The 49,735-nt window shown below is 70.8% G+C and carries 34 protein-coding genes and 1 pseudogene; 25 read left to right on the top strand and 10 right to left on the bottom strand.

Features of this window, described 5'->3' with window-relative positions; translation table 11 throughout:
- The coding region (locus A9X03_RS25370; RefSeq protein ID WP_082974573.1) for an FHA domain-containing protein at window positions 1-1,918 on the bottom strand (1,918 nt) is incomplete at its 3' end.
- Between the two features lie 296 nt (window positions 1,919-2,214).
- Between A9X03_RS25370 and A9X03_RS25365 the strand changes: the two genes are divergently transcribed.
- The 4 genes from A9X03_RS25365 (at window position 2,215) to A9X03_RS25350 (ending at window position 8,598) form a co-directional block, all read left to right on the top strand.
- Window positions 2,215-4,260 carry a serine/threonine-protein kinase gene (locus tag A9X03_RS25365; protein ID WP_068263557.1) on the top strand — a complete coding sequence of 682 codons (2,046 nt, stop codon included), beginning with the start codon at window positions 2,215-2,217 and terminating at the stop codon, window positions 4,258-4,260.
- A 143-nt stretch (window positions 4,261-4,403) separates the two neighbouring features.
- Window positions 4,404-4,898, top strand: a complete 495-nt coding sequence (locus A9X03_RS25360; protein WP_068263555.1) for a hypothetical protein — start codon at window positions 4,404-4,406, stop codon at window positions 4,896-4,898.
- A 76-nt stretch (window positions 4,899-4,974) separates the two neighbouring features.
- Window positions 4,975-7,134, top strand: coding sequence for an excinuclease ABC subunit UvrB (gene uvrB / locus A9X03_RS25355; protein ID WP_067754825.1), 2,160 nt, complete (start codon window positions 4,975-4,977; stop codon window positions 7,132-7,134).
- 57 nt (window positions 7,135-7,191) lie between these two features.
- Window positions 7,192-8,598: an MFS transporter gene (locus A9X03_RS25350; protein ID WP_067754828.1), complete on the top strand. Its 1,407-nt coding sequence runs from the start codon at window positions 7,192-7,194 to the stop codon at window positions 8,596-8,598.
- Window positions 8,599-8,610: 12 nt separating this feature from the next.
- Here the strand turns inward: A9X03_RS25350 and A9X03_RS25345 are convergent, their stop codons facing one another.
- On the bottom strand, window positions 8,611-9,330 hold the full coding sequence (locus tag A9X03_RS25345) for an MgtC/SapB family protein (protein WP_067754831.1): 720 nt from the start codon (window positions 9,328-9,330) through the stop codon (window positions 8,611-8,613).
- Between the two features lie 52 nt (window positions 9,331-9,382).
- The gene (locus A9X03_RS25340) at window positions 9,383-10,954 is read right to left on the bottom strand and encodes a glycosyltransferase family 39 protein (RefSeq protein ID WP_068263564.1); all 1,572 of its coding nucleotides are present in this window, start codon (window positions 10,952-10,954) and stop codon (window positions 9,383-9,385) included.
- A gap of 285 nt (window positions 10,955-11,239) precedes the next feature.
- On the opposite strand from A9X03_RS25340, the gene A9X03_RS25335 reads away from it, so the two are divergent.
- Window positions 11,240-11,683, top strand: a complete 444-nt coding sequence (locus tag A9X03_RS25335) for a universal stress protein (protein ID WP_067754834.1) — start codon at window positions 11,240-11,242, stop codon at window positions 11,681-11,683.
- Between the two features lie 12 nt (window positions 11,684-11,695).
- Here A9X03_RS25335 and A9X03_RS25330 read toward each other — a convergent pair whose 3' ends face one another.
- Window positions 11,696-12,373 (bottom strand): MBL fold metallo-hydrolase, encoded by a 678-nt coding sequence (locus A9X03_RS25330; protein ID WP_067891872.1) that lies wholly within the window; start codon window positions 12,371-12,373, stop codon window positions 11,696-11,698.
- Window positions 12,374-12,484: 111 nt separating this feature from the next.
- On the opposite strand from A9X03_RS25330, the gene uvrA reads away from it, so the two are divergent.
- Window positions 12,485-15,388: an excinuclease ABC subunit UvrA gene (gene uvrA / locus A9X03_RS25325; RefSeq protein ID WP_067781812.1), complete on the top strand. Its 2,904-nt coding sequence runs from the start codon at window positions 12,485-12,487 to the stop codon at window positions 15,386-15,388.
- A gap of 6 nt (window positions 15,389-15,394) precedes the next feature.
- Here uvrA and A9X03_RS25320 read toward each other — a convergent pair whose 3' ends face one another.
- From A9X03_RS25320 to lysX, 5 genes are all read right to left on the bottom strand, one after another.
- Window positions 15,395-17,134, bottom strand: a complete 1,740-nt coding sequence (locus A9X03_RS25320) for a serine/threonine-protein kinase PknH/PknJ (RefSeq protein WP_067781809.1) — start codon at window positions 17,132-17,134, stop codon at window positions 15,395-15,397.
- A gap of 29 nt (window positions 17,135-17,163) precedes the next feature.
- Window positions 17,164-17,397: a hypothetical protein gene (locus A9X03_RS25315; RefSeq protein ID WP_067754846.1), complete on the bottom strand. Its 234-nt coding sequence runs from the start codon at window positions 17,395-17,397 to the stop codon at window positions 17,164-17,166.
- Between the two features lie 10 nt (window positions 17,398-17,407).
- A complete protein-coding gene (locus A9X03_RS25310; RefSeq protein ID WP_231975467.1) occupies window positions 17,408-17,845 on the bottom strand; it encodes a DUF6653 family protein in 438 nt (145 codons plus the stop codon).
- A 6-nt stretch (window positions 17,846-17,851) separates the two neighbouring features.
- Window positions 17,852-19,339, bottom strand: a complete 1,488-nt coding sequence (locus tag A9X03_RS25305) for an alpha/beta hydrolase family protein (RefSeq protein ID WP_197696145.1) — start codon at window positions 19,337-19,339, stop codon at window positions 17,852-17,854.
- A 76-nt stretch (window positions 19,340-19,415) separates the two neighbouring features.
- The gene (gene lysX, locus A9X03_RS25300; RefSeq protein ID WP_082950064.1) at window positions 19,416-22,760 is read right to left on the bottom strand and encodes a bifunctional lysylphosphatidylglycerol synthetase/lysine--tRNA ligase LysX; all 3,345 of its coding nucleotides are present in this window, start codon (window positions 22,758-22,760) and stop codon (window positions 19,416-19,418) included.
- A gap of 428 nt (window positions 22,761-23,188) precedes the next feature.
- Here lysX and infC point away from each other — a divergent pair, with 428 nt between their 5' ends.
- The 4 genes from infC (at window position 23,189) to A9X03_RS25280 (ending at window position 25,281) form a co-directional block, all read left to right on the top strand.
- Window positions 23,189-23,797, top strand: a complete 609-nt coding sequence (infC, locus tag A9X03_RS25295) for a translation initiation factor IF-3 (RefSeq protein ID WP_082950068.1) — start codon at window positions 23,189-23,191, stop codon at window positions 23,795-23,797.
- A gap of 30 nt (window positions 23,798-23,827) precedes the next feature.
- Entirely contained in the window at window positions 23,828-24,022 is a 195-nt protein-coding gene (gene rpmI, locus A9X03_RS25290) for a 50S ribosomal protein L35 (RefSeq protein WP_067754855.1), read from the top strand.
- A gap of 68 nt (window positions 24,023-24,090) precedes the next feature.
- The gene (gene rplT / locus A9X03_RS25285; protein WP_067783827.1) at window positions 24,091-24,486 is read left to right on the top strand and encodes a 50S ribosomal protein L20; all 396 of its coding nucleotides are present in this window, start codon (window positions 24,091-24,093) and stop codon (window positions 24,484-24,486) included.
- 3 nt (window positions 24,487-24,489) lie between these two features.
- Complete coding sequence (locus A9X03_RS25280; RefSeq protein WP_067754857.1) at window positions 24,490-25,281, top strand: RNA methyltransferase; 792 nt, start codon at window positions 24,490-24,492, stop codon at window positions 25,279-25,281.
- Here the strand turns inward: A9X03_RS25280 and A9X03_RS25275 are convergent.
- Entirely contained in the window at window positions 25,268-26,323 is a 1,056-nt protein-coding gene (locus A9X03_RS25275; RefSeq protein ID WP_067754860.1) for an oxygenase MpaB family protein, read from the bottom strand. The two genes, A9X03_RS25280 and A9X03_RS25275, sit on opposite strands and share 14 nt — an antisense overlap.
- A 191-nt stretch (window positions 26,324-26,514) precedes the next feature.
- Between A9X03_RS25275 and A9X03_RS25270 the strand changes: the two genes are divergently transcribed.
- The 15 genes and pseudogenes from A9X03_RS25270 to A9X03_RS25200 all read left to right on the top strand — a co-directional run.
- Window positions 26,515-27,423 (top strand): adenylate/guanylate cyclase domain-containing protein, encoded by a 909-nt coding sequence (locus A9X03_RS25270; protein ID WP_067754863.1) that lies wholly within the window; start codon window positions 26,515-26,517, stop codon window positions 27,421-27,423.
- Window positions 27,424-27,440: 17 nt separating this feature from the next.
- The gene (locus A9X03_RS25265) at window positions 27,441-28,247 is read left to right on the top strand and encodes a rhomboid-like protein (protein WP_067783825.1); all 807 of its coding nucleotides are present in this window, start codon (window positions 27,441-27,443) and stop codon (window positions 28,245-28,247) included.
- A gap of 121 nt (window positions 28,248-28,368) precedes the next feature.
- Window positions 28,369-29,412 carry a phenylalanine--tRNA ligase subunit alpha gene (gene pheS / locus A9X03_RS25260; RefSeq protein WP_067754869.1) on the top strand — a complete coding sequence of 348 codons (1,044 nt, stop codon included), beginning with the start codon at window positions 28,369-28,371 and terminating at the stop codon, window positions 29,410-29,412.
- A complete protein-coding gene (pheT, locus tag A9X03_RS25255; protein ID WP_068263550.1) occupies window positions 29,412-31,898 on the top strand; it encodes a phenylalanine--tRNA ligase subunit beta in 2,487 nt (828 codons plus the stop codon). Before pheS ends, pheT begins: the two co-directional genes overlap by 1 nt.
- 36 nt (window positions 31,899-31,934) lie before the next feature.
- Window positions 31,935-32,994, top strand: a pseudogene (gene argC / locus A9X03_RS25250) (N-acetyl-gamma-glutamyl-phosphate reductase).
- Window positions 32,991-34,202: a bifunctional glutamate N-acetyltransferase/amino-acid acetyltransferase ArgJ gene (argJ, locus tag A9X03_RS25245; protein WP_068263544.1), complete on the top strand. Its 1,212-nt coding sequence runs from the start codon at window positions 32,991-32,993 to the stop codon at window positions 34,200-34,202. Before argC ends, argJ begins: the two are co-directional and overlap by 4 nt.
- Window positions 34,199-35,086 (top strand): acetylglutamate kinase, encoded by an 888-nt coding sequence (argB, locus tag A9X03_RS25240; protein WP_067754887.1) that lies wholly within the window; start codon window positions 34,199-34,201, stop codon window positions 35,084-35,086. Before argJ ends, argB begins: the two co-directional genes overlap by 4 nt.
- 64 nt (window positions 35,087-35,150) lie before the next feature.
- Window positions 35,151-36,329, top strand: coding sequence for an acetylornithine transaminase (locus A9X03_RS25235; protein WP_082974572.1), 1,179 nt, complete (start codon window positions 35,151-35,153; stop codon window positions 36,327-36,329).
- Window positions 36,326-37,255: an ornithine carbamoyltransferase gene (argF, locus tag A9X03_RS25230; protein WP_068263537.1), complete on the top strand. Its 930-nt coding sequence runs from the start codon at window positions 36,326-36,328 to the stop codon at window positions 37,253-37,255. The genes A9X03_RS25235 and argF overlap by 4 nt, the downstream gene beginning before the upstream one ends.
- Window positions 37,252-37,746, top strand: coding sequence for an arginine repressor (locus A9X03_RS25225; protein ID WP_067754896.1), 495 nt, complete (start codon window positions 37,252-37,254; stop codon window positions 37,744-37,746). Before argF ends, A9X03_RS25225 begins: the two co-directional genes overlap by 4 nt.
- Window positions 37,747-37,765: 19 nt before the next feature.
- On the top strand, window positions 37,766-38,974 hold the full coding sequence (locus A9X03_RS25220; protein ID WP_068263535.1) for an argininosuccinate synthase: 1,209 nt from the start codon (window positions 37,766-37,768) through the stop codon (window positions 38,972-38,974).
- On the top strand, window positions 38,971-40,389 hold the full coding sequence (gene argH, locus A9X03_RS25215; protein ID WP_068263532.1) for an argininosuccinate lyase: 1,419 nt from the start codon (window positions 38,971-38,973) through the stop codon (window positions 40,387-40,389). Before A9X03_RS25220 ends, argH begins: the two co-directional genes overlap by 4 nt.
- Before the next feature lie 108 nt (window positions 40,390-40,497).
- On the top strand, window positions 40,498-41,559 hold the full coding sequence (locus tag A9X03_RS25210) for a type III polyketide synthase (RefSeq protein WP_067754907.1): 1,062 nt from the start codon (window positions 40,498-40,500) through the stop codon (window positions 41,557-41,559).
- Between the two features lie 44 nt (window positions 41,560-41,603).
- Window positions 41,604-47,957, top strand: a complete 6,354-nt coding sequence (locus A9X03_RS25205; RefSeq protein ID WP_068263529.1) for a type I polyketide synthase — start codon at window positions 41,604-41,606, stop codon at window positions 47,955-47,957.
- A 7-nt stretch (window positions 47,958-47,964) separates the two neighbouring features.
- Window positions 47,965-49,735: type I polyketide synthase (locus A9X03_RS25200; protein WP_197696144.1), on the top strand; the 1,771-nt coding region annotated here is incomplete at its 3' end.

Genomic DNA, 49,735 nt, shown 5'->3' with positions numbered 1-49,735 from the left:
GAACCGTCAGCGACAGCGAACCCAAGATGAACGGCAACAGCGCCAGGAAGATGAAATAGGCGCGGTCGGCGACGACCAGGCGGATCTGCCTTCGGGCGACCGTCGAAATCTGGCGCCGCACACTGGTGTGCACCGGTTCGCCCAGGGCGCCCGGCTCGTCCGCCTTGTCCGGCAACAGTTTCTGCGGCCGCTTCTCGGCGTCACGCTGCTCGAGGAAGCGCCGGTTGGCCTCCTCGGGATCGGCGCCCACCTTGGTGAAGATCTTGGCCCAGTTGGTGGTGCCCATCGCCGCACCGATGCGGTCGGGCGGGCCGCAGTAGGCCGTCTTGCCGCCCGGGGCCACCAGCAGCAGCTGGTCGCAGGTGTCGAGGTAGGACAGCATGTGCGTCACCACGATCACCACCCGGCCGGCGTCGGCCAGCTGCCGCAGCATCGTCATGACCTGGTGGTCGAGCGCCGGGTCCAGGCCGGAGGTCGGCTCGTCGAGGATCAGCAGCGACGGGCCGGTGAGCAGCTCGAGGGCCACCGACGCGCGTTTGCGCTGACCGCCGGACAGCTTGTCCACCCGGGTGTCGGCGTGCTTGGTCAGGTCCAGTTCGTCGAGGACCTGCGCGACGACCTTCGCCCGGTCGGATTTGCTGGTGTCGGGCGGCAGCCGCAGCTCGGCGGCGTAGCCGAGCGCCTGGTTGATGGTCAGCTGCCGGTGCACCACGTCGTCCTGCGGGACCATGCCGATGCGGCTGCGCAACGACGCGTATTCGGCGTGAATGTCGTGGCCCTCGAACGTGACCGAGCCCGAACTGGGAGTGGTGTAGCCGGCGATCAGCCTGGCCAGGGTGCTCTTCCCGGCGCCCGACCCGCCGATCACGGCGGTCAGCGTTCCGGGTCGCGCGATCAGCGAGATCTCGTCCAGCAGTTGTTTGCCGCCGTCGACGACGTAGTTGACGTTGCGCACCTCGAGCCCGCCGGTGCGGGTCTCGGCCTCGCTGCGCTTGGTCAGGGTGCCGCCGCGGAAAACGAGGTCGACATTGCCGATGGTGACGACGTCGTCGTCGGACAGGATGGCCGACCCGACCCGGGTGCCGTTGACGAAGGTCCCGTTGATGCTGTTGTCCCGGATCTCGGTGCCCAGCGGCGTCTGCACCAACGTGGCGTGCTGACGTGAGGCCAGCACGTCGGAGACCACGATGTCGCTCTCCGCGGCGCGCCCGATCGTCATGGCGCCCGGGGTGCCCGCGGCCGCCGACGAGCGCGGCGAGAGCAACTTCACAAAGCGCGTCGCGAGGTTGGACACGTCGGCCGTCTTCGCGTCGACCACGGTGAGTTCGGCCGGCGGCGTCGACCCCGCCTGTGGCTTCCCCGCGTGCACGACGGTCCGTTCCGCGGGCGGTGTGCCCCGTGGCCGCGGCGGCGGCGGCGCCTGCCGGGGCGGTGGAACAGGCTGGCGGACCGGGGAATTCGGGCGCGCGGCCGGCGGCCGGGTTGTCGCGGGCCGCGGCGGACGGGTCGGATTCGTTTGCTGCTCGGGCAGCGCGGACCAGGCCAGCGTCGGCGGCCCGGCCTGCGGACCCGGGCGGGTCCGGCCCGGGCGGTCGGTATAACCCTGCTGCGGCCCGACGGCGAAGGTCAGGCGCGGTCCCCGCGGGTTGCCGACGTGAATGGTCTGGCCGTCGTGGACATCGATGACCGGCATCCGGTAGCCGTTGAGATAGGTCCCGTTCAGCGAGCCGTTGTCGATTGCCAGCCACCGGCCCTGGTCGAAACGCAGGATCAGGTGGGCGCGCGAAATCCGGGGATCGGGAATGCGCACGTCGGCCTCGGTGTCGCGGCCGACGACCACCTCGTGGCCGGCCGCGAAGGATCGTTGGGACCCGTCGTGCCGAATCGTCAGGATGGGCGGGGCGGGTCGAGTCACCATTCAAGTATCGGTGCGCGCGGTGAGTGGTCTCTATTGGGACCGCCTGTGATTTGGCTATGTGTCGAAGCGGCGACTCATAGCCGTTTCATAGCTCGCTGAGACGAAGCCCCTACCGCGGTCCGGCATGATCTGAACGGAAGGGGAGGTCTGTTTCCGGGCGCGCCGGGCACATCGTCGTGCCGGCTGGAACGCCGAGGTGAAGCGAGGCTCAATCGCGATGCATGTGCCCGAGGCAGTGCGCGCCGTGTCAGGTTGCGGCACGCCGGGGTCCAAACGACGAGGGGGCGAGGCGGCAGATGGATGACGACAAGGGGACTACCCGGCGCATCGGCGCCGGGCGGCGGCTGCTGAGCAACCCGCGGGAGGCCCGTGCCGCCCTGCGCGCGGGATTTCAGTCGTTGCCCGCGGTCACCATCGCCCAGCTGTTTCGCCGCATCCCGCCGATCAGTTCGAGCCCGAACGCGGAGCCCGAGGAGCGCCCCGCGGAGGCCGACGGTGCCCGCCTGTCGATCTCCAGCGGGGCACCCTTCGCCGGCTACACGATCCTGCGCCAGCTGGGCGCCGGGGGCATGGCCGAGGTGTACCTGGCGCTGCATCCCCGGTTGCCGCGTCGCGACGTCATCAAGGTTCTTGCGGAAGCGGTCACCGCCGATCCGGAGTTCCGTGAAAGGTTCAACCGCGAGGCGGATCTGGCCGCGACGTTGTGGCATCCCCACATCGTCGGCGTGCACGACCGCGGCGAATTCAACGGTCACCTCTGGATTTCCATGGATTACGTCGAGGGCACCGACGCCTCCCGGCTGGTGAAGGAGCGCTACCCCGACGGGATGCCGGTCGGTGAGGTGTGCGCGATCGTCCAGGCTGTCGCGGGGGCCCTCGACTACGCCCACGACCGCGGGCTGCTGCACCGCGACGTGAAACCGGCGAACATCCTGCTCACCCATCCGGACGATGGTGAACGCCGAATCCTGTTGGCGGACTTCGGCGTCGCGCGTCACCTCGGCGACATCAGCGGGATCACCGAGACCAATGTCGCGGTGGGAACGGTGGCCTACGCCGCGCCGGAACAGTTGACGGGATCCAACATCGACGGCCGGGCGGACCAATACGCCTTGGCCGCAACGGCTTTCCACCTGCTCACCGGAGCGCCGCCGTTCCAGCATTCGAATCCGATCGCGGTGATCAGCCAGCACCTGCACGAAGAGCCGCCCCGCCTCAGCGATTACCGCCCGGAGCTGGCGCATCTGGACGAGGCGTTCCGCAAGGCCCTCGCGAAAGAACCCGAGGACCGTTTCGAGCGGTGCCGCGCGTTCGCGGCCGCCGTCGGCGAGCGCTGCGACGACGTGGCGGAGGCCGGCCCGCGCGCCCGGGCCCGCACCACCGTGACCACGCCGCCGCGCAACGGCCCCCGCGCCGCCCTCGCCGCGATGAACCACCGGTTCTCGGCGCGGACGCGATGGGCGGTCGGGCTGTTGTGCGCGATGCTGATCGCCGTGGCCGCCACCTGGTCGGTCCTGTACTCGTTCGAGCCGGACACCCCACCCGCCAGCCCGACGCTCGCGTCGAAACCGTCCGTCCCGGCGCCCGCGAGGTCCGGGGGGCCGACGCTCTCCGGCAGCTATCGGCTGGACTACGACCAGGGCAAGCGGACCACCAACGGCGTCGCGATCCGCCACGACGGCCCTGCCACCGGCTGGTGGGCCTTCCGCTCCGGGTGCACCACGAACGGCTGCGCGGCCACCGGCGCCCGGCTGGACAACGCGACCCACCAGACTGCGAGCGGCCCGACGGACACGCTGCACTTCGTCGGCGGCTACTGGCAGGGCGCGCCGCAGCAGGAACGGATGGACTGCACGCCGCCCAACTCCCAGGCCAAGGCGACCCAGCAGGAGACGCTGGCGTGGTCGCTGGCCCCGCAGGCCGACGGCACCCTGCGCGGCACGGTGACGGAGACCGTGCTGACCAACGAGTGTGGCGCGCAGGGCGCGGTGGTGCGGGTGCCGGTGGTGGCCACCCGGGTCGGCGACGCGCCCGCCGGGGTCAACCTGGGCGACCCCGCGGAGGCCGTCGCCACGTCGACGGCGGCCGCCGCCCCGGCGCCGCCCGTGCTCGGCGCGGTGTGCGGCGACGTCGGCAAGCTGGCCTACGACCCGACCAACAGCGAGCAGATCGTCTGCGAGGGCAACAGCTGGGCCAAGGCACCGATCACGATGGGCGTGCACGCCTCCGGCAGTTCATGCGACCGGCCTGGCACCTCGGTGTTCGCCATGACCACCTCCAACGACGGCTACCTCTTGCAGTGCGATCCCGTCACGCGGACGTGGACCCGTCCGGTGGGGTAGTGCGTGTCCGGACCAATAGGTGACCGTCGGATTTGATATCACCAGCGCTATCACGTTCCAGAATCGTGTTGTCCTTAAGCCGGCACTCGTGTGAAGGACGTGGCGGGCCCCGGCGCGTTGACTGACCAGAGGAGGTCGGAACAATGGTGCGCCCACCGCCTGACGCCGACGACGCTGAAGTGCAGTTTGCCGCTGATGTGCTGCGGAAATTGTTGCGCCATATCGACTTCGAGAACAGCAGGCGTAGCAACCCCTATCTGGTCTCCCACGCGTGGACCGATGGGCCGATGATGTACCTGGTGTACGCGGCGCCACCGTCGGACAGAATTTGGGGACTGGCCCGCGACACCAGGGAGTCAATCATCGACCCCGCCCCGTGGCCGAACTTGGACGAGGCGGTGCTCTACTACTATCTGCTCGATTTCGAGGAGAACCAGCCCTCCTCGTCTCTTGGCGGGCCGGGCGAGCCGGACACCATTTGGTGGTTCGGCTGCCCGGGCGAAGGCCTCCCGGCGCGGCCATCAAGCATCCCTGAGGCGTGTCGGTGCACCCCATCGAACCGATCCCGGCCGCCCAATCCCAGAAGGGGCGAGAGCCGGCCCGCCCCGCAGCCCCGTCGATACGGCAATCCGCTCTGAGCGCAATGGCCTGGTCAGAGGGCTGCCTGACGCCGGCTCCGCGACACTTGTCGGTGCGCGGTTCTAACCTGGTGGCATGGCTTTCGCCACGGAACATCCCGTAGTCGCACATTCGGAATACCGCGCGGTCGACGAGGTCGTGCGCGTCGGCGGCCACTTCGAGGTCGTCAGCCCGCACGCGCCCGCCGGCGACCAGCCGGCCGCCATCGACGAGCTGGAACGCCGCATCCGGGCGGGCGAGCGCGACGTGGTGTTGCTCGGCGCCACCGGTACCGGGAAGTCGGCCACCACCGCCTGGCTCATCGAGCGGCTGCAACGGCCCACGCTGGTCATGGCGCCGAACAAGACGCTGGCCGCCCAGCTTGCCAACGAGTTGCGAGAGATGTTGCCGCACAACGCGGTCGAGTACTTCGTCTCGTACTACGACTACTACCAGCCGGAGGCGTACATCGCCCAGACCGACACCTACATCGAGAAGGACAGCTCGATCAACGACGACGTGGAGCGGCTGCGGCACTCCGCGACGTCGTCGCTGCTCTCGCGGCGCGACGTGGTCGTGGTGGCCTCGGTGTCGTGCATCTACGGCCTGGGCACCCCGCAGTCGTACCTGGACCGCTCCGTGGAACTCAGCGTCGGCACCGAGGTGCCCCGCGACGCGCTGCTGCGGTTGCTGGTCGACGTGCAGTACACCCGCAACGACCTGTCCTTCACCCGGGGCTCGTTCCGGGTGCGCGGCGACACGGTCGAGATCATCCCGTCCTACGAAGAGCTGGCGGTGCGCATCGAGTTCTTCGGCGACGAGATCGAGGCGCTGTACTACCTGCACCCGCTGACCGGCGACGTGATCCGCCAGGTCGACTCGCTGCGGATCTTCCCGGCCACCCACTACGTCGCCGGTCCGGAGCGGATGGCCCATGCGATCTCGACTATCGAGGAGGAGCTGGCGCAGCGGCTGGCCGAGCTGGAGGGCCAGGGCAAGCTGCTGGAGGCGCAGCGGCTGCGCATGCGCACCAACTACGACATCGAGATGATGCGCCAGGTCGGCTTCTGCTCGGGCATCGAGAACTACTCGCGCCACATCGACGGCCGCGGCCCCGGCTCGCCCCCGGCGACCCTGCTCGACTACTTCCCCGAGGATTTTCTGCTGGTCATCGACGAGTCGCACGTCACGGTGCCGCAGATCGGCGGGATGTACGAGGGCGACATGTCCCGCAAGCGCAACCTGGTCGAGTACGGGTTCCGGCTGCCGTCGGCGTGCGACAACCGCCCGCTGACCTGGGAGGAGTTCGCCGACCGGATCGGGCAGACGGTGTACCTGTCGGCCACCCCGGGCCCCTACGAGCTGAGCCAGGCCGGCGGCGAGTTCGTCGAGCAGGTCATCCGGCCGACCGGCCTGGTGGACCCGAAGGTGGTGGTCAAGCCCACCAAGGGGCAGATCGACGACCTGATCGGGGAGATCCGCAAGCGCACCGACGCCGACGAGCGGGTGCTGGTCACCACGCTGACCAAGAAGATGGCCGAGGACCTCACCGATTACCTGCTGGAGATGGGCATCCGGGTGCGCTATCTGCACTCCGAGGTCGACACGCTGCGCCGGGTGGAACTGCTGCGCCAGCTGCGGCTGGGGGACTACGACGTGCTCGTCGGCATCAACCTGCTCCGCGAGGGCCTGGACCTCCCCGAGGTCTCGCTGGTGGCGATCCTGGACGCCGACAAGGAGGGCTTCCTGCGGTCCTCGCGCAGCCTGATCCAGACCATCGGCCGCGCAGCCCGCAACGTCTCCGGCGAAGTGCACATGTACGCGGACTCGATCACCGACTCGATGAAAGAGGCGATTGACGAGACCGAACGGCGGCGGGCCAAGCAGATCGCCTACAACGAGGCCCACGGCATCGACCCGCAGCCGCTGCGCAAGAAGATCGCCGACATCCTCGACCAGGTCTATCGCGAGGCCGACGACACGGAAACGGTGGGGGTCGGCGGGTCCGGCCGCAACTCCTCCCGGGGCCGGCGCGCCCAGGGCGAACCGGGCCGCGCCGTCAGCGCCGGGGTCTTCGAGGGCCGCGACACGACCAGCATGCCGCGCGCCGAATTGGCCGACCTGATCAAGGACCTCACCGAGCAGATGATGGCCGCCGCGCGGGACCTGCAGTTCGAGCTGGCCGCGCGCTTCCGCGACGAGATCGCCGACCTGAAGAAGGAACTGCGGGGGATGGACGCCGCCGGCCTGAAATGAGTTTGCTGGCAGCGCATCTCCGATTTGCACCCCTGAGGCACCCCATACGGTAGAAGGGTGACCGACACCGCGACCGTGACTGGCGGCTGGCGCCAGCTGCTGGGCGCCAGGTATCTGAGGACCTCCATCCTGCTGGCGGGTGGGGTGTGTCTTTACGCCACGAACGAGTTCCTGACCACCAGCTTGTTGCCGAACACCATCGCCGAAATCGGCGGCAGCCGGCTCTACGCCTGGGTCACGACCCTGTACCTCGTCGGGTCGGTGGTGGCGGCCGCGATGGTCAATCCGATGCTGCTGCGCGTCGGGGCGCGCTCGTGCTACCTGACCGGTCTCGCCGTGTTCGGCACCTCCAGCCTGGTTTGCGCGGCGGCGCCCAACATGGAGGTTCTGATAGCCGGGCGCGCCCTGCAGGGTGTCGCAGGCGGGCTGCTGGCCGGCCTCGGGTACGCGCTGATCAATTCCGCTCTTCCGCGCATGCTGTGGACGCGCGGCTCGGCGCTGGTGTCGGCGATGTGGGGCGTGGCGACGGTGGTCGGCCCGACGACGGGCGGCCTGTTCGCCCAGCTGGGCCTGTGGCGGTGGGCCTTCGTGGCGATGGCGGTGCTGACCGCCCTGATGGGCCTGCTGGTGCCCGTCGCGCTGGCCCGCGTCGAGCACACGCCCGTCGTGGCGCCGATGAAGGTCCCGGTGCGGTCGCTGCTGCTGATCGGTGCCGCCGCGCTGGCGGTCAGCGTCGCCCAGATTCCGAGCAACACGCTGGCGACGTTCGCCCTGCTCGCCGTCGGCGTCGCCCTGGTGGGAGCGTTCGTGCTCGTCGATTGGCGGACGCACGCGGCAATCTTGCCGCCCAGCGTCTTCGGCCCCGGCCCGCTGAAGTGGATCTATCTGACCATGGGCGCGCTGATGGGCGCCGCAATGGTGAACACCTACGTGCCCCTGTTCGGCCAGCGGCTGGCGCACCTGACCCCGATAGCGGCCGGATTCCTGGGGGCCGCGCTGGCGCTGGGCTGGACGGTCAGCGAGATCCTCAGCGCGTCCCTGGAGAGCCCCCGCACGATCGCGCGGGTCATCGTGGCGGCACCGATCGTGGCCGCCTCCGGCCTGGCCCTGGCCGCGGTCGCTCGCCGCGGGGACACGTCCCCGTGGACGGCCGCGCTGTGGGCGATCGCGCTGCTGGTGGCGGGCACCGGGATCGGGATGGCCTGGCCGCATCTGTCGGCGCGCGCGATGTCCTCGGTCGACGACCCAGCCGAAGGCGGCGCCGCCTCGGCGGCGATCAACACCGTCCAGCTGATCTCCGCGGCCATCGCCGCGGGTCTGGCCGGCGTGGTGGTGAACACCGCCAAGGGCGGCGACGGGATGGCGGCGCACTGGCTTTTCACGGTGTTCACCGCGCTCTGCGCGGCCGGGGTGGCGGTGTCCTACGGCGCGACCCGCCCGCGCCAGGTGCAACCCGTCGGCTGACCCGCGGCGGCGTCAGTCCGGGTCGTCGTCGGCCTGGAAGACGGCCACCACCCCGTCGACGTCGCCCAACACCTGTCGCGCGCTCGCGATCCTGGTGCCGGACAACGTCATCGCCACCCGCACCTCGCCGTCGTCGATGTCGTGCGCGTCCGCGTCGAGCTCGGCCAGCTGCCAGTTCTGCTGCCCGCAGATGCGCAGCACCTCCCGCAGCATGCCGCGACCGTTCTCGTAGATGATCTGCACCCGGACGGTGCCCCGCAGCTGGGCCGTCAGGTGGCCCTCGACCGCCTTGAAGACGAGCGCGCTGACGAAGTGCAGGGCCACGACGGCGCTGGCGAGCAGCAGCAGGCCGGCGCCCACCGCCATGCCGACCGCGGCCGATTCCCAAACCGCGGCCGCCGTCGTGAGCCCGTGCACGGCACCACGCCGGGTGATGATGATGCCGGCCCCCAAAAAGCCGACGCCGGAAACGATTTGGGCCGCGACGCGGGATGGGTCCAGTGCGACCGCGCCGGGCGACAGGACGTCGGCGAAGCCGTACTTGCTGACCAGCATGATCAACGCCGCCGACGTCCCGACGATCGTCTGCGTCCGCAGCCCGGCGCTCTTGCCCTGGATGGTGCGTTCGAAGCCGATGAGCGCGGTCAATCCGAACGCGGCGAACAGCTCGACCAGGTGTCGGAGACCCTGCACGTTGCCGCCCAGCAGCGGTGCGGCCAGCGAGCTTTGCATACCCCGTCAACTACCCAACAAATGGCGGTTCATGCCGCCGGCAAAGCGCGAATCAGCGCGTGGACTTCACCACCTGCGAGTAATGGAACTGCCAGCGTTCGACAATGCGGAACCCGAGGTAACTCGGGAATCGATAGGCCGGGGCGCGGCCGAATGCGGGCCCGGGTGGCAATGACGCCCCGGATTGGTGGTCGGGCAGCGACGTTTCCTTATTGGTAATGGTCCAGATCGCGGGGCATTTGTTGATTTTTGCGGTGGTGAGCCACACGGCGACGTGCCCGTCCCACAACGACCCGACCTTCGGCCCGTACGCGCCCCGTTCGACGTCGATCAGGGACCGGAAGGCCGCCGGCCGGGTGGCCAGCAGGGCGCGGATCGGGCCGGGCCGCCACGGCACGGTGTTGTCGACCATCAGGCAGTCACCGGGGGCGGCGTGCGAGCTGATCAGATCGGCGACCTGGCTGTAATCCCAGCCCTCCTTGGCGTACGGCCACCGCTGGACGAACAGGTAGTTCGGCACCGCGGCCACGGCGCAGACCAGCACCACACCGGCGATCGGCCAGGGTTTGCGGGCGAGCGTGACGATGCACACGGCCAGCACGACGGCCATCGCGGGCGCGGTGAAGATCAGGTAGCGCGGGTAGTAGATCGGTTCGCTGACGGCCGAATAGACGACCACGAGCGCGGTGGGAATGACCAGCCAGGCCGAGCAGGCGATCAACAGGCGGCGCACGTCGCCGTCCGGTGGCCGGACCCCCGCCAGCCGGGCGGCGATCGCCGCCACGACGAGGACCGCGGACAGGATCGCGAACGGAACGCTGTGGTCGAAATACTGGCGCAGGACGATGTCGAACGCGTAATGCCAGCTGACCGGGTAGATCCAGTTGACCTGCCAAACCTGGGCGTGGGCGAACAACATGAACGGCGTCATGGCAGCGACCGCGACGGTCGAGCTGCCCGCCCACCAAATCAGCGGGGATTTGCGCGCTTTCTCGGGCGCCAGCAGAGGCACCATTACCGCATAAACCGGCACCAACAGCACCATGTTCAGATTCAGCAGAATCGACAGCATTAACGCCAGCGCGTAGCAAATCCACAATCGCGGTCTGTTGCGCCGGACGGCGGCGACGAGCAATACGGTGAGCCAGACCGCCGCGGCGGCCGCGAAGGCGTAGGGTCGCGCCTCCATGCCCGCCCAGGTGGTGCGCGGCAAGATGGCGAACACGACGCCCGCGCACACGGCGACCGGCCGGGTGGAGAACCGTCTGGTGAACACCGTGACACCCGCGGCGGCGGCGCCGATCGCGAGGGCGCTGGGCGCCCGCGACCAAAATTCGGTCGGCGGAAAAACGGCGAACCAGCCGTGCATCAGCAGGTAATACAGCCCGTGTACGGCGTCGATGTGGCTCAGCAGGCGCCAGAGCTCGGCCAGAGTCCGGCTCGCCGCGGCCGAGATGGTCGCCCCCTCGTCGAACCACAGCGAGGGCCTGCAGGCCCAGGCGCCGCTGACGACGGCCGCGAAGACGGCGATGGCCCACGGGTCGAGCAATCTTCCGGGCGGACGCGCGGGTGCGGGCTCCTCGACGTGGTCCGCGACGCGCTGCTCGACGGTGGGCATTGACATGATGCTTGTCACTGTAAAGCGGAATCGCCGGGACGGGTCACAATACCGCCCCGGGCTATTCGACCCCGCCGTGCGCATTCCACGAAAAGCGGCGTTATGCAACGCTTTCCGCCGCCGGCCAGAGCATTTGAATGTTTTGTCATCGGCGATATTCTCCGTTGCCGCGGCGCGACGCCGCAAATTGTCGACACGCCCGGCCATGTGGTGTCGCTAATCTCTTCCCTGTGCAACGGGCAAACGCGATAGTGTCTTGGGTTGGCTGACCAACCGAATCAGGGAGGGTAAATGGGCGCCTATCGGACTGTGGTGGTGGGAACCGACGGCTCGGACTCGTCAATGCGCGCGGTAGACAAGGCGGCGCAGATCGCGGGGCCGGACGCCAAGCTGCTCGTCGCGTCGGCATACCTGCCCCAGCATGAGGACGCCCGGGCGGCGGACGCCCTGCGCAACGAGAGCTACAAGGTGTCCGGCACCGCGCCCATCTACGCGATCCTGCAGGATGCCAAGGAGCGGGCGCACAAGGCCGGGGCCAAGAACGTCGAGGAGCGCCCGATCGAGGGCGCCCCGGTCGACGCGCTGGTCAAGCTCGCCGAGGACGAGAAGGCCGACCTGCTGGTCGTCGGAAACGTCGGCCTGAGCACGATCGCCGGCCGGTTGCTGGGATCGGTGCCCGCCAACGTCTCACGCCGGGCCAAGGTCGACGTGCTGATCGTCCACACCACGTCCTAACGCAGGGCCGCCCTACCAGCCCCGCTCGCGCCATTCCGCCAGGTGGGGACGCTCGGCGCCCAGCACCGTGTCGTCACCGTGACCGGGGTAGATGACGGTCGAATCGTCGTACACGTCGAACACCCGCGTGGTGACGTCGTCGAGCAGCTGGGTGAAATCGCCAGGCTGCCACGTCTTGCCGACGCCGCCCGGGAACAGGCAGTCGCCGGTGAACAGCTGCGTGACCCCGCCCGTCGCGGGCCCGTCGAGGGCGAGCGCGACGGAGCCCGGCGTGTGGCCGCGCAGGTGGATGACCTTGAACTGCAGCTCGCCGATTTCGACGGTGTCGCCGTCGGCCAGCAAACGATCCGGTTTGACCGGCAACGGCTCGGCGTCGATCTCGTGGGCTGCGGTCGGTGCGCCGGTGGCCTCGGCCACGGCCTGAAGCGCCTGCCAGTGGTCGAAATGCTGATGGCTGGTCACGATCAGCGCCACCTTGGGGGCGTTCTGCCGGATCAGGTCGATCAGGACGTCGGCGTCGTTGGCGGCGTCGATCAACAACGTTTCGCCCGTGGCGGAACAAGTCACCAAATACGCATTGTTGTCCATGGGGCCCACCGACGCCTTTAGGATCGTGGCGCCGGGTAGGGTCCGGCGGGCCGCGGTACCAGGGTCGACGTGTCCGGTGTAGTTGTCGTCCAGGGCAGTCATAGCGGCCACGTTACTGGTCAAACGTTGCTTGTCGGTATGGGCACATAGCATGGAATGCGCCGTGCGCATCTACGGCTACAGCACGTCAAAGATTCACTGAAAGAAGGCAGCGTGGCTGACCGCCTGATCGTCAAGGGCGCCCGCGAACACAACCTGCGCGGCGTCGACCTCGACCTGCCGCGCGACGCGCTGATCGTCTTCACCGGGCTGTCGGGATCGGGCAAATCGTCGCTGGCTTTCGACACCATTTTCGCCGAGGGCCAGCGCCGGTACGTGGAGTCGCTGTCGGCCTACGCCCGCCAGTTCCTGGGGCAGATGGACAAGCCCGACGTCGACTTCATCGAGGGCCTCTCCCCGGCGGTGTCCATCGACCAGAAATCGACCAACCGCAACCCGCGGTCGACGGTCGGGACGATCACCGAGGTCTACGACTACCTCCGGCTGCTCTACGCGCGCGCCGGAACGCCGCACTGCCCGGTCTGCGGCGAGCGGATCGCCCGGCAGACGCCCCAGCAAATCGTCGACCAGGTGCTGGCGATGCCAGAAGGCACCCGGTTCCTGGTGCTCGCCCCGGTGGTGCGCACCCGCAAGGGCGAGTTCGCCGACCTGTTCGAGAAGCTGAACGCGCAGGGCTACAGCCGGGTCCGGGTCGACGGCGTGGTGCACCCGCTGACCGACCCGCCCAAGCTGAAGAAGCAGGAGAAGCACGACATCGAGGTGGTGGTCGACCGCCTCACCGTCAAAGCCAGCGCCAAGCAGCGGCTCACCGACTCGGTGGAGACCGCACTGAACCTGGCCGACGGCATCGTGGTGCTGGAGTTCGTCGACCACGAGCACGACGCGCACAACCGCGAGCAGCGGTTCTCCGAGAAGCTGGCTTGCCCCAACGGGCACTCGCTGGCGGTCGACGACCTCGAGCCGCGGTCGTTCTCGTTCAACTCGCCCTATGGCGCCTGCCCCGAGTGCACCGGCCTGGGCATCCGCAAGGAGGTCGACCCCGACCTGGTGGTGCCCGATCCGGAGCGCACGCTCGCCGAGGGCGCGGTGGCGCCGTGGTCGACGGGCCACACCGCGGAGTACTTCACCCGGATGATGGCCGGCCTCGGCGACGAGCTGGGCTTCGACGTCGACACGCCCTGGCGCAAGCTGCCGGCCAAGGCGCGCAAGGCGATTCTCGAGGGCTCCGACCACCAGGTGCACGTGCGCTACCGCAACCGGTACGGCCGAACCCGTTCCTACTACGCCGATTTCGAGGGCGTGCTGGCGTTCCTGCAGCGCAAGATGGCGCAGACCGAGTCCGAGCAGATGAAGGAGCGCTACGAGGGCTTCATGCGCGACGTGCCCTGCCCGGAGTGCGAGGGCACCCGGCTCAAGCCCGAGATCCTGGCGGTGACGCTGGCCGCGGGGCGGCACGGCAAGAAGTCCATCGCCGAGGTGTCCGAGCTGTCGATCTCGGACTGCTCGGACTTCCTGAACGCGCTGACTCTGGGCCCCCGCGAGCAGGCGATCGCCGGGCAGGTGCTCAAGGAGATCCAGTCGCGGCTGGGCTTTCTGCTCGACGTGGGGCTGGACTATCTGTCGCTGTCCCGCGCCGCGGCCACGCTGTCCGGCGGTGAGGCCCAACGCATCCGGCTGGCCACCCAGATCGGGTCCGGACTGGTGGGTGTCCTGTACGTGCTCGACGAGCCGTCCATCGGGCTGCACCAGCGCGACAACCGTCGGCTCATCGAAACACTCACGCGGCTAAGGGATTTGGGCAACACGCTGATCGTCGTCGAGCACGACGAGGACACCATCGCCCACGCCGACTGGATCGTCGACATCGGCCCGCGGGCGGGCGAGCACGGCGGCCAGATCGTGCACAGCGGCACCTACGCCGAGCTGCTGGCCAACACGGAGTCGATCACCGGGGCCTTCCTGTCGGGCAAGGAGGCCATCGAGATGCCGGCGATCCGGCGTCCGATAGACCGCAAGCGTCAGCTCACCGTGGTGGGCGCGCGCGAGCACAACCTGCGCGGCATCGACGTCTCGTTCCCGCTCGGGGTGCTCACCTCGGTGACCGGCGTGTCCGGATCGGGCAAGTCGACGCTGGTCAACGACATCCTGGCCACGGTGCTGGCCAACCGGCTCAACGGCGCCCGGCTGGTCCCGGGCCGGCACACCAGGGTGACGGGCCTGGACCACCTCGACAAGCTGGTCCGCGTCGACCAGTCGCCGATCGGTCGCACGCCGCGGTCCAACCCGGCCACCTACACCGGCGTGTTCGACAAGATCCGCACGCTCTTCGCGGCCACCACGGAGGCCAAAGTCCGTGGCTACCAACCGGGCCGGTTCTCGTTCAACGTCAAGGGCGGCCGCTGCGAGGCGTGCACGGGCGACGGCACGATCAAGATCGAGATGAACTTCCTGCCGGACGTGTACGTGCCCTGCGAGGTCTGCCACGGCGCACGGTACAACCGGGAAACCCTGGAAGTGCACTACAAGGGCAAAACGATCTCCGAAGTGCTGGACATGTCGATCGAGGAGGCGGCGGAGTTCTTCGAGCCGATCACCGGCATCCACCGTTACCTGCGCACGCTGGTCGACGTCGGCCTGGGCTACGTCCGGCTGGGCCAGCCCGCCCCCACGCTGTCCGGTGGTGAGGCGCAGCGCGTCAAGCTGGCCGCCGAGCTGCAGAAGCGTTCGACGGGGCGGACCATCTACATCCTCGACGAGCCCACCACCGGGCTGCATTTCGACGACATCCGCAAGCTGCTCACCGTCATCAACGGGCTGGTGGACAAGGGCAACACGGTCATCGTCATCGAGCACAACCTGGACGTCATCAAGACGTCCGACTGGATCGTCGACATGGGTCCCGAGGGCGGCGCCGAGGGCGGAACCGTTGTCGCCGAGGGCACTCCAGAGGACATCGCCGCCGTGCCGGAAAGCTACACCGGGAAATTCCTCGCCGAGGTGATCGGCCGCGCCGCCCCGCCGCAGCGGCCGAAGCGGCGACGCAAAGTCACCGCCTGACCGCCGTCAACCGGGGATCTTGGTCGCCATCTGGTTGGCGATCTGCCTGGCCTGATTGATGGTTCCCGGTGCGCAGACGTTGACGTCGAGCACCACGTTCGACACCGCCTCCAGGACGTGCTGGCACACCACCGGGCTGTTGGCCAACGTGTGCTGCAGCGCGATGTTGGGCGGATTGCCGCTGATCTGCCCGAAGGTCCATTCGAATGGGGCTTTGTCGCTGGGCTGGGTCACGGTCTTCCCCCCGCAGTCCCGCCATTGGTTCCACTGGTCGTTCACGAATCCCCGGGCCTGGTCGGCGGACGCGAAGATCACCGCGCCCTGGACCACGACGTAGGCCGGGTTGCTCAGCGGCTTCTTCATCAGCTGGGCCAGCATCGCGGTGTAGCCGCTGCTCTTGTACGTCCGGGTCTGGAAACCGATCAGCGCCCCGAGGCACTTGTCGTCCGACAGCGTATTGCCGGGACCCGGGTCCGTCATCTCCGTCACGTTGTGGTCGACGATGATGCCGGTGGTGCCGACGAGGGTGTTGATCTGGTCGACGGGAAGCAGCAGCGAATCCAGTTGTGCGGGAGCCACCGTGGGGGAGGCGCTGGTCGTCACCGCGCTCGTGGTCGAGGGCGCGGCGGTCGCGCCGGTGGTGGGGCTCTCGGGTTGTGCGGCCCCGGACTTGTCGACCGCCAGCCACACCCCGGTGCCCGCGATCACCGCGATGACGAGCGCGAGGGCGCCGATCACCAGCCCCAGCCTGCGCCGCGGCGGCGCGGGCGGCGCCCACGGCGGGGCGGGCGGAGGCGCGAACCACGCCGGGTGCTGCGGCGCGGGCTGGGCGGCAAAGGGTTCCACGCGCGGCGGCGGCGCGAAATGTTGGCTGTGCTGGATCAGCTCGGTCGCCTCGCGTTGGTCCGGCGTGCTCAGCGCGTGCAGGGCCGCCTTCGCCAGATCGCCCGCGGTGAGGTAGCGGTCGTTTGGGTCTTTGGCCATCCCGCGCGCGATGACCTCGTCGAACGCGGCGGGGACGGCGGGATTGCGCCGGCTCGGGCGCGGCACCGGTTCCACCAGGTGTGCCGCCATCAGGCTGCTGAGGCTGGTGCTCTGGAAAGGCCTTGTGCCCGTGAGGCATTCGAAAAGGAGACAGGCCAGGGCGTAGATGTCGACGCGGTAGGTGGGGTCGTCGTTCCCGAAGCGCTCGGGCGCCATGTAGTTCCAGCTGCCGATGGCGGCGCCGGTCTTGGTCACCCGCTCGTCGGTGGCCGCGGCGGCGATGCCGAAGTCGACCAGGTAGGCGAAGTCGCCCCCGGCGAGCAGGATGTTCTCGGGTTTGATGTCGCGGTGGATGACCCCGGCGCGGTGCGCGGCATCGAGGGCGGCGGCGACCTGCTCGACGATCGCGACCGCGCGCGGTGGCGGTAGCGGCCCGGTGCGGCTGAGCACCGTCCCCACGTCACGCCCCTCGATGAGGCGCATGTCGATGAACACCTGACCATCGATTTCGCCGAAATCGTGTATCGGCACGATGTGCGGTTCCTGAAGCCGGCCCGCGGTCCGGGCCTCGCGTTGCATGCGCCGCCGAAAGGAGTCATCGGAGCTCACCTGCTCGGACATCAGCTTCAGCGCCACCACGCGGTCCTTGACGGTGTCGTATGCCTCGTAGACCTCGCCCATCCCGCCGCGACCCAGCAGTCGCCGTAACTGGTATGGCCCGAACCGGCTCCCGATCCGCGGACCGGGCTGCGTTTCACTCATCGACGTCCCCCCGACGCCAAGCCGCTTCCCTAGCCCTCGTCCGCGCGCATCGACTCGCGGATCTGGGCCAACCGCTCGGCGGCGGCGCGCTCGCGCTCGTCGTATTGCTCGGCGACGGAACGGCCCTCGGGGGAGTCGGCGTCCAATTCCGCGTCACCCAGGGACGTCGCGTAGCGATTTTCGATCTTCTCGCGCACGGACTCGAAGGTCGGCACGCCGGCGCTGTCGTACCCGGGATCAGGCGGGGTTGGTTCGTCGGGCATGGTCGTTACGCTACTGAAGCCCCGGCCGGTCCCGCCGCTCCCGCTCCCAATAGCGCACCATTTGCTGCCAGTACACCAGCGTCAACGTCATCTGCACCCCAGCGGCGATCGCCGCCGGCCGCGCCCGGCGGCGCCAGGCGGCCACGACGGCAACGACCGCGGCGGCCGACGTCAGCGCGCTGACCGCCATCGCGCCATCGCGCGGGCGGCGGCTGATCCACAGCTCCTCGCCCAGCATGGCCCGCGTCGACCACGCCCGCTGGTGACCCGGCGCGCCGAACACGAACGGGTTCACGGCCAGCCACAGCGCGATCCACGCCGCGTGGCTCCAGCGCCGCGTCCACGGCGGCACCAGGATCAGCGGGGTGCTCGCCCAGCGGGTCCAGGCGCTCCACGGATTGCAGTGCCGCGCAAAGATCGCGCGCCGAACCCGGGCAATGGAAGGCACCCGCGGCTACCGCCGGGCGGGACTGGAGTGGTCGGCCGGAACGACGACCGGGGCGGCGGCCGCGGGCGGGGCGGCGGCGCCGGGCAACGGGGTCCGCGGAATCCCAGGCGTGCCCAGCCGGCCGGCCAGCCACGGCAGCGCGGCGGCGAAGGCCCGGTCGGCGAACGGCCAGTCATGCTTGCCGGGCTGCGCCAGCACCGCGCAGTCGATGCCGTTGGCACGGCCGAGCGCGCACAGCGAATAGGCGGCCGCCGTCTGGTTGCCTGGGTCGGCGGCGGCCTCCCGGCCGGCGAGCCGAATCGCGCCGCTGTCGGTCATCAGCGGGTCATGGCGCCCGGCGGGCGGCCCGTCGGAGGAGATCGCGAACCAGCCGGCCACGTCCCGGTACGGCCCGTGCCGGCCGATCACCGTCGTCGGGTCGAACGCGGCCCAGGCGTCGGCGTTTCCGCCGAAGAGCCGCGCGATGGTCTGGGCCTTGTTTCCGGCGTTCGGGAAGAAGTCGCCGGCGACGTCGACGAACGCACTGAACATGTCGGGGTGCATCACGGTCAGGTCCACGGCGCAGGTCCCGCCCATCGACCAGCCGGCGACGCCCCAGTTCGACCGGTCCCGACTGACGCCGAATTTGGAAACCAGGTACGGCACAACGTCTTTGGTCAGGTGGTCGGCCGCGTTGCCGCGGACGCCGTTGACGCACTCGGTGTCGTTGTTGAAGGCCCCGCCGGAGTCGACGAACACCAACACCGGGGCCTTGCCGTTGTGCGCGGCCGCGAAGTCGTCGATCGTCTTGACCGCGTTGCCCGCCCGGGTCCAGTCCGCCGGGGTGTTGAACTGGCCCCCGATCATCATGACCGTCGGCAGCGCCGGCGGCGGGCTGCTGGTGAACCATTCGGGCGGCAGGTAAACCAACTCACCCCGGTGCTTGAAATGCGAACCGTCGGAGGGGATCACCACCGGAACCACGCTGCCGTGCGGCGGCCGCGTCCGCTTGGCCACCATCGCGGTGACGGTGGCCGGGTCGGTCTGGTCGGGCAGCGGGCCGGAGGTGAGCTGGTTCCACGCCGCCTGCACGGTGGGGAAGTAGCCGACCCAGAGGTTGAGCACCAGGGCGGCGCACAGCGCGCACAGGGGTATGGCCAGCAGCCCGGCGCCGCGCCGCCAGCCGCGGGCGCTGCGCCATCCCAGGATCAGCACGGCGACCGCCGTGCCGGTCAGCGTGATCCAGAGCCACAGCGCGGCCGGCGCGGGCTCGTCGGACAGGCCGCGGTCGACGATGTACCAGTGCGTCAGGTAGGCGACGGCAGCGCCGGCCGAGGCGGCCGCCGGCAGCCACACCGTCCGCCAGCGGCGCGATCGCCAGCCGACGGCCAGCGCCAGCACCACGGCGGCCACCGCCTGGGTGGTGATGGGCACCCAGCCGTGCATCAGGGACGTGTGACTACTTGCCAGCAACTGCGTCGTGGCGTTGGTCGTCGACGCTGTCACGGCATTCATTGTGATCGATTGTTAACCGGCCTGGAACATATTCACCGAATGTTCGCCGTCGGCCACCCACGTGTCGTGGGCCGGGTCAGTGCGGCTTGGCCAGCGGGAATGGCAGCGTCTCGCGGATGCTGCGGCCGGTTATGAGCATGACGAGCCGATCGATGCCCATGCCGAGCCCGCCGGTGGGCGGCATCGCGTACTCCATGGCCTGCAGGAAGTCCTCGTCGAGCTCCATCGCCTCGGGGTCGCCGCCGGCGGCCAGCAGCGACTGTTCCTGCAGGCGGCGGCGCTGCTCGACCGGATCGGTGAGCTCGCTGTAGGCGGTCCCCAGCTCGACCCCCCACGCCACCAGGTCCCACCGCTCGGCGACGCCGCGCCGGCTGCGGTGCGGCCGGGTCAGCGGCGACACGGACGTCGGGAAGTCGATGTAGAAGGTCGGTCCCTCGGTGCGGTCCTCGACCAGATGCTCGTAGAGCTCCAGCACCACGGCGCCGGCGTCCCACTGCGCGCGGTACGGGATCCGGGCGGCGTCGGAAAGCTTGCGCAGCACGGGCAGGGGCGTGTCGGGATCGATGTGCTCCCCGAGCGCCTCGGACACCGCATCGTGCACCGTCTTGACCGGCCAGTCCCCGGAGATGTCGACGGGATGCAGCCCGCCGTCGGCGCCGTCACCCCGGGGCCGCAGAACGGTCTGCTCACCGTGGGCTGCCTGCGCGGCGTTCTGGATGAGCTCGCGGCAGCCGTCGATCCAGACGGTGTAGTCGGCGTGCGCCTGGTACGCCTCCAGCAGCGTGAACTCCGGGTTGTGGCTGAAATCGACGCCCTCGTTGCGGAAGGCCCGGCCCAGCTCGAAAACCCGCTCCACGCCGCCGACGCACAGCCGCTTGAGGTAGAGCTCCGGCGCGATGCGCAGGAACAGGTCCATGTCGTAGGTGTTGATGTGGGTGACGAACGGCCGGGCGGTGGCCCCGCCGTGGATCTGCTGCAGGATCGGCGTCTCGACCTCGATGAAACCCTTGGCGAACAACGTCTCCCGGACGGAGCGCAGCACGCTGCTGCGGGCCGTGATCAGCTCGCGGGATTCGGGATTGACCGCCAGGTCCACGTAGCGCGTCCGCACCCGCGCCTCCGGGTCGGTCAGCCCGTTCCACTTGTTCGGCAGCGGCCGCAGGCACTTCCCGATCATCCGCCAGTCGCGCACGATCAGGGAACGGGTGCCGTTCTTGGAGAAGCCCATGTGCCCGGTCATCTCGACCAGGTCGCCGAGATCGATCGCCGCGGTGAAATCCGCGGTGCGGCCCCGCTCCAGGCGCGAATTGTCCAGCAGCATTTGCAATTCGCCCGACCAGTCCCGCAGCTGGGCGAACAGCACGCCGCCGTAGTCGCGAATCCGCAAGATCCGGCCCGACACCGAGACGGTCTCCTGGTCGTCCGCGTCCAGCGCCCGCGAGACCGTGTGGCTGGGCGGGGAGCCGACCGGGTAGGCGTCAATGCCCTTGCGCCGCAGGATCTTCAGCTTGGCCAGCCGGACCCGGACCTGCTCGGGCAGGCGGGCCCTCGACTCTTCCAGTTCCACGGCGTCGCGTCGCTGCTGCAGCTCGCTCACGTCGGGCGCCGATCCGTCGTGATGCAACAGGCCCGATTCCGCCAGCCGGGCGGGCACCGCGGGGTGATGGCCGGTGTGCACCCTGTCGCGTCGGGTGAAGGGCAGCACGAGGAAGCCCTCCGCGATCACCGAGGCGACGCCCACCCGGGGGATCAGGCGCGCGTCCTCGTAGCAGGCGTAGCGCGGCACCCATTCGGGTTGGTACTTCATGTTCGAGCGGTACAGCGTCTCCAGCTGCCACCACCGCGAGAAGAACAGCAGCAGCCCCCGCCACAATCGCGCGACCGGGCCCGCGCCGAGCTGGGCGCCCTGCTCGAACGCCGAGCGGAACATCGCGAAGTTCAGCGAAATCCGGCTGATGCCAAGGGTTTCGGCGGTCAAGGCGAGCTCGCTGACCATGAGCTCGATGGTGCCGTTGGGCGATTGCGGGGAACGCCGCATCAGGTCCAGGGAGACGCCCGTGGTCCCCCACGGGACCAGCGACAGCATCGCCACGACGGCGCCGTCCCGGTCCAGCGCCTCGACCAGCAGGCAATCCCCGTCCGCGGGATCGCCGAGCCGGCCCAGCGCCATGGAGAAGCCGCGCTCGGTCTGGGTGTCACGCCAGGCGTCGGCGCGGGTGATGGTCTCGGACATCTCCTCGGCCGCGATGTCCCGGTGCCGCCGGATGCGCACGGTCAGCCCGGCCCGGCGGGCCCGGGTCACGGCTTGGCGCACCCCGCGCATGTCGGGACCCGACAGCCGGAAGTCGGCGGTCCGCAGGATCGCCTCGTCGCCCAACTCGAGCGCGTTCAGCCCGGCTTCCCGGTACACGCGCGCCCCCTGCGTGCTGGCGCCCATCACGCCCGGCGCCCAGCCGTAGGTCTGGCACAGCCCCAGCCAGGCGTCGATGGCCTGCGGCCAGGCCCGGGGCTCGCCGATCGGGTCGCCGCTGGCCAGGCACACGCCGACCTCGACGCGGTAGGTGATCGCGGCGCGGCCGCTGGGCGCGAACACCACCGACTTGTCGCGGCGGGTCGCGAAGTAGCCCAGCGAGTCGTTCTTGCCGTACAGCTCGAGCAGCCCGCGGATGGCCGACTCGTCCTCGCCCGTCAGCGCGTTCTCGGCCCGCTGGGACTGAAACAGCACGATGGTCGCCATGATCAGCGCCAGCGCGCCGAACAGACCGAAGATGGCGTTGAGGAACACGTGCGGCTTGCCGGTGAACAGGTCCGGATCGGCCAAGGCGAAGCCGACCACCCGGTTGGCGACGTAGCCCAGGCGGTCCTGGCGGGCCAGCGTTCCCGGCCACAACTCGACCAGACCCCAGGACACCAGGATGCCGATCACGTCGCCGGCGACGAGCACGGCGGCGGCCTTGACCAGCGCGCCCTTCCTGACCTTGGCCCAGAATTCCCGGTAGGCCAGCACCAGCAGCACGATCGCGACGATGTGCACCGCGAACCCGAGGTTCTCCCCGAAGGTCTCGGCGGCGGTGTTGTCGCCCGCGGCGATGTCGGCGGCGTTCAGCGCGGCGGCAAGGATCATCTGGCCCAGCAACACCAGCCAGGCGATCCGTTTCCGCGCGGTCAGGGCCGCGGCCAGCAACGCCAGCACGAACGACCACGCGATGCTGGTGTCGGGGAAGTTGAACAGGTAGTCGTTGATGAACTCGCGGGGGACCTTGATCAGCCAGCGGAGCGCCGGCGACACGCTGGCCAGCAACGAGACGGTGGCGATGACGCCCACGATCCACCCGGCCGCCGCCGGTACCCAGCGATACCGGGAATGCGACCGGCCGCGGGCCCCCGAACGGCGCCCCGAACGAGATGAAGCGAGTGTCACAGACCGCGAGGATATGCCCTCAATCCGTGAAAAGCTTGGCGAAGCGCTAAGAGTGGCTAGCAATAGTTCGTCCGGTTGCGCAGCGGCGCCGGACGGGGCCGGGGGCGAAGTGCAAAATGCCGCCCCGTGGCTGCTAAACTGGCGATCGCGACCATCCCGGCGAAGGCCAGGAAACAGTAAGTGGAGTCCCACTCCCACCGCGAGCCACGAGATTTCTTCAAGGCTTGGCGGTCCGGTCACAGGCATCGCGCATGTCTGTTCCGCGAGCGACGCGGGCGGCTTGATCATTGGCAAGCCTCGATCGGTCGGCATTGGGCCCTGCTATTGCAGGGCTTTTCTGCTGGTGGTGTGGTGTTTCCGCCGCTGGCTCCCGACCCAGACCCGGCCGTGGATCGCAGCATATCTACAAGCCCAACAAGGGAGGCCCCATCAGCACTGAGACCCGCGTCAACGAGCGCATCCGCGTACCTGAAGTCAGATTGATCGGCCCCGGGGGAGAGCAGGTAGGCATAGTGCGCATCGAAGACGCACTGCGCGTCGCTGCGGACGCCGATCTCGACCTTGTCGAAGTCGCCCCCAATGCCAGACCCCCGGTCTGCAAGATCATGGACTACGGCAAGTTCAAATACGAGGCGGCGCAAAAGGCGCGCGAATCCCGCCGGAACCAGCAGCAGACCGTCGTCAAAGAGCAGAAGCTGCGACCCAAGATCGACGATCACGATTACGAGACCAAAAAGGGTCACGTGATCCGCTTTCTGGAGGCGGGTTCGAAGGTGAAGGTCACCATCATGTTCCGCGGACGTGAGCAGTCGCGGCCCGAACTGGGCTACCGCCTGCTGCAGCGGCTGGGCGCGGACGTCGCCGAATACGGCTTCGTCGAGACGTCCGCCAAGCAGGACGGCCGCAACATGACGATGGTGCTGGCCCCGCACCGCGGCGCGAAAACCCGCGCCAGGGCGCGGCACCCCGAAGGACCCGGGGAGGGCGCGGCATCGGACGCCGATGCGGGCGCCGACACCAACCCTTCACCCAACTGACCCGGCACGAAACGAAGAATCAGAGGAAACATGCCCAAGGCCAAGACCCACAGCGGGGCTTCGAAGCGGTTCCGGCGCACCGGAACCGGCAAGATCCTGCGCGAGAAAGCCAATCGTCGGCACCTGTTCGAGCACAAGCCGTCCACCCGGACGCGTCGCCTGGAAGGCCGCACCGCCGTGTCGGCCAACGACACCAAGCGGGTCAACAAGCTGCTGAACGGCTGACCGACAAGAAGCCGAGCGCCGGCGCCGCTGCCGGCACCCGACCATTTACTTAGAGAGTAGGAACACCCATGGCACGCGTGAAGCGGGCGGTCAACGCCCAAAAGAAGAGGCGCAGCATTCTGAAGGCCTCGAAGGGCTATCGCGGCCAGCGCTCGCGGCTCTACCGCAAAGCCAAAGAGCAGCAACTGCATTCGTTGAACTACGCCTACCGCGACCGCCGCGCGCGCAAGGGCGAGTTCCGGAAACTGTGGATCTCGCGGATCAATGCGGCGGCGCGCGCCAACGACATCACCTACAACCGGCTGATCCAGGGTTTGAAGGCCGCCGGGGTGGAGGTGGACCGCAAGAACCTCGCCGACATCGCGATCACCGACCCCGCGGCGTTCACTGCGCTGGTCGACGTCGCCCGGGCCGCGCTGCCCGCGGACGTGAACGCCCCGTCGGATTCCGGAGAGGCCGCCTAGCCCCTGCTGACCGAACGTTCGGCCCGCGTCGCCGCGGCGGTCAAACTGCATCGGCACGTCGGCCGGCGGCGGGCGGGCCGATTCCTGGCCGAGGGCCCCAACCTGGTCGAGGCCGCGGCCGCCCGCGGTCTGGTCCGCGACGTCTTCGTCACCGAAGCCGCCGCGCAACGGTATGCGGGTTTACTTGCGGCGCAAGGTGATTCGGTCCAGCTGGTCACCGAGCGGGCGGCAAAGGCGCTGTCGGACACCGTCACCCCCACCGGGCTGGTGGCGGTATGCGAGATGCCGTCGACCCGGCTGGCCGACGTGCTGGCCGGCCCGCCCCGGCTGGTCGCGGTCGCCGTCGGGATCGGCGAGCCCGGCAACGCCGGCACGGTCATCCGCATCGCCGACGCCATGGGGGCCGACGCCGTGATCCTCGGCGGGCACAGCGTGGACCCGTACAACGGCAAGTGCCTGCGCGCCTCGACCGGCAGCATCTTCTCGATCCCGGTCGTCGCCGAGCCCGACGCCCCCGCGGCGCTGGGCGCCCTGCGCGAGGCGGGGTTGCAGGTGCTGGCCACCACGGTCGACGGCGAGACGCGGCTGGACGAGGCGGCCGATCTGCTCGGCAGGCCGACGGCGTGGCTGCTCGGGCCCGAATCCCACGGCCTGCCAAGCGAAATCGCGGCGGCGGCCGACCACCGCATGCGCATCCCGATGGCCGGCGGGGCCGAGAGCCTGAACGTGGCCTCCGCCGCGGCGATCTGCCTCTACCAGAGCGCGCAGGCGCTGGGCGTGTTCAGGCGGCCCTGACGCGTCCCCGGGCGGGCCGCAGACCCGCCAGCGACAGCGTCCCGTGCACCAGCGAACCGGCGCGTTCCATCAGCGCCTTGGCCGGGTCGAGGGGCGAGCGAAGAGCCGGGCGGGAATGGGGAGGGAAGTAGTGCATCGGCAGCCCGCGACGGTCGCGGGGCGGCGCCATGAACGTCGGCGCCTCCACCAAGGGCGCGTCGGTGGGCAGCCGGCCCTCGGCCCGGCGGTAGGCGGCCAGCGCGCGCGGGTGCAGCCGGATCTCGTCGGGGACCGCCAGGAAGGCCAGCTCGACGAGCTTGCCGAACAGGCGCAGCAGCACCTCGTCGCCCGGTGTCCAGCGCATCCCCGCCTTCTCGCGCACCGCCGGCTCGAACAGGCCCGCCGCGATCCAGCGCTGGCCGGCGACCAGCGGCTTGAACATCTGGTCCCAGATCGGCGTGGGCATCAGCACGAATTTCGGTTTGGGGATCCGGATTTGGAAGATGTCCAGCGTCGCCTGGTTGATCTCGAGTTCGTCGCGGCAGACCCGTTCCCAGTACTCGCAGAATTCCTCCCAGGAGCCGGGCACCGGGCGCATGCTCATCCCATACATCCGGTACCACCGCACGTGCTCGTCGAACAGCTGCCTTTTCTCGGCCTCCGTAAGGCCGCCGCAGAAGTATTCGGCCACCTTGATCACCAGCATGAAGAAGGTCGCGTGCGCCCAGTAGAACGTTTCCGGGTTCAGGGCGTGATACCGGCGGCCGGAGGCGTCGACGCCCTTGATGGTGTGGTGGTAGCTCTTGATCTGCCGCCCGGTCGCCGCCGCGCGGTCACCGTCGTAGACGACGCCCATGATCGGGTACACCGAGCGGGCCACCCGCTGCAGGGGCTCGCGGAGCAGGATCGAATGCTGCTCGACGCCCGCGCCCAGCTCGGGATACATGTTCTGGATGGCGCCGATCCACACGCCCATCATTCCTGTGCGGAGATCGCCGAAGTACTTCCAGGTGAGGGAATCCGGTCCCAGCGGATCGTCGGATGTCGTTGGAATGGCAGTCATCTCGGCCTCCTGCGCTCACGATAACTTTGACAACGTGCGTTGTCTACGATTTCGGCCGCGCGTGCCCGCGGGTGTTATCGACCGTCGACAGCGGCGTGCCGCCGTCGTGACCAGCGGCTGCGTTGCGAGCTGCGCCACACCCGCGCAACCCTTCATTGCCCGCCTCCCGCGCGAGGAAATAACCTGGCCAGGTGGAACTCGCGCGTCGCGATTCGGATTCGGGCGGGCCCGAGGAATTGACGGCGCCCGATCCGCCGCGGCGCTCTTCGGTCCCGGTGCACAACGCGACGCAGTGGTTGCACAACCGCAACCGCAGCCCCGGCGCGGTCGCCTTCATCCGCCGGGCCCGACGACTGCTGCCCGGCGATCCCGAGTTCGGTGACCCGCTCTCAACGGCCGGCGACGGTGGGCCCCGCGCCGCGGCGCGCGCCGCCGACCGGTTGCTGGGGGATCGCGACGCGGTGTCGCGCGAGGTCGGCCTCGGGCTGCTGCAGGTATGGCAGGCGCTGACCGAGTCGGTGTCCCGGCGGCCGGCCAACCCGGAGGTCACCCTGGTGTTCACCGACCTGGTCGGCTTCTCGTCCTGGTCGTTGCAGGCGGGTGACGACGCGGCGCTCACCCTGCTGCGGCAGGTGGCTCGGGCCGTCGAGCCGCCGCTGCTGGACGCCGGTGGCCACATCGTCAAACGGATGGGCGACGGGCTGATGGCGGTGTTCGGCGATCCGACGGTCGCGGTGCGGGCGGTGCTGGCGGCCAAAGAGGCGTTGAAGTCCGTCGAGGTGGCCGGCTACACGCCGCGGATGCGGGTCGGGATCCACACCGGCCGGCCCCAGCGGATGGCGGCGGACTGGCTCGGGGTCGACGTCAACATCGCCGCGCGGGTGATGGAACGGGCCACCAAGGGCGGGGTGATGGTGTCAGGTTCGACACTCGACCTGATCGCCCAGAGCGAACTGGACGCGATGGGTGTCGTCGCCAAACGTGCACGTAAACCGGTTTTCGCCCCGAAGACGACCGGAGTCCCGGCGGATTTATCGATATATCGTTTGCGGACTCATAGGGAGTTGACAGCGTCCGATCACACTTCAGAAACAAATTAGCCGACATACTGGATGCAATGTTTGGGGGCATCCTTGCCCGGCTCGCCCGGGTCCAGTTCACGGTGGGGTACGTGGCGGCGCTGCTTGCCGTCAGCGGCGCCATCGTGGCGCTCGGCCCGCACGCGCACGACGTGCTGGTCGAGCGGGCCAGCACCAACCTGCACAACCTGGCCCACGGCCACGTGGGCACGCTGCTGGGCAGCGCGCTGGTGGTCGACGCCGGTCCGCTCTACTTCTGGCTGCCCTTCCTCACCTGCCTGCTCGCGCTCGGCGAGCTGCACCTGCGCACCATCCGGCTGGTGGTCGCGTTCCTGATCGGACACATCGGCGCGACGCTGCTGGTGGCCGCGGCCCTGGCGGCGGCGGTCGAGTTCGAGTGGATGCCGGTCTCGATCACCCGGGCCAGCGATGTCGGGATGAGCTACGGCGCCTTGGCCGTGCTCGGCGCGATGACTGCGGTGATCCCCCAGCGCTGGCGCCCCGCCTGGGTCGGCTGGTGGGTGTCGGCCGGCATCGCGTCGGCGATCATCGGCGGCGATTTCACCGACGCCGGTCACACCGTCGCCGTGGTCCTGGGCGTGCTGGTGTCCGCCCGCTTCCGCCAGCCCATCCATTGGACGCCGGTGCGCATGCTGATGCTGGCCGCCTCGTCGGGCTTCGGCTTCCTGCTGCTGGCCCACCACTGGGGGACCATGGCCGGAGCGCCCGCGTTCGGCCTCCTGGGCGCCCTGGCGGCCCACAAGCTCGTGCAGTTCGCCACCGCGCGCGGCGGGGCCGTGGACGACGAGGCGCTGCGCAGCCCGCAGCCGGTCACCGCGGGCTAGGCGGCCCGCCGGTCATCCCCGCAAAGCACGCGCCAAGCGGCGTGCTCAGATCACTTATGATCGGCACTTGCCGCTGGGCAACTTTCTCCCAGCCCCTCATCAGCAAGGAGAGTGTCGCCGCGTGGGTGCTCAGCCCGTCGACCTGTCACCGGACGCCTTGGCCAAGGCGGTCGAAGCCGCCCGGGAGGCGATCGCGCGCGCCGGCGATCTCGAGGCGCTGGCACGCGTCAAGACCGAGCACCTCGGCGACCGCTCGCCGCTGGCGCTGGCCCGGCAGGCGCTCGGCGGCGTCCCCAAGGACGAGCGCGCCGACGCCGGCAAGCGGGTCAACTCCGCGCGGACCGAGACCCAGCGCAGCTACGACGAACGGCTGGCGGTGTTGCGCGCCGAGCGCGATGCGGCGGTGCTGGCCGCCGAGGGCATCGACGTCACGCTGCCGTCGACCCGGCAACCGGTCGGCGCCCGGCACCCGATCACCCAGCTGGCCGAGCACATCGCCGACACCTTCGTCGCGATGGGCTGGGAATTGGCCGAGGGTCCCGAAGTCGAGACGGAACAATTCAACTTCGACGCCCTGAACTTCCCGGCCGACCACCCGGCGCGCAGCGAGCAGGACACGTTCTACATCGCGCCGGACGATTCCCGGCAGCTGCTGCGCACCCACACCTCGCCGGTGCAGGTGCGCACCCTGCTGGCTCACGAGCTGCCGGTGTACATCATCTCCATCGGCCGCACGTTTCGCACCGACGAACTCGACGCCACCCACACGCCCGTCTTCCATCAGGTCGAGGGGCTGGCGGTGGATCGCGGGCTGTCCATGGCGCACCTGCGGGGCACCCTCGACGCGTTCGCCCGCGCGGAGTTCGGCCCCGAGGCCCGCACCCGGATCCGGCCGCACTTCTTCCCGTTCACCGAACCCTCCGCCGAGGTCGACGTCTGGTTCGTCGGCAAGAAGGGCGGCGCGGGCTGGGTCGAATGGGGCGGCTGCGGCATGGTGCACCCGAACGTGTTGCGGGCCGCGGGGATCGACCCCGAGGTGTACTCCGGGTTCGCGTTCGGGATGGGCCTGGAACGCACCCTGCAGTTCCGCAACGGCATCCCCGACATGCGCGACATGGTCGAGGGCGACGTCCGGTTCTCCCTGCCCTTCGGGGTGGGTGCCTGATGCGCATCCCCTACAGCTGGTTGCGGGAGATCGTGGCAGCCGGCGCCCCGGACTGGGACGCCGCCCCCGCCGACCTCGAACAGACGCTGGTGGGCATCGGCCACGAGGTCGAGGAGGTCGTCACGCTCGGCCCCGTCGACGGGCCGCTGACCGTCGGACGGGTGGCCGGCATCGAGGAGCTGACCGGGTTCAAGAAGCCGATCCGCGCCTGCCGGGTCGACGTCGGCGAGTCCGAGCCACGCGATATCGTTTGCGGTGCAACGAATTTCGTCGTCGGCGACCTGGTGGTCGTGGCGCTGCCGGGCACCACGCTGCCCGGCGGGTTCGCCATCACGGCGCGCAAGACCTACGGCCGCGAGTCCGACGGCATGATCTGCTCGGCGGCCGAATTGGGTTTGGGCGCCGACCATTCCGGCATCCTGGTGTTGCCGCCGGGCACCGCCGACCCGGGCGCCGACGGCGCCGCGGTGCTGGGGTTGGACGACGTGGTCTTCCACCTGGCGATCACCCCCGACCGCGGCTACTGCATGTCGGTGCGCGGGCTGGCCCGCGAGATCGCCTGCGCCTACGGCCTCGACTTCGTCGATCCCGCAGACGTGAAGCAGTTGCCCGCCAACGGCGAGGCCTGGCCGTTGACCGTGCAGCCCGAAACCGGTGTCCGCCGGTTCGCCCTGCGCCCGGTGACCGGCATCGACCCCGCCGCCGTGTCGCCCTGGTGGCTGCAGCGGCGGCTGTTGCTGGCCGGCATCCGCGCGGCCTCCCCGGCGGTGGACGTCACCAACTACGTGATGCTCGAGCTCGGCCACCCGATGCACGCGCACGACCGCGACCGCATCTCCGGGGGCCTCGGCGTGCGGTTCGCCCGCCCCGGCGAGACCGTCGTCACCCTCGACGACGTCGAGCGCCGGCTCGATCCGGCCGACGTCCTCATCGTCGACGACCGGGCGACCGCGGCGATCGGCGGCGTGATGGGCGCGGCGAGCACCGAGGTCCGCGCCGATTCCACGAACGTGCTACTGGAGGCCGCCGTGTGGGACCCGGCCGCCGTCTCGCGCACGCAGCGCCGTCTGCACCTGCCCAGCGAGGCGGCCCGGCGCTACGAACGCGGGGTGGACCCGGCGATCTCGGTCGCCGCCCTGGACCGCTGCGCCGCGCTGCTCGTCGACATCGCCGGGGGAGCGGTGTCGGACGAGTTGACCGATTGGCGGGGCGAGCCGCCGACCGACGACTGGTCGCTCCCGCCGATCCCGATCCCCGCCGACCTGCCCGACCGCGTCGCCGGGGTCGCCTACCCGCCGGGTACCGCGGCGCGGCGGCTGGCGCAGATCGGGGCCTCGGTGAGCGATGACGGCGAAACGCTGATCGTGACGCCGCCGAGCTGGCGGCCCGACCTGGTGCAGCCCGCCGATCTCGTCGAGGAGGTGCTGCGCCTGGAGGGGCTGGAAGCCATCCCGTCGGTGCTGCCCGCCGCTCCGGCGGGCCGGGGCCTCACCGCGAGGCAGAAGCGTCGCCGCGCCATCGGCAGATCGCTCGCCCAGTCCGGCTACGTCGAGATCTTGCCGACGCCGTTCCTGCCCGCCGGCGTGTTCGACCTGTGGGGCCTGCCGGCCGACGATCCCCGGCGCTCGACCACCCGGGTGCTCAACCCGCTGGAGGCCGACCGCCCGCACCTCGCGACCACACTGCTGCCCGCGCTGCTGGAAGCGTTGGTGCGCAACGTGTCCCGCGGTCTGGTGGACGTCGCGTTGTACGCGCTGGCGCAGGTTGTGCAACCGACCGAGCAGACCCGCGGCGTCCAGCCGATCCCCGTGCACCGGCGGCCCACCGACGAAGAGGTCGCCATGCTGGACGCCTCGTTGCCCCGGCAACCGCAGCATGTGGCCGTGGTGCTGGCGGGACTGCGGGAGCGGCGCGGCCCGTGGGGTCCCGGCCGCCGGGTCGAAGCCGCCGACGCGTTCGAGGCGGCCCGCATCATCGCCCGCGCCAGCGGGGTCGAGGTGAGCCTGCGGGCGGCCCAGCACCTGCCGTGGCACCCCGGCCGCTGCGCCGAGGTGCTCGTCGGGGAGACGGTCGTCGGCCACGCCGGCCAGCTGCACCCGGCGGTCATCGAGCGCTCCGGACTGCCCAAAGGCGCCTGCGCTGTCGAGCTCGACCTCGACGCGATCCCGATCGTCGAGGCGCTGCCCGCACCCAGGGTGTCGCCCTTCCCGGCCGTCTTCCAGGACGTCAGCCTGGTGGTGCCCGCGCACGTGCCGGCTCAGGCGGTGGCCGACGCCGTCCGGGAGGGCGCCGGTGAGCTGCTGGAAGACCTGCAACTCTTCGACGTCTTCACCGGCCCGCAGGTCGGGGAGGACCGCAAATCGCTGACCTTCGCGCTGCGGTTCCGGGCGCCGGACCGCACCCTGACCGAGGACGACGCCAGCGCGGCCCGCGACGCCGCGGTGCGCCGCGCCGCCGAGGCGGTCGGCGCCGAGTTGCGGGCCTGACCCCCTGGTAATGGATTTGCAAAGCATTGCATAACCATGCAGAATCGGCGGAATGGCCGACGTATTGAGGGTGGCGGTTGCCGGGGCCAGCGGCTATGCGGGCGGTGAGATCCTGCGGCTGCTGCTGGGGCATCCGGCCTACGCCGACGGACGCCTCGTCATCGGGTCGCTGACCGCCGCGACCAGCGCGGGCAGCTCGCTCGGCGAGCACCACCCGCATCTCACGCCGCTGGCGCAGCGGGTGGTCGAGCCCACCGAACCCGCGGTGCTCGCCGGCCACCACGTGGTGTTCCTGGCCCTGCCGCACGGGCACTCGGCCGCGCTGGCCGAACAGCTCGGCCCCGACACCGTGATCATCGACTGCGGCGCCGACTTCCGGCTCACCGACGCCGCCGCCTGGGAGCGGTTCTATGGGTCCCCGCACGCCGGCAGCTGGCCCTACGGGCTGCCGGAGCTGCCGGGCGCGCGGGACCGCCTGCGCGGCGCCCGCCGCATCGCGGTGCCGGGCTGCTACCCGACCGCGGCGCTGCTGGCGCTGCTCCCCGCGGTCGCCGAGGACCTGATCGAGCCCGCCGTCACCGTCGTCGCCGTCAGCGGCACCTCGGGTGCGGGCCGGGCCGCCAAGACCGACCTGCTGGGCTCCGAGGTCATCGGGTCCGCCCGCGCCTACAACATCGCGGGGGCGCATAGGCACACCCCCGAGATCGCCCAGGGCCTGCGGGCGGTCAGCGACCGCGACGTCACCGTGTCGTTCACCCCGGTGCTGATCCCGACGTCGCGCGGCATCCTGGCCACCTGCACCGCGCGCACCCGCGCGCCGCTGTCGCAGCTGCGCGCCGCCTACGAAAAGGCGTACGACGCGGAGCCTTTCGTCTACCTGCTGCCCGAGGGCCAGCTGCCCCGCACCGGCTCGGTGATCGGCAGCAACGCGGCGCACATCGCCGTCGCGGTGGACGAGGCCGCCGAGACGTTCGTGGCCATCGCCGCCATCGACAACCTGGTCAAGGGCACCGGCGGCGCGGCCGTGCAGGCGATGAACTTGGCGCTGGGTTGGCCGGAGGCGCAAGGCCTTTCGGTGGTCGGGGTCGCGCCGTGACCCACACAGCCGAGGCGCGCTTGGTGCGCGAACAGGGCGTCACCGCGCCGGCCGGGTTCCGGGCCGCGGGGATCGCCGCCGGCATCAAGGCGTCGGGCAACCGCGACCTGGCCCTGGTCTTCAACGAGGGACCCGACTACGCGGCCGCCGGCGTGTTCACCCGCAACAAGGTCAAGGCCGCGCCGGTGCTGTGGACCCAGCAGGCGCTGACCACCGGCGCCTTGCGCGCGGTGATCCTCAACTCCGGCGGCGCCAACGCCTGCACCGGCCCGGGCGGCTTCCAGGACACCCATGCCACCGCCGAGGCGGTCGCGGCCGCATTGTCGGACTGGGGAACCGAGACCGGGGCCATCGAGGTCGCGGTGTGCTCCACCGGGCTGATCGGTGACCGGTTGCCGATGGACAAGGTGCTGGCCGGGGTCCGGGCGATCGTGCAGGACATGGCCGGCGGGCTGAGCGGCGGCGACGAGGCCGCGCGCGCGATCATGACCACCGACACCGTGCCGAAACAGGTTGCGCTGCACCACGCCGGCAACTGGACCGTCGGCGGGATGGCCAAGGGCGCCGGCATGCTGGCGCCGTCGCTGGCCACCATGCTCTGCGTGCTCACCACCGACGCGGCCGTCGAGCCGGCCGCGCTCGACCAGGCGCTGCGCCGGGCCACCGCGCGCACCTTCGACCGGCTGGACATCGACGGCAGCTGTTCGACCAACGACACCGTGCTGCTGCTGGCGTCCGGGGCCAGCGAAATCGCCCCGACCCAGGCCGATCTGGACGACGCCGTGCTGCGCGTGTGCGACGACCTGTGCGCGCAGCTGCAGGCCGACGCCGAGGGCGTCACCAAACGCGTCACCGTGACCGTGACCGGGGCCGCCGCCGAGGACGACGCGCTGACCGCCGCGCGGGTGATCGCGCGCGACAGCCTGGTCAAGACCGCGGTCTTCGGGTCCGACCCCAACTGGGGCCGGGTGCTGGCCGCCGTCGGCATGGCGCCGGTGACGCTGGATCCGGACCGAATCACCGTGTCGTTCAACGGGTTTGCCGTGTGCATCGACGGGGTCGGGGCGCCGGGCGCGCGCGAGGTGGACCTGTCCGGCGCCGACATCGACATCACCGTCGACCTGGGGGTGGGCGACGGCACCGCCGCCGTCCGCACCACCGACCTCTCGCACGCCTACGTCGAAGAGAACTCGGCCTACAGCTCATGACGGTCAACACTCACGAGTTGTCCACCGCCGTCAAGGCCCAGGTGCTGGCCGAGGCGCTGCCCTGGCTCAAGCAGCTGTACGGCAAGGTCGTCGTCATCAAGTACGGCGGCAACGCCATGACCGACGACACGCTGCGGCACGCGTTCGCTGCCGACATGGCCTTCCTGCGCAACTGCGGCATCCTGCCCGTCGTCGTGCACGGCGGCGGCCCGCAGATCACCGCCATGCTGCGCCGCCTCGGGATCGAAGGCGACTTCAAGGGCGGATTCCGGGTCACCACACCGGAAGTGCTCGACGTGGCGCGGATGGTGCTGTTCGGCCAGGTGGGCCGCGAACTGGTCAACCTGATCAACGCGCACGGGCCGTACGCCGTCGGCATCACCGGGGAGGACGCGCAGCTGTTCACCGCCGTGCGGCGCAGCGTCACCGTGGACGGAGTGGCCACCGACATCGGGCTGGTGGGCGACGTCGAGCGGGTCAACACCGCCGCGGTGCTGGATCTGATTACGGCGGGCCGCATTCCGGTGGTGTCGACGCTGGCCCCGGACGCCGAGGGTGTGGTGCACAACATCAACGCCGACACCGCGGCGGCGGCCCTCGCGGAGGCCCTGCGCGCCGAAAAGCTGTTGATGCTCACCGACGTCGAGGGCCTCTACACCAGCTGGCCCGATCGCGGTTCGTTGGTCAGCGAGATCGACACGGCCACCCTTTCGCAACTGCTCCCCACGCTGGAGGCGGGCATGATCCCCAAGGTCGAGGCGTGCCTGCGGGCCGTCACGGCGGGCGTGCCGAGCGCGCACGTCATCGACGGGCGGGTCGAACACTGTGTGCTGGTGGAGCTTTTCACGGACGCGGGCACCGGCACCAAGGTCGTGAGCGCGTGACTTCGCCGGCGACGATGCGGAACGCAGTGACGGGGAGGAGCGGCGTATTACTGAAGGGGATGTGATGCAGCAGCGCTGGGAAGCCGTGATGATGAACAACTACGGCACCCCGCCGCTGGCATTGGCCAGCGGTGACGGCGCCGTGGTCACCGACGTGGACGGCAACACCTACCTGGATCTGCTCGGGGGCATCGCCGTCAACGTCCTGGGCCATCGCCACCCCGCGGTCATCGACGCCGTCACACACCAGATGGCGACGCTGGGCCACACCTCCAACCTGTACGCGAGCGAACCGGGCGTCGCGCTGGCCGAGGAGCTGGTGAACCTGCTGGGCGCCTCCGACGAAACCGGGGCGCCGACGCGGGTGTTCTTCTGCAATTCGGGGACCGAGGCCAACGAGGTGGCGTTCAAGCTGTCGCGGCTGACCGGACGCACGAAACTGGTTGCGGCGCAAGGCGGTTTCCACGGCCGCACCATGGGCTCGCTGGCGCTGACCGGTCAGCCGAGTAAGCAGGCGCCGTTCGAGCCACTGCCGGGATACGTCACGCACATGCCCTACGGGGACGCCGACGCGCTGGCCGCCGCGGTCGACGACGCCACCGCCGCGGTCTTCCTCGAGCCGATCATGGGGGAGGGCGGCGTCGTCGTCCCGCCCGAGGGTTACCTGACCGCCGCCCGCGACATCACCTCGCGGCATGGCGCGCTGCTGGTGCTCGACGAGGTGCAGACCGGAATGGGCCGCACCGGAGCCTTTTTCGCCCATCAGCACGAAGGCATCACACCCGACGTCGTCACCATGGCCAAGGGGCTCGGCGGCGGCCTGCCGATCGGCGCCTGCCTGGCCGTCGGGTCGGCCGCCGAGCTGATGACCCCCGGCCTGCACGGCAGCACCTTCGGCGGCAACCCGATCTGCGCGGCTGCGGCGCGGGCGGTGCTGCGGGTGATCGCGGACGAGGACCTGACCCGGCACGCCGAGGTGCTGGGCAAGTCGGTGCGGCACGGCATCGAATCGCTGAATCACCCGCTGGTCGACCACGTCCGCGGCCGTGGGTTGCTGCAGGGCATCGTGCTGACCGCGCCGCGGGCCAAGGAGGCCGAAAGCGCCGCGCGCGCGGCCGGGTTCCTGGTCAACGCCGCCGCGCCCGACGTCATCCGGCTGGCGCCGCCCCTGATCGTCACCGAATCCCAGCTCGACGGCTTCGTCGCGGCCCTGCCGGGCATCCTGGACAGGGCCGCGGCATGACACCGCGCCATTTCCTGCGCGACGACGACCTGTCCCCCCAGGAGCAGGCCGAGGTGCTGCAGCTGGCCGCCGAACTCAAGAAGGACCCGTTCGGCTGGCGCCCGCTGGAGGGGCCGCGCGGCGTCGCGGTGCTCTTCGACAAGAACTCCACCCGCACCCGGTTCTCCTTCGAAGTGGGCATCGCCCAGCTCGGCGGGCACGCCGTCGTCGTCGACGCCCGCAGCACCCAGCTGGGCCGCGACGAGACGCTGGGCGACACCGCGCGGGTGCTGTCCCGCTACGTCGACGCGATCGTGTGGCGGACCTTCGAACAGGGCCGGCTCGAGGCCATGGCCGAGGCGGCGACGGTGCCGGTGGTCAACGCGCTCTCCGACGACTTCCATCCCTGCCAGGTGCTCGCCGACCTGCAGACCATCACCGAACACAAGGGATCGCTCGCGGGACTGCGGATGTCCTACCTCGGCGACGGCGCCAACAACATGGCCCACTCGCTGCTGCTGGGCGGGGTCACCGCCGGCGTGCACGTCACGATCGCCGCGCCGGACGGCTTCGCCCCCGCCCCGGCCTTCGTCGCGGCCGCGACCCAACGCGCCGAATCCACCGGCGCCTCGGTCACCCTCACCGCCGACGCCGACGCGGCCGCGCGCGGCGCCGACGTCCTGGTGACCGACACCTGGACGTCGATGGGGCAGGAGGACGACGGGCTCGACCGCCTCACACCGTTTCGGCCGTTCCAGGTCAACGAGCGGCTGCTGGACCTCGCCGACCCGGAAGCCATTGTGCTGCATTGCCTTCCGGCCCACCGTGGTGACGAGATCACCGACGCCGTGATGGACGGGCCGGCCAGCGTGGTGTGGGACGAGGCCGAGAACCGGCTGCACGCCCAGAAGGCGCTGCTGGTGTGGCTGCTGGAGCGGGCGCAATGACCCGCTCGAAGGCCACCGCCGAAATCACCCGGGCCGGCCGGCAGGACCGCATCGTCGCGATCCTGTCGTCGGCGTCCATCAGCAGCCAGAGCGAGCTGGCGGCCCGGCTGGCCGACGAGGGCATCGAGGTCACCCAGGCCACGCTGTCGCGCGACCTCGAGGAGCTGGGCGCGGTGAAGCTGCGCGGCGCCGACGGCGGCGTCGGGGTCTACATCGTTCCCGAGGACGGCAGCCCGGTGCGCGGGGTGTCCGGCGGCACCGCGCGGCTGTCCCGGCTGCTGAGCGAGCTGCTGGTGTCGGCCGACGCCAGCGCCAACCTTGCGGTGCTGCGCACCCCGCCGGGCGGCGCCAACTATTTGGCCAGCGCGATCGACCGCGCGGCGCTACCGTACGTCGTCGGCACCATCGCCGGTGACGACACCGTCTTCGTGGCCGCCCGAGAGCCGATGACCGGCGCCGAGCTGGCCCGCACCCTGGAAGAGCTCACCTAAAAACTAAGGAGATTGGTTCATGTCAGATCGCGTCATCCTGGCGTATTCCGGCGGGCTGGACACGTCGGTCGCGATCAGCTGGATCGGCAAGGAGACCGGCCGCGAGGTGGTGGCCGTGGCGATCGACCTCGGCCAGGGCGGCGAGGACATGGAGGTCGTCCGCCAGCGCGCCCTGGACTGCGGCGCGGTGGAGGCCGTCGTCGTCGACGCCCGGGACGAGTTCGCCGAGGGCTACTGCCTGCCCACCATCCTGAGCAACGCGCTCTACATGGACCGCTACCCGCTGGTGTCGGCCATCAGCCGGCCGCTGATCGCCAAGCACCTGGTGGCGGCCGCCCGCGAGCACGGCGGCACCACCGTCGCGCACGGCTGCACCGGCAAGGGCAACGACCAGGTCCGGTTCGAGGTCGGATTCGCTTCGCTGGCACCGGATTTGGAGGTGCTGGCGCCCGTCCGCGACTACGCGTGGACCCGGGAGAAGGCGATCGCGTTCGCCGAGGAGAACGCCATCCCGATCAACGTGACCAAGCGCTCACCGTTTTCCATCGACCAGAACGTGTGGGGCCGCGCCGTGGAAACCGGCTTCCTGGAACACCTTTGGAACGCGCCCACCAAGGACATCTACGCCTACACCGAAGATCCCACGATCAACTGGAACACGCCCGACGAGGTGATCGTCGGGTTCGAGCGCGGGATCCCGGTGTCCATCGACGGCAAACCGGTGTCGGTGCTGGCCGCCATCGAGGAGCTCAACCGCCGCGCCGGCTGCCAGGGGGTCGGTCGGCTCGACGTGGTCGAGGACCGGCTCGTGGGCATCAAGAGCCGCGAGATCTACGAGGCTCCCGGCGCGATGGTGCTGATCACCGCGCACACCGAGCTCGAGCACGTCACGCTGGAACGCGAACTGGGCCGGTTCAAGCGGCACACCGACCAGCGCTGGGCCGAGCTGGTCTACGACGGACTTTGGTACTCGCCACTGAAGACCGCGCTGGAAGCCTTCGTCGAAAAGACCCAGGAGCACGTCACGGGCGAGATCCGAATGGTGTTGCACGGCGGGCACATCGCCGTCAACGGCCGGCGCAGCGCGCAGTCGCTCTACGACTTCAACCTGGCCACCTACGACGAGGGCGACTCCTTCGACCAGTCGGCCGCCAAGGGCTTCGTCTACGTGCACGGGCTGTCGTCGAAGATCGCGTCCCGGCGGGACCTGGCGGCCGACGAAGCGTGAGCACGCGCGAGGGCTCGCTGTGGGGCGGCCGGTTCGCCGACGGCCCGTCGGACGCGCTGGCCGCCCTGAGCAAGTCCACTCACTTCGACTGGGTGCTGGCCCCCTACGACATCGTCGCCTCGCGCGCCCACACCGTGATCCTGTTCCACGCCGGGCTGCTCACCGAAGAGCAGCGCGACGGGCTGCTGGCCGGGTTGGACAGCCTGGCCGAGGACGTGGCCGACGGCAGCTTCACCCCGCTGGTGACCGACGAGGACGTGCACGCCGCGCTGGAGCGCGGGCTGATCGACCGCGTCGGCCCCGACCTGGGCGGCCGGCTGCGGGCCGGGCGGTCGCGCAACGACCAGGTGGCCACGCTGTTCCGGATGTGGCTGCGCGACGCGGTGCGCCGGGTCGCCGACGCGGCGCTGGAGGTGGTGGCCACGCTCGCCGCCCAGGCCGCCGCGCACCCGACGGCGATCATGCCGGGCAAGACGCACCTGCAGTCCGCCCAGCCGGTCCTGCTGGCCCACCACCTGCTCGCCCACGCGCACCCGCTGCTGCGCGACGTCGACCGCATCGTGGACTTCGACAAGCGGGCCGCGGTGTCCCCGTACGGCTCCGGGGCGCTGGCCGGCTCGTCGCTGGGGTTGGACCCGGACGCGATCGCCGCCAAGCTGGGTTTTGCGGAGGCCGCGGACAACTCCATCGACGCGACCGCGGCCCGGGATTTCGCCGCCGAGGCCGCGTTCGTGTTCGCGATGATCGCGGTGGACCTGTCGCGGCTGGCCGAGGACATCATCCTGTGGAGCTCGACGGAGTTCGGCTACGTCCGGCTGCACGATTCGTGGTCCACCGGCAGCTCGATCATGCCGCAGAAGAAGAACCCCGACATCGCCGAGCTGGCCCGCGGGAAGTCCGGGCGGCTGATCGGTAACCTGGCCGGGCTGCTGGCGACGCTGAAGGCGCAGCCGCTGGCCTACAACCGTGACCTGCAGGAGGACAAGGAGCCGGTCTTCGACTCGGTGGCCCAGCTGGAGCTGGTGCTGCCGGCGATGGCGGGCCTGGTGGCCAGCCTGACGTTCGACGTCGAGCGGATGGCGGCGCTGGCCCCGGCCGGGTACACGCTGGCCACCGACATCGCCGAATGGCTGGTGCGCCGGGGCGTGCCGTTCCGGTCCGCACACGAGGCCGCCGGGGCCGCCGTGCGCGCGGCCGAGGGGCGCGCCGTCGGGCTCGACGAGCTCACCGACGACGAATTGGCCGCCATCAGCCCCGAGCTGACGCCCGAGGTGCGCGAGGTGTTGACGATCGAGGGCTCGGTGTCCTCGCGCGACCGGCGGGGTGGGACCGCCCCCGCCCGGGTCGCCGAGCAGCTCGAAGCCGTCCTGGCCGAGTGTGAGCAGCTCAGAGCGCGGCTCGGCGGCGGGGCATGAGATGACGCCGATTTACGCGCCGGTAAATTTGAACCGGACTAGAATTCCCGCTCAAGCGATGCGGCTGAACCTGTCGGGCCAGAACTTCGTCACCAAGGGGTGGGACCAATGAGCGTCGTTGCCGGCGTATTCGGTGCCTTGCCGCCGTATCGCTACTCCCAGCGCGAGCTCACGGACTTCTTCGTCAGCATCCCCGAATTCGAGGGCTACGAGGACATCGTCCGGCAGTTGCACGCCAGCGCCAAGGTCAACAGCCGCCACCTGGTGCTGCCGCTGGAGCGCTATCCCGCGCTGACTGACTTCGGCCAGGCGAACCGCATCTTCATCGAAAACGCCGTCGACCTCGGCTGCGAGGCCCTCTCGGGCGCCCTCGACGAGGCCGGCATGCGGCCGCAGGACCTGGACGTGTTGATCACGACGACGGTCACCGGCCTCGCGGTGCCGTCCCTGGACGCCCGGATCGCCGGGCGGCTGGGCCTGCGCGACGACGTGCGCCGCGTGCCGCTGTTCGGCCTCGGTTGTGTGGCCGGCGCCGCGGGCGTGGCCCGGCTGCACGACTACCTGCGCGGGGCGCCCGACGCCGCCGCGGCCCTGATCTCGGTCGAGCTCTGCTCCCTGACCTATCCGGGATACAAGCCGTCGCTGCCCGGCCTGGTCGGCAGCGCGCTGTTCGCCGACGGGGCGGGCGCGGTGGTCGCCGTCGGCGAGCGGCGCGCGGAAAAGGTGGCCGCGGGCGGGCCCAGCATCCTGGACTCGCGCAGCACGCTCTACCCCGATTCGCTGCGCACCATGGGCTACGACGTCGGCGCGGCCGGGTTCGAGCTGGTCCTGGCCAAGGACCTGGCCGAGGTGGTCGAGGAGCACATTGAGCAGGACGTCACCGGCTTCCTCGGCGCCCACGGGCTGACGACGACCGACATCGGCGCCTGGGTCAGCCATCCCGGCGGCCCGAAGATCATCGACGCCATCAACGCGAGCCTGAGCCTTCCGCCCGACGCGCTTGAACTGACCTGGCGCTCGCTGGGTGAGATCGGCAATCTTTCGTCGGCCTCGGTGCTGCACGTGCTGCGGGACACGCTGGCCAAGCCGCCGCCCAGCGGGAGCCCCGGCCTGATGATCGCGATGGGTCCGGGATTCTGCTCCGAACTCGTGTTGCTGCGCTGGCACTGAACTAAGGCGTTGCTTCCTGTGCCCCCCACACCTTCAGTGCTGTCATGACCGCCGACCCCGAGGAGCTCGTTAAGGCCCTCCGCGCCTCGCTCAAGGAAAACGAGCGGCTGAAGCGCGAGGCCCGCGAATACCTCGCCGCGGCAACCGAACCGGTGGCGGTGGTGGGGATGGGTTGCAGGTACCCGGGTGGGGTGGATTCGCCGGAGGCCCTGTGGCGGATGGTGGCCGAGGGCCGCGATGTGGTCTCGGACTTCCCGGCCGACCGCGGCTGGAACCTGGTTGGCCTGTTCGATCCCGACCCCGACGCGGTGGGCAAGTCCTATGCCCGCTGCGGCGGCTTCCTGGCCGACGTGGCCGACTTCGACGCCGCGTTCTTCGGCATCGCGCCCAGCGAGGCGCTCGCGATGGACCCGCAGCAACGGCTGTTGCTGGAGGTGTCCTGGGAGGCGTTGGAGCGGGCCGGGATTGACCCCGTCACCCTGCGCGGTTCGGCCACCGGCGTGTTCGCCGGCATCTTCCACGGCTCGTACGGCGGCCAGGGCAGGGTGCCGGGCCACCTGGAGCGCTACGGGCTGCGCGGTTCGACGCTGAGCGTGGCATCGGGCCGGGTTGCCTACGAACTGGGCCTGGAGGGCCCGGCCATTTCCGTCGACACGGCCTGCTCGTCGTCGTTGGTGGCCATGCACCTGGCGGCGCGATCGCTGCGGGCCGGCGAGTGCGACCTGGCGCTGGCCGGCGGCGTGACGGTGATGGCCACCCCGGCGATGTTCATCGAGTTCAGCCGGCAGCGTGCGCTGGCCGCCGACGGGCGGTGCAAGGCGTACGCGGGCGCCGCCGACGGCACCGGTTTCTCCGAAGGCGTCGGCGTGCTGGTGCTGGAACGGTTGTCCGACGCGCAGCGGTCGGGGCATACCGTGCTGGCGCTGCTGCGCGGATCCGCGGTCAACCAGGACGGCGCCTCGAACGGGCTGGCGACGCCGAACGGGCCGTCGCAGCAACGGGTGATCCGCGCCGCGCTGGCCGACGCGCGCCTGCGGGCGGCGGACGTGGACCTGGTGGAGGGACACGGGACGGGCACCACCCTCGGGGATCCGATCGAGGCGCAGGCGGTTTTGGCGACGTACGGGCAGGACCGGTCCGAGCCGCTGTGGCTGGGGTCGATCAAGTCCAACATGGGTCACACGTCGGCGGCGGCCGGCGCCGGCGGGGTGATCAAGATAGTGCAGGCGATCCGCCACGGGGTGATGCCCAAGACGTTGCACGTGGATGTGCCTACGCCGCACGTGGATTGGTCGGCGGGGGCGGTGTCGCTACTGACCGAGGCGCGGGACTGGCCGGCGCGGGACCGGCCTCGCCGCGCGGGGGTGTCGTCCTTCGGGATCAGCGGCACCAACGCCCACGTCATCATCGAGCAGCCGCCGCCCGAAAGCCCCGCGCCGGCGGGTGATGACGCCCCCGCGCCGTGGGTGCTGTCGGCCCGATCGACCGACGCGCTGGCCAACCAGGCGTCCCGGCTGCTGGCCCGGGTGAACGACGACCCGGGTCTGCGGGTGGTCGACGTGGCGTGGTCGTTGGTGTCGACGCGGTCGCGTTTCGAGCACCGCGCGGTGCTGGTGGGCGCCGACCGCGAGCGTCTGGCCGCGGGGCTGGCCGAGGTGGCGGCCGGCGAACCGGGTGCGGGCGCGGCGGTGGGCCGGGCGCAGCCGGTCGGCAAGACGGTGTTCGTGTTCCCGGGGCAGGGGTCGCAGTGGGCCGGCATGGGAGCCGAATTGCTGGACAGCTCGGCCGTTTTCGCCGAACACCTGCAGCGTTGCGAGAAGGCGCTCGCCGAACACCTCGACTGGTCGCTGGTCGACGTGATCCGCGGTGCGCCCGGCGCGCCGGGCTTGGACCGGGTGGACGTGGTGCAGCCGGCGCTGTGGGCGGTGATGGTGTCGCTGGCCGAGTTGTGGCGCTCGGTGGGCGTCGTCCCCGACGCGGTGATCGGTCACTCCCAGGGCGAGATCGCGGCGGCGTATGTGGCCGGCGCCCTCTCGCTGGAGGACGCGGCCCGGGTGGTGGCGCTGCGCAGCCGGCTGCTGGTGGAATTGTCCGGTGCGGGCGGCATGGTGTCGCTGGCATGCGGGCTGGGCCGGGCCGAGGAATTGATCGCCGGATGGGGCGAGCGGTTGAATGTCGCTGCCGTCAACGGGGTTTCGGCGGTGGTGGTGTCCGGTGAGGTGGGCGCCCTCGACGAGTTGATGGTCCGTTGTGAGGCCGACGGCGTGCGCGCCCGCCGCATCGACGTGGACTACGCCTCCCACTCCCGGCACGTGGACGCGATTCGTCCGGCGCTGGCCGAGGCGCTGGTCGGCATCGCGCCGCGAACGTCCTCGGTCGCGTTGTTCTCCACGGTGACCGGCGAACTGCTCGACACCGCCGCCCTGGACGCCGACTACTGGTACCGCAGCATCCGGCAGACCGTCCAGTTCGAGCGCGCCGTGCGCAACGCGTGCGGCGCCGGGTACGGGGTCTTCGTCGAATCCAGCCCGCACCCGGTGCTGCTGGCCGCCGTCGAGGACACCGTGACCGACTGCGGCGCCGGCGCTTTGGTGGTCCCGTCGCTGGGGCGCGACGACGGTTCGCTGCAACGGTTCTGGCTCTCGGCGGGCCAGGCCCACGTGGCGGGCGTGCCCGTGGACTGGCGCGCCGCGATCGCCGGTTTGGGCGGCCGTCGCGTCGACCTGCCCACGTACGGCTTTGCGCGGCAGCGCTTCTGGCTGCCGGGCGGCTCCACCGGTTCGGGCGACGTGGCCACCCTGGGCCTGGCCGGCGCCCGGCACGCGCTGGTCGGCGCGGTGGTGCAGCGGCCCGACTCCGGCGGGGTGGTGCTGACCGGCCGGCTGTCGACGGCTGCTCAGCCGTGGCTGGCCGACCACGCGGTCGGCGGCACCGTGTTGTTCCCCGGCGCGGCGTTCGTGGAGCTGGCCATCCGCGCCGGCGACGAGGTCGGATGCGGGGCGATCGAGGAGCTGACGTTGTCGGCCCCGTTGGTGCTGCCGGCGACCGACGGCGTGCAGGTGCAGGTGGTGGTCGGCGCGCCCGCCGCGTCGGGGGAGCGCGAGCTGTCGGTGTATTCGGCGGGCGCGCAATCGGAGTGGGTGCTGCACGCGCACGGCTCGGTGCGCCCGGCGGCGGTCGCGCCGTCCGCCGACCTGTCGGTGTGGCCGCCGGCGGGGGCGACGCCGGTGGACGTGGCCGACGGCTACGCGCGGCTCGCGGATCGCGGCTACGAGTACGGCCGGTCCTTCCGTGGGCTGCACGCGATGTGGCGGCGGGGGGACGAGATCTTCGCCGACGTCGCCGTGCCGGACGAGGCAGGCGGTCAGGACGGCGGCTTCGGGATACATCCGGTGTTGCTGGACGCGGCGCTGCACGCGATGGGCGTCGCCGCCGAACAAGGGCAAACCGTGTTGCCGTTCTCCTGGCAGGGGGTGTCGCTGCACGCGGGCGGCGCCTCGCGGGCGCGGGTCCGGATAGCGCCGTCCGGCACCGGGGCGGTGTCGGTCGAATTGGCCGACGGGTCCGGGCTGCCGGTGTTGTCGGTGCGATCGCTGGCGATGCGCCCGGTCTCGGCCGGGCAGCTGGCCGCGGCCGCCGCGCCCGCCGAGGGGCTCTTCGAGGTGGCCTGGTCGCCGATACCGTTGAGCGACAAGGGCTTCGACGCCACGCTGTGGGAGCCGGGCGCGCACGGCGCCCACGCGGTCCGGTCCGTGCACGCGGCCACCACCGAGGCGCTCGGCGTCCTGCAGTCGTGGTTGGCCGATCCGGAGTCCGGGACGCTGGCGGTGCAGACCCGCGGGGCGGTCGCGCTCGCCGGTGAGGACGTGGCGGACCTGGCCGGTGCGGCGGTGTGGGGGCTGGTCCGCTCGGCGCAGGCCGAGCAGCCGGGCCGGGTGGTGCTGATCGACTCCGACGGCTCGTTGGACGCCCGCGCCGTGATCGGTTGCGGCGAGCCGCAATTGGTGGTCCGCGCGGGCGTGGCCTACGCGGCCCGGATGCGGCAGGCCCGCGGCGGATCGGTGTTGCGGCTGCCGCCCGGTGACTGGCGGCTGGACGCGGGCGGCGGGGGCACGCTGGAGGACCTGGTGGTGGCCCCGAGCCCGCGGGTGGAACTGGAGGCCGGGCAGGTTCGCGTGGCCGTGGCCGCGGTGGGCGTGAACTTCCGGGATGTGTTGGTGGCCTTGGGCATGTACCCGGGCGGCGGACAGTTGGGGGCCGAGGGCGCCGGCGTGGTCGTCGAGGTCGGTCCGGGCGTCGAGGGCCTGGCGGTCGGCGATGCGGTGATGGGGCTGCTTGGCGTGGTCGGTTCCGAGGCGGTGGTGGACCGGCGATTGGTCACGCCGGTGCCGCAGGGCTGGTCGCTGGTCACGGCCGCGGGTGTCCCGGTGGTGTTTCTCACCGCGCTCTACGGGTTGTCGGTGCTGGCCGGCCTGCGGGCCGGCGAGCGGGTGCTGGTGCACGCCGCCACCGGTGGGGTTGGCATGGCCGCGGTCCAGCTGGCGCGGCACTGGGGCGCGGAGGTGTTCGCGACCGCGAGCCGCGGCAAGTGGGACACCCTGCGCGCCATGGGCTTCGACGACGACCACATCGGCGATTCGCGGACGCTGGACTTCGCGGAGAAGTTCTCGGCGGCCACCGGCGGGGCCGGGGTCGACGTGGTGCTCAACTCGCTGGCCGGTGAGTTCACGGACGCGTCGCTCCGGCTCTTGGCCCCCGGCGGGCGGCTCATCGAGATGGGCAAGACCGACGTCCGCGACCCGCGCGTCGTCGCCGAGGAGCATCGAGGCGCGCGGTACCAGGCCTTCGACCTGCTGGAGGCCGGGCCCGACCGCACCGCGGCGATGCTGGCCCAGATCGTGGATCTGATGCGCGATGGCGCCGTGACACCGTTGCCGCTCAAAACCTTCGACGTCCGCTGCGCTTCGGCGGCGTACCGGTTCGTCAGCCAGGCCCGGCACATCGGCAAGGTCGCGCTGACCATCCCGTCCGGGCCCGGCGCCGTGCTCAGCGGCTGTGGCGGGCTGGCCGGCGGCAGCGTGGTGATCACCGGCGGCACCGGCATGGCCGGTTCGGCGCTGGCCCGCCACCTCGTCGACCGCTACCGCGTCGGCCACGTGATGCTGGCCAGCCGGGCCGGCGCGGGGGCCGCGGGAGTCGCGGAGCTGGTGGACGAGTTGCGGGAGGCGGGCGCCGAGGTGTCGGTGGTCGCCTGCGACGTCGCGGACCGAGACGCCGTCGCGGCGATGCTGGCCCAGGTTCCGGCGCGGTATCCGCTGCGCGGTGTGGTGCACGCGGCCGGCGTCCTCGACGACGGGCTGATCGCCTCGCTGACCCCGGACCGGGTGGACGCGGTGCTGCGGGCCAAGGTCGACGGGGCCTGGCACCTGCACGAGCTGACCCGGGACCTGGATCTGTCGGCGTTCGTGGTGTTCTCGTCGATGGCCGGCATCGTCGGCACCCCGGGCCAAGCCAACTACGCGGCGGCCAACAGCTTCCTCGACGGCCTGTGCACCCACCGGCGGGCGCACGGGCTCGCGGGCCTGTCGCTGGCCTGGGGCCTGTGGGAGCAGGCGTCGGCGATGACGGCGCACCTCGGCGAGCGCGACAAGGCCCGGATGAGCCGGCTCGGCATCGCGCCACTGTCCACCCAGCAGGCGCTGGAATCCTTCGACGCCGGCATGCTGCTCGAGGCCCCGGTGCTGATGGCCGCCCGCCTGGATCGGATCGCCCTGTCCGACAACGCCGCCGCGCTGCCGCCGCTGCTGAGCGAGCTGGCCACCCGCACCACCCGCCGCGTCGTCGACGACGCCGACGCGACCGCCCTGCTGACCGGTCTCGCCGCGCGCCTGCACGGCCTGACCCCCGAGGCCCGCCACCGCGAGCTGGTCGACCTGGTCCGCGCGAACGCGGCGACCGTGCTGGGCCTGCCCAACCCCGCCGACATCGACCCGGGCCGCGCCTTCGGCGACCTCGGCTTCGATTCGCTCACCGCGGTCGAACTGCGCAACCGGCTGAAAACGGCTACCGGCCTTACCCTTTCGCCCACGCTGATCTTCGACTACCCCACGCCGGCCGCGCTGGCCGGGCACCTCGACGGCCACCTGTCCGCCGACCCGGTTGACGACCAGCCCGACCTGATGGCCCGCTTCACCGACATCACCCGCGAATTGCAGGCGTTGCTCGGCCGGACCGACTGGGACCCATCCGACAGGGCGGCGCTGCGGGCCCGCCTGCAGACTCTGCTCGCGGCCGTGGGCCCCGCCGATCACCTCGACCCCGAGGGCCTCGACGCCGACCTCGACGCCGCCAGCGAAAGCCAACTCTTTGCCATCCTCGATGAAGAACTCGGCCGCTGAGACCGCGATGCCGGATACCACGCAGCACGTCGACTACCTGAAACGCCTGACGGCGGATCTCCGTCGGGCGCGGCGACGCGTAGCGGAGCTGGAAGGCAAGCTGTCCGAACCGATCGCGGTGGTGGGCATGGCGTGCCGGTACGCCGGCGGGGTCGATTCGCCGGAGGCGCTGTGGGAGCTGGTGAACGACGGCCGCGACACGGTGTCGGACTTCCCGGCGGATCGCGGCTGGGATGTCGAGGGGCTCTACGACCCGGATCCCGACGCGGCCGGGAAGATGTACACCCGCCAGGGCAGCTTCCTGCGCGACGCCGCGGCCTTCGACGCGGGCTTCTTCGGGGTGGGCCCCAGCGAGGCCCTGGCGATGGATCCCCAGCAGCGGTTGATGCTGGAGATCTCCTGGGAGGCGTTGGAGCGGGCGGGGATTGACCCGCTGGCCTTGCGCGGCTCGGCGACCGGCGTGTTCGCCGGGGTCATCCACGCCGGCTACGGCGGCGAGGTGAAGGGAGAGCTGGAGGGCTACGGGCTGACCGGTTCGACCCTGAGCGTGACCTCGGGGCGGGTGTCGTACGTGCTGGGGCTGGAAGGCCCCGCGGTGTCGATCGATACGGCGTGTTCGTCCTCGCTGGTGGCCATGCATTTGGCGGCACAGTCGCTGCGCTCGGGGGAGTGTGACCTGGCGCTCGCCGGAGGCGTGACGGTGATGGCCACCCCGGCCGCGTTCGTGGAATTCAGCCGGCAACGGGCGCTGGCCCCCGACGGCCGGTGCAAGGTTTACGCCGGCGCCGCGGACGGCACGTCGTGGTCGGAGGGCGCGGGCGTCCTGGTGCTGGAGCGCCTCGCCGACGCGCGACGGCTGGGGCATCCGGTGGTCGCGGTGCTGCGCGGTTCGGCGGTCAACCAGGACGGCGCCTCCAACGGGCTGACCGCACCGAACGGGCCGTCCCAGCAGCGGGTGATCCGGGCGGCCCTGGCCGACGCCGGGCTGACCGCTGCGGACGTCGACGTGGTCGAAGGCCACGGCACCGGAACGGTTCTGGGCGATCCGATCGAGGCCCAGGCCCTGCTGGCGACCTACGGGCAGGACCGGCCGGCGGACCGGCCGCTGTGGCTGGGATCGATCAAGTCCAACATCGGTCACACGTCGGCCGCCGCGGGGGTGGCCGGCGTGATCAAGATGATCCAGGCGATGCGGCATGGGGTGGCGCCCAAGACGCTGCACGTGGATGTGCCGTCGCCGCACGTGGACTGGTCCTCGGGCGCGGTGTCGGTGCTGACCGAACCCCGGTCGTGGCCGGCGCGCGACGGGCAGCGCCGCGCGGGGGTGTCGTCGTTCGGGATCAGCGGGACGAACGCCCACGTAATCGTCGAGCAGCCGCCCGCCGAGCCGGAACCCGTTGCAGCTCAACATGATCAACCGGACGCGGTGCTGCCATGGGTGGTGTCGGCCCGGTCGGCCGAGGCGTTGGCCGCGCAGGCCGGGCGGCTCTTGGCATACCTGGACGCCGAGCCCGCTCTGCGCGCCGTGGACGTGGGCTGGTCGCTGGCCACTACCCGGGCGGCCCTGGAGCACCGCGCCGTGCTGGTGGGCGGCGACCGGGACGCCCTGATGGCGGGGCTGGCCGGGGTGGCGTCCGGGGCGCCCGGCCCGGGCGCGGCGGTCGGGCGAACCCGCCCGGTCGGTAAGCGCGTGTTCGTGTTCCCCGGCCAGGGCTCCCAGCGGCTCGGGATGGGACGGGAGCTGTACCAACGCTTTCCGGCCTTCGCCCAGGCCTTCG

Origin of the sequence: Mycobacterium sp. E1715, assembly GCF_001667625.1 — a bacterium.
In the GTDB taxonomy this organism is placed as follows: Bacteria; Actinomycetota; Actinomycetes; order Mycobacteriales; family Mycobacteriaceae; genus Mycobacterium.
The sequence above is the reverse complement of the archived record's forward strand: the minus strand, read 5'-3'. Positions and strand labels throughout refer to the sequence as shown.

Coding starts and splice junctions, on each gene's coding strand:
- A9X03_RS25365 (WP_068263557.1), top strand. CDS start 2,215: ATGGATGACGACAAGGGGACTACCCGGCGCATCGGCGCCGGGCGGCGG.
- A9X03_RS25360 (WP_068263555.1), top strand. CDS start 4,404: ATGGTGCGCCCACCGCCTGACGCCGACGACGCTGAAGTGCAGTTTGCC.
- uvrB (WP_067754825.1), top strand. CDS start 4,975: ATGGCTTTCGCCACGGAACATCCCGTAGTCGCACATTCGGAATACCGC.
- A9X03_RS25345 (WP_067754831.1), bottom strand. CDS start 9,330: ATGCAAAGCTCGCTGGCCGCACCGCTGCTGGGCGGCAACGTGCAGGGT.
- A9X03_RS25340 (WP_068263564.1), bottom strand. CDS start 10,954: ATGTCAATGCCCACCGTCGAGCAGCGCGTCGCGGACCACGTCGAGGAG.
- A9X03_RS25335 (WP_067754834.1), top strand. CDS start 11,240: ATGGGCGCCTATCGGACTGTGGTGGTGGGAACCGACGGCTCGGACTCG.
- A9X03_RS25330 (WP_067891872.1), bottom strand. CDS start 12,373: ATGACTGCCCTGGACGACAACTACACCGGACACGTCGACCCTGGTACC.
- A9X03_RS25320 (WP_067781809.1), bottom strand. CDS start 17,134: ATGAGTGAAACGCAGCCCGGTCCGCGGATCGGGAGCCGGTTCGGGCCA.
- A9X03_RS25315 (WP_067754846.1), bottom strand. CDS start 17,397: ATGCCCGACGAACCAACCCCGCCTGATCCCGGGTACGACAGCGCCGGC.
- A9X03_RS25305 (WP_197696145.1), bottom strand. CDS start 19,339: ATGAATGCCGTGACAGCGTCGACGACCAACGCCACGACGCAGTTGCTG.
- rpmI (WP_067754855.1), top strand. CDS start 23,828: ATGCCCAAGGCCAAGACCCACAGCGGGGCTTCGAAGCGGTTCCGGCGC.
- rplT (WP_067783827.1), top strand. CDS start 24,091: ATGGCACGCGTGAAGCGGGCGGTCAACGCCCAAAAGAAGAGGCGCAGC.
- A9X03_RS25275 (WP_067754860.1), bottom strand. CDS start 26,323: ATGACTGCCATTCCAACGACATCCGACGATCCGCTGGGACCGGATTCC.
- A9X03_RS25265 (WP_067783825.1), top strand. CDS start 27,441: ATGTTTGGGGGCATCCTTGCCCGGCTCGCCCGGGTCCAGTTCACGGTG.
- pheT (WP_068263550.1), top strand. CDS start 29,412: ATGCGCATCCCCTACAGCTGGTTGCGGGAGATCGTGGCAGCCGGCGCC.
- argB (WP_067754887.1), top strand. CDS start 34,199: ATGACGGTCAACACTCACGAGTTGTCCACCGCCGTCAAGGCCCAGGTG.
- A9X03_RS25235 (WP_082974572.1), top strand. CDS start 35,151: ATGCAGCAGCGCTGGGAAGCCGTGATGATGAACAACTACGGCACCCCG.
- argF (WP_068263537.1), top strand. CDS start 36,326: ATGACACCGCGCCATTTCCTGCGCGACGACGACCTGTCCCCCCAGGAG.
- A9X03_RS25225 (WP_067754896.1), top strand. CDS start 37,252: ATGACCCGCTCGAAGGCCACCGCCGAAATCACCCGGGCCGGCCGGCAG.
- A9X03_RS25220 (WP_068263535.1), top strand. CDS start 37,766: ATGTCAGATCGCGTCATCCTGGCGTATTCCGGCGGGCTGGACACGTCG.
- A9X03_RS25210 (WP_067754907.1), top strand. CDS start 40,498: ATGAGCGTCGTTGCCGGCGTATTCGGTGCCTTGCCGCCGTATCGCTAC.
- A9X03_RS25205 (WP_068263529.1), top strand. CDS start 41,604: ATGACCGCCGACCCCGAGGAGCTCGTTAAGGCCCTCCGCGCCTCGCTC.